General features: G+C 64.6%; 60 protein-coding genes and 4 tRNA genes (2 of these 64 cut by a window edge). 36 read left to right on the plus strand and 28 right to left on the minus strand.

The annotated features are described in order from the left end of the window. From ACZ52D_RS12345 to ACZ52D_RS12360, 4 genes are all read left to right on the plus strand, one after another. Positions 1-37, plus strand: partial view of an HAD family hydrolase gene (locus ACZ52D_RS12345; protein WP_464441504.1) — the final stretch only. 653 nt of this gene lie to the left of the window's left edge; 37 of the gene's 690 nt are visible here — the last part of the coding sequence; its start codon lies off the left edge, out of view; its stop codon occupies positions 35-37. A 202-nt stretch (positions 38-239) separates the two neighbouring features. Beyond that, a complete protein-coding gene (locus tag ACZ52D_RS12350) occupies positions 240-1,847 on the plus strand; it encodes a trimethylamine methyltransferase family protein (RefSeq protein WP_464441505.1) in 1,608 nt (535 codons plus the stop codon). Positions 1,848-2,253: 406 nt separating this feature from the next. After that, positions 2,254-2,841, plus strand: a complete 588-nt coding sequence (locus tag ACZ52D_RS12355; protein WP_222455795.1) for a heme NO-binding domain-containing protein — start codon at positions 2,254-2,256, stop codon at positions 2,839-2,841. Beyond that, complete coding sequence (locus ACZ52D_RS12360; protein ID WP_464441506.1) at positions 2,838-3,908, plus strand: diguanylate cyclase domain-containing protein; 1,071 nt, start codon at positions 2,838-2,840, stop codon at positions 3,906-3,908. The genes ACZ52D_RS12355 and ACZ52D_RS12360 overlap by 4 nt, the downstream gene beginning before the upstream one ends. A gap of 249 nt (positions 3,909-4,157) precedes the next feature. Here the strand turns inward: ACZ52D_RS12360 and ACZ52D_RS12365 are convergent. The 6 genes from ACZ52D_RS12365 to ACZ52D_RS12390 form a co-directional block, all read right to left on the minus strand. Further along, positions 4,158-4,232: transfer RNA gene (locus tag ACZ52D_RS12365), tRNA-Glu, on the minus strand. A gap of 168 nt (positions 4,233-4,400) precedes the next feature. Beyond that, positions 4,401-4,475: transfer RNA gene (locus ACZ52D_RS12370), tRNA-Glu, on the minus strand. 104 nt (positions 4,476-4,579) lie between these two features. Beyond that, positions 4,580-6,319 (minus strand): single-stranded-DNA-specific exonuclease RecJ, encoded by a 1,740-nt coding sequence (gene recJ, locus ACZ52D_RS12375; RefSeq protein WP_464441508.1) that lies wholly within the window; start codon positions 6,317-6,319, stop codon positions 4,580-4,582. 120 nt (positions 6,320-6,439) lie between these two features. Next, positions 6,440-7,426: a class II fructose-bisphosphatase gene (glpX, locus tag ACZ52D_RS12380; RefSeq protein ID WP_222455798.1), complete on the minus strand. Its 987-nt coding sequence runs from the start codon at positions 7,424-7,426 to the stop codon at positions 6,440-6,442. Between the two features lie 154 nt (positions 7,427-7,580). After that, complete coding sequence (locus ACZ52D_RS12385; RefSeq protein WP_464441509.1) at positions 7,581-8,867, minus strand: homoserine dehydrogenase; 1,287 nt, start codon at positions 8,865-8,867, stop codon at positions 7,581-7,583. Between the two features lie 115 nt (positions 8,868-8,982). Continuing rightward, the gene (locus ACZ52D_RS12390) at positions 8,983-9,246 is read right to left on the minus strand and encodes a hypothetical protein (protein WP_222455800.1); all 264 of its coding nucleotides are present in this window, start codon (positions 9,244-9,246) and stop codon (positions 8,983-8,985) included. A 145-nt stretch (positions 9,247-9,391) separates the two neighbouring features. On the opposite strand from ACZ52D_RS12390, the gene ACZ52D_RS12395 reads away from it, so the two are divergent. Continuing rightward, on the plus strand, positions 9,392-9,979 hold the full coding sequence (locus ACZ52D_RS12395; RefSeq protein ID WP_222455801.1) for a TetR/AcrR family transcriptional regulator: 588 nt from the start codon (positions 9,392-9,394) through the stop codon (positions 9,977-9,979). Between the two features lie 43 nt (positions 9,980-10,022). On the opposite strand, the gene ACZ52D_RS12400 is transcribed toward ACZ52D_RS12395, so the two are convergent. Further along, positions 10,023-10,325 (minus strand): antibiotic biosynthesis monooxygenase family protein, encoded by a 303-nt coding sequence (locus ACZ52D_RS12400; RefSeq protein WP_369923981.1) that lies wholly within the window; start codon positions 10,323-10,325, stop codon positions 10,023-10,025. A gap of 102 nt (positions 10,326-10,427) precedes the next feature. After that, complete coding sequence (locus ACZ52D_RS12405) at positions 10,428-11,339, minus strand: pirin family protein (protein ID WP_464441510.1); 912 nt, start codon at positions 11,337-11,339, stop codon at positions 10,428-10,430. 186 nt (positions 11,340-11,525) lie between these two features. On the opposite strand from ACZ52D_RS12405, the gene ACZ52D_RS12410 reads away from it, so the two are divergent. Beyond that, a complete protein-coding gene (locus tag ACZ52D_RS12410) occupies positions 11,526-12,734 on the plus strand; it encodes an adenylate/guanylate cyclase domain-containing protein (protein WP_369923982.1) in 1,209 nt (402 codons plus the stop codon). A 130-nt stretch (positions 12,735-12,864) separates the two neighbouring features. After that, positions 12,865-13,341, plus strand: a complete 477-nt coding sequence (locus tag ACZ52D_RS12415) for a hypothetical protein (RefSeq protein WP_464441511.1) — start codon at positions 12,865-12,867, stop codon at positions 13,339-13,341. 40 nt (positions 13,342-13,381) lie between these two features. Here ACZ52D_RS12415 and ACZ52D_RS12420 read toward each other — a convergent pair whose 3' ends face one another. The 4 genes from ACZ52D_RS12420 to ACZ52D_RS12435 form a co-directional block, all read right to left on the minus strand. Continuing rightward, positions 13,382-13,996 (minus strand): TadE/TadG family type IV pilus assembly protein, encoded by a 615-nt coding sequence (locus ACZ52D_RS12420; RefSeq protein WP_464441512.1) that lies wholly within the window; start codon positions 13,994-13,996, stop codon positions 13,382-13,384. 6 nt (positions 13,997-14,002) lie between these two features. Then, positions 14,003-14,539, minus strand: a complete 537-nt coding sequence (locus tag ACZ52D_RS12425; protein WP_464441513.1) for a TadE/TadG family type IV pilus assembly protein — start codon at positions 14,537-14,539, stop codon at positions 14,003-14,005. After that, on the minus strand, positions 14,536-16,233 hold the full coding sequence (locus tag ACZ52D_RS12430) for a pilus assembly protein TadG-related protein (protein WP_464441514.1): 1,698 nt from the start codon (positions 16,231-16,233) through the stop codon (positions 14,536-14,538). Before ACZ52D_RS12430 ends, ACZ52D_RS12425 begins: the two co-directional genes overlap by 4 nt. Before the next feature lie 150 nt (positions 16,234-16,383). Next, positions 16,384-16,581 carry a hypothetical protein gene (locus ACZ52D_RS12435; protein ID WP_464441515.1) on the minus strand — a complete coding sequence of 66 codons (198 nt, stop codon included), beginning with the start codon at positions 16,579-16,581 and terminating at the stop codon, positions 16,384-16,386. On the opposite strand from ACZ52D_RS12435, the gene ACZ52D_RS12440 reads away from it, so the two are divergent. From ACZ52D_RS12440 to ribD, 16 genes are all read left to right on the plus strand, one after another. Next, positions 16,568-17,998, plus strand: coding sequence for a Glu/Leu/Phe/Val family dehydrogenase (locus tag ACZ52D_RS12440; protein ID WP_222455810.1), 1,431 nt, complete (start codon positions 16,568-16,570; stop codon positions 17,996-17,998). The two genes, ACZ52D_RS12435 and ACZ52D_RS12440, sit on opposite strands and share 14 nt — an antisense overlap. A gap of 212 nt (positions 17,999-18,210) precedes the next feature. Continuing rightward, on the plus strand, positions 18,211-19,464 hold the full coding sequence (locus tag ACZ52D_RS12445) for a sarcosine oxidase subunit beta family protein (protein WP_464441516.1): 1,254 nt from the start codon (positions 18,211-18,213) through the stop codon (positions 19,462-19,464). A 90-nt stretch (positions 19,465-19,554) separates the two neighbouring features. Beyond that, on the plus strand, positions 19,555-19,824 hold the full coding sequence (locus ACZ52D_RS12450) for a sarcosine oxidase subunit delta (RefSeq protein ID WP_464441517.1): 270 nt from the start codon (positions 19,555-19,557) through the stop codon (positions 19,822-19,824). Beyond that, the gene (locus ACZ52D_RS12455; RefSeq protein ID WP_464441518.1) at positions 19,821-22,766 is read left to right on the plus strand and encodes a sarcosine oxidase subunit alpha family protein; all 2,946 of its coding nucleotides are present in this window, start codon (positions 19,821-19,823) and stop codon (positions 22,764-22,766) included. Before ACZ52D_RS12450 ends, ACZ52D_RS12455 begins: the two co-directional genes overlap by 4 nt. Next, positions 22,759-23,304 carry a sarcosine oxidase subunit gamma gene (locus tag ACZ52D_RS12460; protein WP_464441519.1) on the plus strand — a complete coding sequence of 182 codons (546 nt, stop codon included), beginning with the start codon at positions 22,759-22,761 and terminating at the stop codon, positions 23,302-23,304. The genes ACZ52D_RS12455 and ACZ52D_RS12460 overlap by 8 nt, the downstream gene beginning before the upstream one ends. A 37-nt stretch (positions 23,305-23,341) precedes the next feature. Then, the gene (locus ACZ52D_RS12465) at positions 23,342-23,680 is read left to right on the plus strand and encodes a hypothetical protein (protein ID WP_222455815.1); all 339 of its coding nucleotides are present in this window, start codon (positions 23,342-23,344) and stop codon (positions 23,678-23,680) included. Between the two features lies 1 nt (position 23,681). After that, the gene (gene dnaG, locus ACZ52D_RS12470) at positions 23,682-25,679 is read left to right on the plus strand and encodes a DNA primase (protein WP_222455816.1); all 1,998 of its coding nucleotides are present in this window, start codon (positions 23,682-23,684) and stop codon (positions 25,677-25,679) included. A 131-nt stretch (positions 25,680-25,810) separates the two neighbouring features. Further along, positions 25,811-27,799, plus strand: a complete 1,989-nt coding sequence (gene rpoD, locus ACZ52D_RS12475; protein ID WP_369923991.1) for an RNA polymerase sigma factor RpoD — start codon at positions 25,811-25,813, stop codon at positions 27,797-27,799. 131 nt (positions 27,800-27,930) lie between these two features. Next, positions 27,931-28,359 (plus strand): thiol-disulfide oxidoreductase DCC family protein, encoded by a 429-nt coding sequence (locus ACZ52D_RS12480; RefSeq protein ID WP_464441520.1) that lies wholly within the window; start codon positions 27,931-27,933, stop codon positions 28,357-28,359. 2 nt (positions 28,360-28,361) lie between these two features. Then, entirely contained in the window at positions 28,362-28,907 is a 546-nt protein-coding gene (locus ACZ52D_RS12485; RefSeq protein ID WP_464441521.1) for a DUF4166 domain-containing protein, read from the plus strand. 83 nt (positions 28,908-28,990) lie between these two features. Then, on the plus strand, positions 28,991-29,305 hold the full coding sequence (locus ACZ52D_RS12490) for a hypothetical protein (protein WP_464441522.1): 315 nt from the start codon (positions 28,991-28,993) through the stop codon (positions 29,303-29,305). Positions 29,306-29,455: 150 nt separating this feature from the next. Beyond that, a complete protein-coding gene (locus ACZ52D_RS12495) occupies positions 29,456-29,893 on the plus strand; it encodes a hypothetical protein (protein ID WP_222455821.1) in 438 nt (145 codons plus the stop codon). Continuing rightward, positions 29,890-30,375, plus strand: a complete 486-nt coding sequence (locus ACZ52D_RS12500) for a hypothetical protein (RefSeq protein WP_464441523.1) — start codon at positions 29,890-29,892, stop codon at positions 30,373-30,375. The genes ACZ52D_RS12495 and ACZ52D_RS12500 overlap by 4 nt, the downstream gene beginning before the upstream one ends. A gap of 15 nt (positions 30,376-30,390) precedes the next feature. Then, positions 30,391-30,810, plus strand: coding sequence for a secondary thiamine-phosphate synthase enzyme YjbQ (locus ACZ52D_RS12505; RefSeq protein ID WP_464441524.1), 420 nt, complete (start codon positions 30,391-30,393; stop codon positions 30,808-30,810). Between the two features lie 132 nt (positions 30,811-30,942). Continuing rightward, positions 30,943-31,410 carry a transcriptional regulator NrdR gene (gene nrdR, locus ACZ52D_RS12510; RefSeq protein WP_222455824.1) on the plus strand — a complete coding sequence of 156 codons (468 nt, stop codon included), beginning with the start codon at positions 30,943-30,945 and terminating at the stop codon, positions 31,408-31,410. Beyond that, the gene (gene ribD / locus ACZ52D_RS12515) at positions 31,410-32,507 is read left to right on the plus strand and encodes a bifunctional diaminohydroxyphosphoribosylaminopyrimidine deaminase/5-amino-6-(5-phosphoribosylamino)uracil reductase RibD (protein ID WP_464441525.1); all 1,098 of its coding nucleotides are present in this window, start codon (positions 31,410-31,412) and stop codon (positions 32,505-32,507) included. The genes nrdR and ribD overlap by 1 nt, the downstream gene beginning before the upstream one ends. An 83-nt stretch (positions 32,508-32,590) precedes the next feature. On the opposite strand, the gene ACZ52D_RS12520 is transcribed toward ribD, so the two are convergent. The 3 genes from ACZ52D_RS12520 to ACZ52D_RS12530 all read right to left on the minus strand — a co-directional run bounded on the left by ACZ52D_RS12520 (position 32,591) and on the right by ACZ52D_RS12530 (position 37,103). After that, on the minus strand, positions 32,591-34,603 hold the full coding sequence (locus tag ACZ52D_RS12520; RefSeq protein ID WP_464441526.1) for a capsular polysaccharide biosynthesis protein: 2,013 nt from the start codon (positions 34,601-34,603) through the stop codon (positions 32,591-32,593). Further along, positions 34,600-35,730, minus strand: a complete 1,131-nt coding sequence (locus ACZ52D_RS12525) for a polysaccharide biosynthesis/export family protein (RefSeq protein ID WP_222455827.1) — start codon at positions 35,728-35,730, stop codon at positions 34,600-34,602. Before ACZ52D_RS12525 ends, ACZ52D_RS12520 begins: the two co-directional genes overlap by 4 nt. A 95-nt stretch (positions 35,731-35,825) precedes the next feature. Continuing rightward, entirely contained in the window at positions 35,826-37,103 is a 1,278-nt protein-coding gene (locus ACZ52D_RS12530) for a capsule biosynthesis protein (protein WP_464441527.1), read from the minus strand. 176 nt (positions 37,104-37,279) lie between these two features. On the opposite strand from ACZ52D_RS12530, the gene ACZ52D_RS12535 reads away from it, so the two are divergent. The 5 genes from ACZ52D_RS12535 to ACZ52D_RS12555 all read left to right on the plus strand — a co-directional run bounded on the left by ACZ52D_RS12535 (position 37,280) and on the right by ACZ52D_RS12555 (position 40,941). Beyond that, positions 37,280-37,867 (plus strand): riboflavin synthase, encoded by a 588-nt coding sequence (locus ACZ52D_RS12535; protein ID WP_464441528.1) that lies wholly within the window; start codon positions 37,280-37,282, stop codon positions 37,865-37,867. Positions 37,868-38,192: 325 nt separating this feature from the next. Continuing rightward, on the plus strand, positions 38,193-39,320 hold the full coding sequence (gene ribB, locus ACZ52D_RS12540) for a 3,4-dihydroxy-2-butanone-4-phosphate synthase (RefSeq protein WP_464441529.1): 1,128 nt from the start codon (positions 38,193-38,195) through the stop codon (positions 39,318-39,320). 1 nt (position 39,321) lies between these two features. Beyond that, positions 39,322-39,873, plus strand: coding sequence for a 6,7-dimethyl-8-ribityllumazine synthase (locus ACZ52D_RS12545; protein WP_464441530.1), 552 nt, complete (start codon positions 39,322-39,324; stop codon positions 39,871-39,873). Then, positions 39,870-40,352: a transcription antitermination factor NusB gene (gene nusB, locus ACZ52D_RS12550; protein WP_222455832.1), complete on the plus strand. Its 483-nt coding sequence runs from the start codon at positions 39,870-39,872 to the stop codon at positions 40,350-40,352. Before ACZ52D_RS12545 ends, nusB begins: the two co-directional genes overlap by 4 nt. A gap of 262 nt (positions 40,353-40,614) precedes the next feature. Next, a complete protein-coding gene (locus tag ACZ52D_RS12555; RefSeq protein WP_464441531.1) occupies positions 40,615-40,941 on the plus strand; it encodes a hypothetical protein in 327 nt (108 codons plus the stop codon). A 335-nt stretch (positions 40,942-41,276) separates the two neighbouring features. Here the strand turns inward: ACZ52D_RS12555 and ACZ52D_RS12560 are convergent, their stop codons facing one another. After that, entirely contained in the window at positions 41,277-41,696 is a 420-nt protein-coding gene (locus tag ACZ52D_RS12560) for an SRPBCC family protein (RefSeq protein WP_464441532.1), read from the minus strand. After that, positions 41,693-42,013, minus strand: a complete 321-nt coding sequence (locus tag ACZ52D_RS12565) for an ArsR/SmtB family transcription factor (RefSeq protein ID WP_464441533.1) — start codon at positions 42,011-42,013, stop codon at positions 41,693-41,695. Before ACZ52D_RS12565 ends, ACZ52D_RS12560 begins: the two co-directional genes overlap by 4 nt. A 108-nt stretch (positions 42,014-42,121) precedes the next feature. Here ACZ52D_RS12565 and ACZ52D_RS12570 point away from each other — a divergent pair, with 108 nt between their 5' ends. Then, positions 42,122-42,604, plus strand: a complete 483-nt coding sequence (locus ACZ52D_RS12570) for an MmcB family DNA repair protein (RefSeq protein ID WP_464441534.1) — start codon at positions 42,122-42,124, stop codon at positions 42,602-42,604. Positions 42,605-42,869: 265 nt separating this feature from the next. Here ACZ52D_RS12570 and ACZ52D_RS12575 read toward each other — a convergent pair whose 3' ends face one another. Next, the gene (locus tag ACZ52D_RS12575; RefSeq protein ID WP_222455837.1) at positions 42,870-43,055 is read right to left on the minus strand and encodes a DUF6324 family protein; all 186 of its coding nucleotides are present in this window, start codon (positions 43,053-43,055) and stop codon (positions 42,870-42,872) included. Positions 43,056-43,108: 53 nt separating this feature from the next. On the opposite strand from ACZ52D_RS12575, the gene ACZ52D_RS12580 reads away from it, so the two are divergent. Both ACZ52D_RS12580 and ACZ52D_RS12585 read left to right on the plus strand, forming a co-directional pair. Then, positions 43,109-43,654: a GNAT family N-acetyltransferase gene (locus ACZ52D_RS12580; protein WP_417474922.1), complete on the plus strand. Its 546-nt coding sequence runs from the start codon at positions 43,109-43,111 to the stop codon at positions 43,652-43,654. 196 nt (positions 43,655-43,850) lie between these two features. Further along, positions 43,851-43,927 (plus strand) — tRNA-His (locus tag ACZ52D_RS12585). A gap of 318 nt (positions 43,928-44,245) precedes the next feature. Here the strand turns inward: ACZ52D_RS12585 and ACZ52D_RS12590 are convergent. Then, positions 44,246-44,329: transfer RNA gene (locus tag ACZ52D_RS12590), tRNA-Tyr, on the minus strand. A 120-nt stretch (positions 44,330-44,449) separates the two neighbouring features. Between ACZ52D_RS12590 and rlmB the strand changes: the two genes are divergently transcribed. From rlmB to ACZ52D_RS12605, 3 genes are all read left to right on the plus strand, one after another. Then, on the plus strand, positions 44,450-45,226 hold the full coding sequence (rlmB, locus tag ACZ52D_RS12595) for a 23S rRNA (guanosine(2251)-2'-O)-methyltransferase RlmB (protein ID WP_417474924.1): 777 nt from the start codon (positions 44,450-44,452) through the stop codon (positions 45,224-45,226). A gap of 72 nt (positions 45,227-45,298) precedes the next feature. Beyond that, positions 45,299-45,796 carry a YHS domain-containing (seleno)protein gene (locus tag ACZ52D_RS12600; protein ID WP_417474926.1) on the plus strand — a complete coding sequence of 166 codons (498 nt, stop codon included), beginning with the start codon at positions 45,299-45,301 and terminating at the stop codon, positions 45,794-45,796. A 205-nt stretch (positions 45,797-46,001) separates the two neighbouring features. Continuing rightward, complete coding sequence (locus ACZ52D_RS12605; protein WP_464441535.1) at positions 46,002-46,472, plus strand: CoA-binding protein; 471 nt, start codon at positions 46,002-46,004, stop codon at positions 46,470-46,472. Between the two features lie 233 nt (positions 46,473-46,705). On the opposite strand, the gene ACZ52D_RS12610 is transcribed toward ACZ52D_RS12605, so the two are convergent. The 4 genes from ACZ52D_RS12610 to hisA all read right to left on the minus strand — a co-directional run bounded on the left by ACZ52D_RS12610 (position 46,706) and on the right by hisA (position 49,127). Next, positions 46,706-47,023 (minus strand): phosphoribosyl-ATP diphosphatase, encoded by a 318-nt coding sequence (locus tag ACZ52D_RS12610; RefSeq protein ID WP_464441536.1) that lies wholly within the window; start codon positions 47,021-47,023, stop codon positions 46,706-46,708. A gap of 11 nt (positions 47,024-47,034) precedes the next feature. Continuing rightward, the gene (gene hisF / locus ACZ52D_RS12615) at positions 47,035-47,796 is read right to left on the minus strand and encodes an imidazole glycerol phosphate synthase subunit HisF (protein WP_464441537.1); all 762 of its coding nucleotides are present in this window, start codon (positions 47,794-47,796) and stop codon (positions 47,035-47,037) included. A gap of 34 nt (positions 47,797-47,830) precedes the next feature. Further along, positions 47,831-48,325, minus strand: coding sequence for a DUF2867 domain-containing protein (locus tag ACZ52D_RS12620; RefSeq protein ID WP_464441538.1), 495 nt, complete (start codon positions 48,323-48,325; stop codon positions 47,831-47,833). Between the two features lie 79 nt (positions 48,326-48,404). Beyond that, on the minus strand, positions 48,405-49,127 hold the full coding sequence (gene hisA, locus ACZ52D_RS12625) for a 1-(5-phosphoribosyl)-5-[(5-phosphoribosylamino)methylideneamino]imidazole-4-carboxamide isomerase (RefSeq protein ID WP_222455845.1): 723 nt from the start codon (positions 49,125-49,127) through the stop codon (positions 48,405-48,407). 135 nt (positions 49,128-49,262) lie between these two features. Here hisA and ACZ52D_RS12630 point away from each other — a divergent pair, with 135 nt between their 5' ends. Further along, the gene (locus tag ACZ52D_RS12630; protein WP_222455846.1) at positions 49,263-49,649 is read left to right on the plus strand and encodes a DUF2147 domain-containing protein; all 387 of its coding nucleotides are present in this window, start codon (positions 49,263-49,265) and stop codon (positions 49,647-49,649) included. 21 nt (positions 49,650-49,670) lie between these two features. Here the strand turns inward: ACZ52D_RS12630 and ACZ52D_RS12635 are convergent, their stop codons facing one another. The 4 genes from ACZ52D_RS12635 to hisB form a co-directional block, all read right to left on the minus strand. Next, positions 49,671-49,922 carry a WGR domain-containing protein gene (locus ACZ52D_RS12635; protein WP_464441539.1) on the minus strand — a complete coding sequence of 84 codons (252 nt, stop codon included), beginning with the start codon at positions 49,920-49,922 and terminating at the stop codon, positions 49,671-49,673. 172 nt (positions 49,923-50,094) lie between these two features. Beyond that, complete coding sequence (hisH, locus tag ACZ52D_RS12640) at positions 50,095-50,733, minus strand: imidazole glycerol phosphate synthase subunit HisH (RefSeq protein ID WP_369924013.1); 639 nt, start codon at positions 50,731-50,733, stop codon at positions 50,095-50,097. Positions 50,734-50,800: 67 nt separating this feature from the next. Next, entirely contained in the window at positions 50,801-51,283 is a 483-nt protein-coding gene (locus tag ACZ52D_RS12645) for a GFA family protein (RefSeq protein WP_464441540.1), read from the minus strand. 52 nt (positions 51,284-51,335) lie between these two features. Further along, positions 51,336-51,923, minus strand: coding sequence for an imidazoleglycerol-phosphate dehydratase HisB (gene hisB, locus ACZ52D_RS12650; RefSeq protein WP_464441541.1), 588 nt, complete (start codon positions 51,921-51,923; stop codon positions 51,336-51,338). Between the two features lie 174 nt (positions 51,924-52,097). Between hisB and ACZ52D_RS12655 the strand changes: the two genes are divergently transcribed. Continuing rightward, entirely contained in the window at positions 52,098-52,337 is a 240-nt protein-coding gene (locus tag ACZ52D_RS12655) for an Lrp/AsnC family transcriptional regulator (protein ID WP_174147426.1), read from the plus strand. A gap of 79 nt (positions 52,338-52,416) precedes the next feature. On the opposite strand, the gene ACZ52D_RS12660 is transcribed toward ACZ52D_RS12655, so the two are convergent. After that, positions 52,417-53,359, minus strand: partial view of an aminotransferase gene (locus tag ACZ52D_RS12660; protein ID WP_464441542.1) — the 3' portion only. Its footprint extends 410 nt past the window's final position; the window shows 943 of its 1,353 coding nt (coding positions 411-1,353); its start codon lies beyond the right edge, outside the window — the gene reads right to left on this strand; it ends in the stop codon at positions 52,417-52,419.

A 53,359-nucleotide genomic window follows, 5' to 3' on the forward strand; every position in this document is an offset into this window, starting at 1 on the left:
CGACATTGGTCATATCCCGTCCTGGCTGGACCGTTGACGCGCCACTGATTCCCGATCGGTCGGTGTCGGAAGAGACGCGTTGGGTCGATTACTGGGCACTTATGTACAGAAAATGCCAAATCCGCCCCGTAATGTCCCGAAAGCGACATGTGCGAGTCGGGTTTGGACAGGTCCGGACCACCCGTGCTGGCACATTTAAGCTCTAGGCCGGGAGTTGAACGCGCGGCAGGGAGGTTGAAATGGCAGATGCAGTGGCAGGCAACGGGCACGGTGCGGGCTCGTCCGAGCGGTCGACGAGACGATCCGCGGGACGGCGTGGGGGTGGTCGCGCCGGAGCGGCCGCGCGCCGCGGCAGCGCGGTGCTGGAGCAGATGCCATGGCAGATCCCTGTCAACATCGACCGCCCCACTGAACCGTTGAGCGCGGAGGGCGTGCAGGCCATCCACGAGGGGGCCATGCGCATCCTGGAAGACATCGGCGTCGTCTTCCTGAATTCCGAGGCGCTGGACATCTTCCGCGAGGCGGGGATGCGGGTGGAGGGCGAGCTGGTCCGCATGGACCGGGACTTCGTGATGGAGATGCTGGCCAAGGCGCCCAGCGAGTTCACGATTACGCCGCGCAATCCGGACCGGACGATTCCCTTGGGCGGCAACCACATGCTGTTCGGCAATGTCTCCTCGCCGCCGAACTACTGGGACATGTCGCTGAACCGCAAACTGCCGGGGACCCGCGAAAACTGCCAGAACCTGCTCAAGCTGACCCAGTATTTCAACTGCATCCACTTTGCCGGTGGCTACCCGGTGGAACCGGTGGAGATCCATGCCTCGGTGCGCCATCTCGATGTGCTCTATGACAAGCTGACGCTGACCGACAAGGCAATGCACGCCTACAGCCTGGGCAAGGAGCGGGTCGAGGATGTGATGGAAATGGTGCGTATCGCGGGCGGGCTCAGCCATGAGGAGTTCGAGTCCAGGCCGCATATGTACACCAACATCAACTCCACCTCGCCGCTGAAACACGACCAGCCGATGATCGACGGCTGCCTGCGGCTGGCGCGGCGGGGGCAGGCGATCGTGGTGTCGCCCTTCACGCTGGCAGGGGCGATGGCGCCGGTCACCCTGGCGGGGGCGGTGGCGCAGTCGCTGGCCGAAAGCCTCTGCGCGATTGCGCTGTTCCAATACGTCCGCCCCGGCACGCCCTGCGTGATCGGCACCTTTACTTCCAACGTCGACATGAAATCCGGTGCGCCTGCTTTTGGCACCCCGGAATACATGCGCGCGACCCAGATGACCGGCCAGATGGCGCGTTTTTACGGGCTGCCGATGCGCTCCTCCGGCGTCTGCGCCGCCAACGTGCCGGACGGGCAGGCGGTCTGGGAGACCTCCAATTCCCTCTGGGCGTCGGTGCAGTCGGGCACCAACATGGTCTACCACGCAGCCGGCTGGCTGGAGGGCGGGCTGATCGCCAGCCCCGAGAAATTCATCATGGACTGCGAGATCCTGCAGCAGATCCAGCGCTACATGCAGCCGCAGCTGTCTGCGACTGACCCACAGGACATTGCGCTGGATGCCATCCGCGAGGTCGGCCATGACGGGCATTTCTTCGGCATTCAGCACACTCAGGACCGGTATGCCGAGGCCTTCTATCAGCCGTTCCTGAGCGACTGGCGCAACTATGAGGCCTGGGAAAAGGCGGGCTCAGTCTGGACTGCGGAGCGGGCGCATAAGCTGTTCCACCAGATCATTGGCGAATTCGAACCGCCGCCGATGGACGTGGCGATCCGAGAGGAGTTGGCGGATTTTGTCGCCCGCCGCAAGGCTGAGGGCGGCGCGCCGACGGACTTCTGATCTTGTAGCGCGCGCCAACGATACCTTCGCATTCCGTCCAGTGCCCTGAAGCGCAAGAGGAAAACCGCTGATCCGCAGAACAGGCGGCGCAGTCGGCTTGCCCTGCCGCAGCGGCCGGTTCAGTTAAGTCTCCATGAGCAGCCGAGAGTCGGTACTGGCCCGACTGCGTTCATCAAGGTCGATGAAACGCAATTGATTGGTCAGACTGGCTGTCGACGGATTATGGTAGCGTTGCGCAGGCCGCCGCCACAGCGGCCTGCAGGGTGTCTGGCAAGGGTGCAGAGTACGTGCGAAGGGTAACGGGCAAAGTGCAGGTGAAGCCGGTGTGCTGTGTGATCGGGCTTTGTTGGGGCTTTCTTAACCGGAAGCCTGCAAGACTGGGGCATAGGCAAGGAGAGGCCATTGCATGCACGGTCTGATCAATAGAGCGATTCAGGCATTTGTGACCACGACCTACGGCAAGGCGCGGTGGGAGAAGGTCATGGAGGAAGCCGAGCTCGGTTTTACCGAGTTCGAGGCGATGCTGGTCTATTCAGAAGAGCAGTCCAGTCGGATGCTCACCGCGATGGAAAAAGTGCTGGCGCGGCCTCTGCCGGAAATTCTCGAGGATATGGGCACGTTCCTGGTCTCCAACCCGCAGGTTGAAGCCCTGCGCAGGTTGTTGCGATTCGGTGGCGTCAACTACGTGGAATTCCTGCATTCATTGGATGATTTGCCGGACCGGGCCCGATTGGCGGTGTCGGACTTGCATTTGCCGGCCCTGGAACTGGTTGAACAGGCGCCGGAGCAATTCGAGCTGATCTGCCAGCCTGGCCTGCCCGGATATGGCCACGTACTGATGGGCGTCTTGCGCGCGATGGCCGACGACTACGGGGATCTGGTGTTCCTGGACCACAGTGGCCGCCAGGGCGGCGCCGAGGTGATTTCGATTACCTTGGTGGTCACCAAATTCGCCGAAGGACGCGAATTTGATCTGGGGGCGCATTCTCTATGATGTCATTTGAGCAGCTCACGCAGATGGCCGGGGTCATCTGTCCGATGTACGTCATCATCGACGCCAAGGGCCGCATCATGTCTGCCGGTCCGACGCTGCGAAAATTGCGCCCGGACCTGACGTGGAAGGGCCGCCGGTTCTTCCGTCTCTTCGACCTGTCACGGCCCCGCTCGGTCCGCTCTGTCGCGGATCTGCACCGCACGGCTGGCAGCAAGCTGCACCTGCAATTCCGCGATGCGCCGCAAACCGGGCTGAAGGGGGTGTGTGCACCGCTGCCGGATGGGCAGGGAGCCTTCATCAACCTCTCTTTTGGCATTTCGGTGCTCGAGGCCGTGCGGGACTACGACCTGACCAGCGCCGATTTCTCACCGACGGATCTGACCATTGAGATGCTTTACCTGGTCGAGGCAAAGTCGGCCGCCATGGAGGCGTCCCGTCAGCTGAACACCCGCCTGCAAGGCGCGATGATTGCCGCCGAAGAACAAGCCTTTACCGACACGTTGACCGGGCTGAAAAACCGCCGGGCGATGGACCACGTGCTCGCGCGCCTCATCAATGGCGGTCGTGAATTTGCGCTGATGCACTTGGATCTGGATTTCTTCAAGCAGGTGAATGACACCTATGGTCATGCCGCCGGGGATGCGGTGCTCCAGCAGGCCGCCCGCATCATGGTGGAGTGTACCCGCGAATCGGACACGGTGGCGCGGGTTGGTGGCGATGAATTTGTGATGATACTCGAAGGGGTTCTGGACCGCTCCCGGCTCGAATCCATTGCGAAGCGACTGATCGCGCGGCTGGAGGAGCCGGTCATCTACGGTGGCCACCAGTGCCGGATTTCCGCCAGTGCGGGTACAACGCTGTCAACCGGGCAGTCGAAACCGGATGCGGCGGAGCTGTTGAACCAGGCCGATCTGGCGCTCTACGCGGCCAAGCGGGCCGGGCGGGCGCAGCACTGTTTCTACCGCGAAGGGTTGGAAAAGGAAGAGATGGGGCCGGTGACCGCTGCCAATGGCGCCTCGCTCTCCTCACCCAACGGTGCCACGGCTGAGGACGGTTCCGCGGCCTGATGAGAATGGCGTCGTGCCCCGCACGACAGCCGCGTTGAGAGCTCTTTCCTGCTTCCGAAAGGTTCGCCGCCCGCGGGCTGACCGCATCGGGCTGTGCCGCGGTTGCTCGCGCATGTGGTTGCTGTTTCCAGTGAAGACCTTCTGGAGGCCCCTGATCGCACAGCGACAGTGTCGCGAGATGCGCGGAGTCGGCATGTGCCAGCAAACACTATCGCTTGCTTGCGTCTGTTCGAATTTAAGAGGGAAAAGTGGCAGCCCGTAGGGGAATCGAACCCCTCTTTCCAGGTTGAAAACCTGGCGTCCTAACCGATAGACGAACGGGCCACTCTGTCTGTGAGGGGTGTTTACTGATTGCGCTGGTCGGGCGCAAGAGGATTTTTGCCGGAATGGGAAGTTTTTTTGCGATGGCCGGGGTGGGCGTAATTCATTGGGCAAAAACGAAAAAAACGCACCAAAGCGGCGCGTTTCGGGGTCGTGATCTTTGCGGAAAAGTGGCAGCCCGTAGGGGAATCGAACCCCTCTTTCCAGGTTGAAAACCTGGCGTCCTAACCGATAGACGAACGGGCCACTCTGTGTGTGAGCGGGTGTTTAGTGGTAACCGCCAATCGCCGCAAGAGAAAAAATACGCTTTTGTGAAATTTCTTATCCACAGGCGGTAAGCCCCTGATAAATCAGGCTTCCGAGGCATCCTCCAGGCGCAGCTGGGGGCTCTGCCGACCGCCCCAGGTGTTCACTTCCAGCCGACCGGCGAAGTGGAACCGTGCGCCGCCATGCTCCAGCAGCCGCGGACCGAGCGCCGTGTCGAAAGCACCAAAGCAGATCGCGTCGATACCACCGCCCATCCCGTCGCTGAGCGACAGTTTCAGATGGCTTTCACCCACCCGTTTGGCAAAGCGCACTTGCAGGTCCGGCAGCGCATAGCGCGGGGCTGGCGCGCCCGCGCCATAGGGACCGGCTTGCTCGATTTGCTCGATGAGCTCGACCGTCGCGGCACCGGGCATCAGGGCACCGTCGAGTTTCAGATCCGCGGGGCCACCTTGGCCGGCGCCCTGTTTCTCCAGCAACTCGCTCAGCCGTGCCATGGCCGGCTCCAGCTTGTCGCGCATCACCGTCAGCCCCGCCGCCATCTTGTGGCCGCCGCCCTTGACCAGCAGCCCCTCGGCCGCCAGCCGCTGGATCGAGGCCCCGAGATCGATGCCAGAGACAGACCGCCCCGAGCCTTTGCCCTCGTCCCCGTCGAAGCCGATGACGATGGCTGGGCGGTTGGCGGCTTCCTTCAGGCGCGAAGCGACGATGCCGACCACGCCTGGGTGCCAGCCTTCGCCCGCGGCCCAGACCAAGGGCGCGTCCAGCCCGCGCGCCTCGGCCTGCTCCAGCGCGGCGGCGCGGACAGCGTTCTCGATGTCGCGGCGTTCGGTGTTCAGTTGATCCAGCCTTTCGGCGAGGGCGGCCGCCTCATGCGGGTTGTCGGTCGACAGCAGTCGCGCGCCGAGGTCCGCCTTGCCGATCCGTCCACCGGCATTGACCCGCGGTCCGAGCAGAAACCCAAGGTGATACGTGGAGGGGGCCGAATCCATGCGGCTGACATCCGACAAGGCCACCAGGCCGGGACGGCGGCGGGCGGCCATCACTTTCAGTCCTTGCCGGACCAGCGCGCGGTTGGCTCCGATCAGCGGTGCCACATCGGCCACCGTTGCCAGCGCGACCAGGTCCAGCAGCGCCATCAGATCCGGCCCCTTGGCCCCCGCCTCGCGCAGCTGGCGACCTGCCTCAACCAGCATCAGGAACACCACGCCGGCGGCACAGAAATAGCCTAGATCGCCGTCTTCGTCCTGCCGGTTTGGGTTCACCACCGCCACGCAGTCGGGCAGGGTCTCGCCGCCCAGGTGGTGGTCCAGAACAATCACGTCGGCGCCCTTGGCTGCGGCGATCGGCTCATGGCTGAGGGTGCCGCAGTCGACGCAGATGATGAGGTCATGGGCGGCGGCCAGCTGCTGCATGGCGGGCACGTTGGGGCCATAGCCCTCGTCGATGCGGTCGGGGATATAAAGCGTCGCCTCCAGCCCCATCTGCCGCAGCCACACCAGCAGCAGCGCGGCAGAGCTGCCGCCGTCGACGTCGTAGTCGGCAAAGACCGCAATCCGCTCGCGGCGCCGCACCGCGCTCAGAAACCGCGTCGCGGCTGCTTCCATGTCTTTCATGTCGCGCGGGTCGGGCAGCAGCTCTTTCAATTTCGGCTCGAGGAACGCCTGCGCCTCCATTGTCGGTACGCCGCGTCGCGCCAGCACCTGGCAGACCGAGCGGGGCAGGCCGGTCTGCTGCGCCATCATCTCCGATGCGCGGTCAACCTCGATGCCGGGCCCGACCCAGCGCCGCCCGCTAAGGGATTTCTCAACACCCAGAAAGCTCATCATCTGTCCCCATCTGCCGAATGCGCAAAGGCCGGACCCAAACGGACCCGGCCCTTTCATCTTTCTTCAAATACTCCCGCCGGAGGCTGCGGCGCAAGCCGCTTCCCTCGGCGAAACCGCTCAGCCCTGGTGCGGCGCCAGCGGCGTGCGGTAGGACATGCGCCGGACCGAGCCGGTTTTCGAGCGCATCAGCAGCGTGGTGGTCTCCACCCAACCCGGGGTGCGCTTGATCGAGGGCAGCAGCGAGCCGCCGGTGACGCCGGTGGCGGCAAAGATCACGTCCTGGGTCACCATCTCGTCGCGCGAATAGGTGCGGTCCAGATCGGTGATGCCGGCCTTTGCGGCGCGTGCTTTTTCATCGTCGTTGCGGAACAGGAGGCGGCCGAAGATCTGCCCGCCCATGCATTTCAGAGCCGCGGCTGCCAGCACGCCCTCGGGTGCGCCGCCCTGGCCCATGTACATGTCGATACCGGTGATCTCGGACTCGGCGCAGTGCATGACACCGGCGACGTCACCGTCGGTGATCAGGCGGATGGCGGCGCCGGTTTCACGCACTTCGGCGATCATTGCCTCGTGGCGGGGGCGCTCCAGGATGCAGACGGTGATGTCGGAGGGCGCGCAGCCCTTGGCCTTTGCCAGCGCCTCGACGCGCTCGCGCGGGGACATTTCCAGCGACACCACGCCTTCGGGGTAGCCGGGGCCGATGGCCAGCTTGTCCATGTAGGTGTCCGGGGCGTGCAGCATCGAGCCGCGCGGGCCCATGGCGATCACGGTCAGCGCGTTCGGCATGTCCTTGGCGGTCAGCGTGGTGCCTTCCAGCGGGTCGAGCGCGATATCGACGCCGGGGCCGTTGCCGGTGCCGACTTCCTCACCGATGTACAGCATCGGGGCTTCGTCGCGCTCGCCTTCGCCGATCACGACGACGCCTGCAATATCCAGCAGGTTCAGCTGCTCGCGCATGGCGTTGACGGCGGCCTGGTCGGCGGCCTTCTCGTCGCCGCGGCCGATCAGCGAGGCCGAGGCCAGGGCAGCCTGCTCGGCGACGCGGGCGAGGCCCAGCGAAAGCATGCGGTCATGGAAGGGCGCGTCAGAGGTGTTCGTGGTCATACCGGAAATCCTGTCTCAACGGGAATGAAATGAAAGGGCGTTGCAAGCCGAATAGCGCGGGGCGGGGGCGGCTCGCAAGGGCGATGGCGGTCGGGACGGCGGGATTGCCCCGCCGCAGGCCGAAAAAATGCCGTTTGCTGCCGGTTTCGGCGGCTCAGACCTCTTCGATGCGCAGCGCCACCGGGCTGCCGTCGACCACATCGGTGGCGGTCAGCCCCTCCAGTGCGATGTCCAGCGTGGCGCGGGTGCATTTGTGGGTCACGATCAGCACCGGGGCCACCGGCGCGGAGTGGCCGTACTGGCGCATCCGGTCGATCGACACGCCGGCCTCACCCAGGATCGAGGCGACCTTGGCCAGCGCGCCGGGTTTGTCCAGCAGCCCCATGCGCAGATAGAAGGGGGCGGGCAGGCCAGTCTGGGCCGGTGCCAGCTCTGCCAGGGTGGTGGCGGGCTGGCCGAAGGTGGAGATCCGCAGGCCGCGCGCCAGGTCGAGGATATCTCCCATCACCGCACTGGCGGTTGGGCCTTCACCGGCCCCGGGGCCGCGCAGCACCACCTGCTCGATCGAGTCGCCCTCGATCACCACCATGTTGGTGCCGCCTTCCAGCTGCCCCAACGGCGAGTTTTCCGGCACGAGGCAAGGCGACATGCGCTGCTCCAGTCCGCGGGCGGTGCGCTGCGCCACGCCCAGCAGCTTGATGCGGTAGCCCATGTCGGCGGCCGCCTGAATGTCCTCCAGCTGGATGCGCTGGATGCCTTCCAGTTCCACATTGCTGAAATCCGGGCGGCTGCCAAAGGCGATCGAAGCCAGCAGCGCCAGCTTGTGGCCCGCGTCGATGCCGCCCACGTCGAGGTTCGGGTCCGCCTCGAGGTAGCCGAGGCGGCCGCATTCCTCGAACAGGGCGTTGTAGCCCTGGCCGGTGGCCTGCATCTGGGTCAGGATATAGTTGCAGGTGCCGTTCATCACGCCCATGACGCGGGTGATCTCATTGCCGGCCAGCCCCTCGGTCAGCGATTTGATGACCGGGATGCCGCCGGCGACAGCCGCCTCGAAACGGATCACCCGGCCTGCGCTCTCGGCCTGTTCAGCCAGCGCCTGACCGTGGATCGCCAGCAGCGCCTTGTTGGCGGTGACCACGTCCTTGCCCGCGGCCAGCGCCGCCTCGGTCGCGGCCTTGGCAGCCCCTTCATGGCCGCCCATCAGCTCGACGAAAACATCGACATCGTCGCGCCGCGCCAGCGCCACCGGGTCGGTCTCCCAGGCGTAGTCCTTCAGCGAAACACCGCGGTCCTTGGCCGCATCCCGGGCCGACACCGCCGAGATCACCACCGGGCGTCCGGTGCGCGCCTCCAGCAGCGCGGCATGGCGGCGGACAATCTTGACCACGCCGATGCCAACCGTGCCCAAACCTGCAATCCCAAGGCGAAGCGGTTCTGTCATAGCTGGAGGTCCTTTGTTCCGAAACGTTCAGCCCCGCCTTAGCGGGTTCGGCGCGAGCGTGCAACGCCGACCGAAACACGCGCCCGGTCGCAAGGGCGCAGAGGGAAGCAGAAGATCAGAATTCCGCGTTGCGCAGGGCCTCGGCCCGTCGCTGCAATCGCGCTGCGCGCGCATCAAGCTGCTGCTCGAGTTCCTCATTGGCGACTGCGGGTGAGGCCAGGGGTTCTAGCGTCCGGTCCAACGGCAGCAATTTGGGGTAGGGCGCGTTGCGCAGGTCCGGTGTCAGGCGGTCTTCGAGCTCGGGGACACGGGTGCAGGCAGCCATGGCCGCCGCGGTGATCAATGCCAGATATACCGTGATCCGCGCCCGTGTTCGCATCGTCGTTCCCCTGTTGCCGAGGCTGGTTCTAGGGGGTCGCAGGCATCTGCACAATTGTTTTCAACCTGCAACAGGTTGATGCGGCCCGTGCACGAGGCGCGAATCCCTCTTTTTATTGAACATGCGTTCAGTTATTGTCGGTTGCATGGCACGTACTCAGGGTTCCCACTCCGGCATCACCGGCCCCAAGATCCACAACGCGGCGCTGCGGTTGTTTGCGCAGCACGGCTATGCTGCGGTGTCGATGCGCCAGATCGCGCGCGAGGTGGGCGTGCAGGCCGGTGCGCTCTACAATTATACGCCAGACAAGCAAAGCCTGTTGTTCCGGTTGATGGCTGGCCACATGGAAGAATTGCAGGCCGCCTGGGATGCGGTGCCCCGGGCCGACAGCGCGATGGACCGGCTGCGGGCGTTTACCGGGTTTCACATCCGCTTTCACCTCCAGCGTCCGGATGCCGTCTTCATCGCCTATATGGAGCTGCGCAACCTCACGGCAGAGAATTTCACCCGCATTGAAACGCTGCGGCGGAATTACGAGAACGGTGTCGAGGGAATCCTGAAAGAAGGTGTCGAGCAGGGCGTGTTCGACATCGCCGATACCAAGATCGCCACGCTTGCGGTGATCGCGATGCTGAACGGGGTGAACACCTGGTATCGCTCGGAAGGTCGCCTGACCCTGGACGAGGTGGAGCGGGTCTACTGGGATATGGTGCGCAAGGCGGTCAGCGCCTGAAACTGGCGGGCTGGCCCGCCATTGGCAAAGGCGCTGCGCGGTTTCAGCTGAGCAGTCCGATCATGTCATAATGCTCGATCTCACGGCTCAGAACCATCGGATCTTCTTCCGGCAGCACATGTGGTTGCTCCCAGTCCTCACCGGCAAAGGCCTGCAGTGCGGCGACGCTCTCCCAGACCATCACAACGCAGAAGGTGGCAGGGGAGTCCGCCCTCGGCAGCCCGGCCGTGATGGAAACCAACCCCGGCTGGCGGCGCACATGCGGCACGGCGGTCTTGGTCAGAAACTCCTGAAACGCCTTGATCTTGTCGTCGCGAACGGTCGCGCGGAAAACGCGGATGATCATGTCTTCCCCCTCCAGATTGCTGAACAGGCGGAAGTATAGCACATCCCGAAGCGCTTTTGGCGGTGCCCCCTGCGAGAGAGGCACCACCGCCGATCTGCGCGATCAATGGGCCGGGCGGATGAACGTGCCGTTGCGCAGTTCCTTGAACGCCTGGTGTAATTCGGCCTGGGTGTTCATCACGATCGGCCCATGCCAGGCCACCGGTTCATTGATCGGCGCGCCGGAAATCAGCAAGAAACGCACGCCCTGTGGACCCGCCTGCACGGTGATCTCGTCACCCGTGCCAAACCGGATCAGGGTCCGGTCCCCTGACATGTCGCGGATGTTGACCTCCTGACCTGCCACTTCCTTTTCCAGCAGCACCCCTTGCGGCGCGGAGGCATCCGCAAAGGCGGCCTCGCCCTCGAATACATAGGCGAAAGCCCGGCGGTAGGTGTCTATCGGCAGGGTCTTTTTCACTCCGGCGGGGATGAACACGTCGAGATACTGCGGATCGGCGGCAATGCCGTCCACCGGCCCGCGTTTGCCCCAGAATTCGCCCACGATCACTTTGACGCGGGTGCCGTCGTCGTCGATGATCTCCGGGATCTCGCCGCCCTTCACGTCCTGATAGCGCGGTGCGGTCATCTTCTGGCTGGCGGGCAGGTTGCCCCACAGCTGGAAGCCGTGCATCTGGCCCTTGGTATTTCCGGTCGGCATCTCCTGGTGCAGAATGCCCGATCCGGCCGTCATCCACTGCACGTCTCCGGCCCCGAGTGTTCCGACATTGCCCAGCGAGTCGCCATGCTCCACCGAGCCGGCCAGAACATAGGTAATGGTTTCGATGCCGCGATGCGGGTGCCACGGGAAGCCACGCAGAAAATCCTCGGGCCGGTCGTTGCGGAAATCGTCGAACAGCAGGAAGGGATCCAGCTCGGACGGGTCCTGAAAGCCGAAGGCACGGTGCAACTTCACGCCAGCCCCTTCGGTATGAGGCTGTGCGGCGCGGGTCTCAAGAATAGGTCTGAGCGACATGGGCTGTCTCCGGTTGTCGGTTGCTGGATCACAGATAACTTCCCCGCTGGCCTGGAAAACCCCAGATCGGGCACGGAGGCTGTGCAGCCGTGAACAGCTTGGGGCTTCCGTGGTCTCGGCATGTGACCGGGCCATGCAGGTGAATAGTCGTTGCCAGCAGGCCGGTGCAGGGCGTAAATTGGCGGCATGGCCGATATGCCTGCCCCCCTGTGCAAACTGCCACCAGACCGATTGGAGCCCGCGCTGCGACTGGTCACCTACATGCTCGGCGAAGCGCGGGAGGCCTCTGATGCCGACAACGTGCTGACACGGGTGGCGGCGATGATCCGGGACGCAGGCGTACCCTTGCATCGTGCCAGTTCCATCGTGCCCCTCCTGCATGCCGAAGCGGTGGCCAGCGCCCGGTTCTGGGAGCATGGCAAGGGCGCTCGCAGCCATTTGTTTCCGTTCCAGATCGGCTCCTCGTCCGGCTATGCGCAATCGCCGGCCGCCGAGGTGCACAAGACCGGAAAATGGGTGGCTTTGTGGTTGCCCAAGACCCCCGATGATCGCTACGGCATCGTGCCCGAGCTGAAGGCCGATGGCTACGTCCACTACCTGATGGCCCCGATTTTCATGCGCAGCGGCATGGCCGGAACCTTCAGTTTCGCAACCCGTCGCGCCGCCGGTTTTTCGGCCGCGGACATCGCCTTCCTGCGCGCGGTGTTCCCCGCGCTGTCCGCCTGCCAGGAAATCCTTGCCACCGCCCGCGCCATGCAGGAGGTGCTGCGCATCTATGTCGGGGAAGAGCCGCAGCAGCGGATCCTCTCCGGTGACGTGCATCGCGGCCAGGTCACGCACATCCGGTCCGCGGTCCTGTTTTCCGACATGCGACGGTTCACCGAACTGACCGCCGAGATGACGGCGGAAGAGGCCACGGGCCTGCTGAACACCTACTACGACTGCGTGGTGCCACCGATCGAAACCGCAGGCGGCGAAGTGTTGAAATTTGTCGGCGACGGTATTCTGGCGGTGTTTCGGACCGAGGATGGCGATGCCTTTACATGCGGTCAGGCGCTGGCGGCGGCACGCGCGGCGCTGGCGCGGGTAGAGGCGCGGCGCGACGCGCCCCGTTTCAAGGTCGGGATCGCGCTGCACTTTGGCGAGGTCGGTTTTGGCAACGTCGGCTCGGGCATGCGGCTGGACTACACAGTGGTCGGGCGCGACGTGAATCTCGCGTCACGTCTGGCGGGTCTCTGCAGTGCCCTCGGGGAGCCCTTGCTGGTCTCGGAGGAGTTCTGCCGACGGGCTGCCCCCCTGGGACGGTTGATCAGCCGTTCGCTGGGGCGTCAGCGCCTGAAAGGCCTGCGTGCACCGCAGGAGGTCTTTGCCGTGGCGCAATCCGGCTGGGCCTGAGGGTCGCCGTGCGCCCCTGTCCTGCGCCAGGCGCAACACTTGCCGATCCGGGCAGCGCCTGGCGCTCGCTGGGGCTGTTCCTCGGCGTCCGTCCGGTCTATTCCCTGCGCATGAACATGGGGAGCAGGTGATGAGCGAAAACGTATTGGCAACAATCAAGGCATCGGCCCCGCGCCGGGTCATGGGCACGGCGATGCTGGCGGCAACCGGCTGCATCCTTGTCTATGTGGCGTTCGCCGCGCCGCCATCCCCGGTCTGGCTGGTGTTTCTGCTGGTGGTTGGCAGCGCCGCGCTGTGGCTGGCGGTCCGGCTTTGGCAGGCCACGACCCATCATATCGAACTGACCGAAGACGCGCTGCGGTGCTCTGACGGTCAGATCATCGCCCCGGTGTCCGAGATCGAGGCGATAGATCGCGGCTTTTTCGCCTTCAAGCCGTCGAACGGTTTTCTGATCCGCACCCGCACTCCTGCCGCGCGCAGCTGGCTTCCGGGGCTGTGGTGGCGCTGGGGGCGGCGGATTGGCATCGGTGGCGTGACGCCCGGCCAGCAGGGCAAGGCAATGTCGGAAATCCTGGCGGCGATGCTGGTGCAGCGCGACCACCGCTGAGACGGCCGGTGCCGCGATAAAAGCCAATTGGGGCGGCGCGTCAGTCGGTGCCGCCGGTGCCGTCATCGTGGCCACCACCACCGCTGGCGCTGCCCTCGAAGGCAACCAGAGGTGCAAAGCGCGGTCGGGTAAACACGAAGTTGTCCAGATCCAGCGTCGGCAAGCCCACGTCAAACGCGGGCTGCATTTCGTTGAAGGTCTCCACCAGAATGACCCGCTCCTGGTCCGGCATCGACGGCAGCTTGTGCGCGACCGTATTGATCGTGGCGTCGGTCCAGGTGATGTCCGACGTGCCGCGCACCTCGGACCAGTCGACGTAATACTTGGCGTCAGCGTCATCCCAGCGGATCACCGACACCCGCAGCCCCAGTTGCGAATCCTGCCGGATCAGCAGCTTGGTCATCTCGTACATGCTGTTGAGATAGGCATCGTTGATCGCCGTGGTCTCACGCGAGATCAGGTCCGAGATGGTATAGGCCGCCTTGAGATTGACGCTGTCGCGGCGGAAGGCGTCGAAGAAGGTGTAGATTGCCGCGAACATGCCGAGCAGCAGCGGCATGTAGATGACGAACTCCACCGAGACGCTGCCATTCGTATCGTTGCGCAAGCGGCGCAGGGCGCGGCCGAGATGGGTCCGGGACAGGGCTGTCAGCATGGTGGCTTACCTCGGTTCCTGGACGAATGCGGAGGTGGCGAAAAGGCTGATGCGCCCATCCGCGTCCTTGTGCAGGCTTTTGCCCAGTCCCCAAGTCGGGAGAACCGGTTTGAACTTCATGCAGGCACGCAGCAGCATGAGCTCGTTTGATTTGCCGCTGATGAAATTGCGGACCGGCTGCACGTCCTCGATCCGGTTGATGCAGTCCGGCTCCGGGTCCACCGGGCTCCAGTTGAAGGGATCGATCCGGATCATCTCCAGTCGCAGCGACGTGGCGCAATTGTCGATGAAGCCCGAGCGCGTGCAAATTGCGTCTCGGATGTCGTCGTGCTGATGGTTGGCCCCCGTCGCCAGCCGGATATCGCGGACGGTCTGGTCCAGCGCCCGTTCCAGCTGCGAGTGGCGCAGGTTGATCATGCCCAGTTCTACCGTCGACATCAGCGCCATCAGAAAGGCGGGTATGACAATGGCAAATTCAACCGAGGCGTTGCCTTCTTCGCGGCGCCGGAACCGGCGCAGAGCCTGCACGCAGCGGCGGATCATTGAGTCAGCCTCAGCTGGCGGATCGAGGTTGCGATGGAGGCGAAGGCGTCGCTGATTTCAAGCCCCTGCACATCGAAGTAATGCGAATCCGAGCTGGCGCAGTCCTGCAGCACTGCGACACCGTTGCTGGGGGCCTCGAAGCCGATCGTGTAGACGATGATGCCCTGATCCTTCGCGGCCTGGCAGATGGCGCGGGTGCGTGCGTTCTTGGTCGAGTTGCCGTAGGCGTCGTAGACGCCGTAGTACCAGGTGCTTCGCGCAGAACTGGTGCCCATCCAATCGCGGTAGATACCGTAATACAGATACTTGAGGGAGGTGTAGGCAAAGAGGTCCGCCCAATTCAGCCGTGTGGCTGTCCCAGATTCCTGGCGCCAGCTACAGCCGTCGCAATTGCGGTACCAGTCAGTGCCTGTGCCAAAAGGATGGTCCTCCCACCGTGACCCGTATGGAAGGTGCCAATAGTAGTTGCCAGTCGAGGGGTTCAGGGTGGAATAGATTTTATTTCCGTCGTCGGCCACGGTGAACCAGACGTTGGAGTCGCCCTCGCGGTGGTCGCTTTCGACGTAATATTGCGAGGTGTTCTGCCCGTCGGTCATCAGCACGATCACCTTTACGGTCTCTGCATCGTTGTATTCGGCCGGGCGGGCGGCGAAATCGGCGGGCACCGTTGCTCCGGCCCCTGTCGTCAGGGCATTGATGACAGGCCGAGCCGAGGGGTCCAGCAGCGCTGTCCCCCATTTCATGCCAATGTCGATCGACGTGTTTCCACCAGCCTCAAAGCTCTCGATATAATTCTTGAGAACAGTTGCATCCTTCTGAAGCGGCAGAATTTCCCGGTTGGGTTCATCTTCGCAGACTGGCGTGCTGATCAGTCGAGGGCCGCTGCTGTAGCGCGTTCGGTTATCGTAATAGGCGCTGTCCCAAGGGGTGAAATGCATCGTACCTTGCAGAGGAGCGGTCGGAGACAGCGTGGTCGTCTGGAAATCCGAGGCCGAGAAATTCACGCAGCGCGAATGGATGCTGCCGTCCGCACCTGCCGGGGTGTTGATATTGTACAGATTGTAGAGTTCTTCCGGCAGCGACACCTGCGTCGCATAGGGCACGACGGAGATCGACATCTTGCCGTCGGTGGTATTGGCCACCATCGTATCGATGAAATCCTTGGCCGCAGCCTTGAGGTTGGTCAGCCGGTTGTTCGAGCGCATCGAGCCGGAGACGTCCAGCACCAGCGATATCTCCAACCCGTCGATGCTCTCTTCGGCGCGTGAGGTGGCATAGAGCGGCAGCTCATCCACCCCCGCATGGCGCAACAGGTGGGTTGGGAAAGCGGTTTCAATGGTGCCTTGCACCTTCTTGAAGCCGATCCCGGCTTCCCACCAGGGGGTTTGGTAATACTGCTCGAGCCCTGACTTGGTCAGGTAGTCCAGCACCACTGCATCGGGGGATTTCTGCTGATCCAGGTCGGCCGCTGCCAGCACGGCCCGGTCCAGCGTGTACTGCAGCATGGTGCGGTCACGTTCCATCCGCATCAGGTCGACCCCGATGCCGCCGACCACGACCATGGCCAGAATCGTGAAGCAAGCGGGCGCAGCCATTGCCCCCTCTTCCTGCCGCCGAAAATGCGTTGCCTTGGCCAGGCATCGCTGCATCAGCGGCGCGGCCAGAGCCGTGGACTTCATGTGACGCATGCTCATCGAGACACCCCCGCCGGCTGCGGAACGGTTCAGCACGGCTGTAGACGTGGAATTTATTAATTGATGCCCGGAAAAGGTGGCTGAATTTGGGCGGGAATATGCCTGAATTGCTCCGACTGTTGCGGCCTGCACGGGCAATCTTGGGGAATTTCAGCTTGTTGTCGGCGGCTCGGCGACAATGCGGGGCGGCGTGGTGCGAATCGAAACTGCTGCAATAAAAATCGCGTCATTTGGCTGAAAATGGTCAAAAAGGTCGCACTCCTTAATTTTCTCTGCATAGAGTGCTCCCATCACCGGCAGCGAGTCGGTGTCTGACTTACGGAGAGTTTTTGAGATGAGCAGCCGCACAGAGCCGAGCTTCCGCGAGAGCGTGGACCTGATGTTTAACCGGGCCGTATCCCTGATGGATCTGCCGCCGGGGCTGGAGGAAAAAATCCGTGTCTGCAACGCAACTTACACGGTGCGTTTCGGGGTGCGTCTGCGGGGGGCGATGCACACCTTCACGGGCTATCGCTCGGTGCATTCCGAACATATGGAGCCGGTCAAGGGCGGTATCCGCTATGCCACCGGCGTCAACCAGGACGAAGTTGAGGCGCTGGCCGCGCTGATGACCTACAAATGCGCGCTGGTGGAAGCCCCCTTTGGTGGGTCCAAGGGTGGGTTGTGCATCGATCCGCGCGAATACGAGGAACACGAGCTGGAGCTGATCACCCGCCGCTTTGCCTATGAGCTGGCCAAGCGCGACCTGATTCACCCCAGTCAGAACGTGCCCGCGCCGGACATGGGAACCGGCGAACGCGAGATGGCCTGGATTGCAGACCAATATGCGCGCATGAACACCACCGATATCAACGCGCGCGCCTGTGTCACCGGCAAGCCGCTGAACGCGGGCGGTATCGCTGGCCGGATCGAGGCGACGGGCCGTGGGGTTCAATATGCCCTGCAGGAGTTCTTCCGCCACGAGGAAGACAAGGCCGCCGCCGGCCTGTCCGGCAAGCTGGACGGCAAGCGCATCATCGTCCAGGGCCTGGGCAACGTGGGCTACCACGCGGCCAAGTTCCTGAGCGAGGAAGACGGGGCGCGGATCACTGGCATCATCGAACGCGATGGCGGTCTGTTCAACGAGGACGGCCTGGATGTCGAAGCGGTGCGCAACTGGATCGTCAAGCATGACGGCGTTTCCGGCTATCCGGACGCCCAATATGTCGAGAATGGTGCGCTCTTGCTGGAAGAGGAGTGCGACATCCTCATCCCCGCGGCGCTGGAAGGGGTCATCAACCTGTCCAACGCCGAACGTGTGAAAGCGCCCTTGATCATCGAGGCCGCCAACGGGCCGGTCACGGCGGGCGCGGACGAGATCCTGCGCAAGAAGGGCTGCGTGATCATTCCCGACATGTATGCCAACGCAGGCGGTGTGACGGTGTCCTACTTCGAGTGGGTGAAGAACCTCAGCCACATCCGCTTTGGCCGCATGCAGCGCCGCCAGGAAGAGGCGCGTCACCAACTGGTCATCGACGAGCTGCAGCGCTTGGACGACGTGATGGGGGAAACCTGGTCGATGTCGCCGGACTTCAAGCAAAAGTACCTCAAGGGCGCGGGCGAGCTGGAGCTGGTTCGCTCGGGGCTGGATGACACCATGCGGGTGGCTTACCAATCGATGCGCGAGGTCTGGCACAGCCGGGAAGAGGTCACGGATTTGCGCACCGCGGCCTATCTGGTCTCGATCGACAAGGTGGCCAAGAGCTATCACGCCAAGGGTCTCTGAGACGCCTTTGGGCGGAGTATCGAAACGGGGCGGTGGGGAAACCTGCCGCCCCTTTTTTCATCCGGATCACGCCGGTTTCCGCGGATCGACAATTCGAACTGGACAGAGGTGGATAGTTTCCTATGAATTGCGAACAGGGGGACGCGGCGCCGTGGCGGATGTTACCGGGGGTCGTTGATCCGCTCGCAGGCCTTGAGTGAGGGGGGAGCGACATGCGGTTTTCGGGCTGGCGTGTGTTGAAAGAGGGGGTGACCGGCAACACGGGCTGGCGGCCGCAGTGGCGCAATCCGGCGCCGAAGGCCGAATATGACGTGGTCATCATCGGCGGGGGCGGTCACGGGCTGGCAACTGCCTATTACCTGGCACTTGAACACGGCATCACCAATGTGGCAGTGCTGGAAAAAGGCTATCTTGGTGGCGGCAATGTCGGGCGCAACACCACCATCGTGCGCGCCAATTACTATTTGCCGGGCAATTCCGAATTCTACTCCCATTCCCTGAAACTCTGGGAGGGGCTCGAGCAGGAACTGAACTACAACGCGATGATGTCGCAGCGTGGGATCATCAACCTGTTCCACAATGATGCGCAGCGTGACGCGGCGGTGCGACGGGGCAATGCCATCATCAATCAGGGGGATGATGCCGAACTGCTGGGGCGTGACGCGCTGCGCCGACTGGCGCCCTATCTGAACTTCGACAACAATCGGTTCCCGATCATGGGTGGTCTGATGCAGCGCCGCGCCGGAACCGCTCGTCATGATGCGGTGGCGTGGGGCTATGCCCGGGCTGCCGACATGCGTGGGGTGGACCTGATCCAGAACTGCGAGGTGACCGGCATCGACGTGGCGGGCGGCAAGGTGACGGGCGTGCAGACCACGCGCGGTCCCATCCGGGCAAAGAAAGTCGCGCTGGCGGCGGCCGGACGTTCGGGCCAGGTGGCGGCGCTTGCCGGGTTGACGCTGCCGATCGAAAGCCATGTGCTGCAGGCCTTCGTGTCGGAGGGTCTGAAACCGATCGTCGATCATGTCATCACCTTTGCCGAAGGGCATTTGTACATCAGCCAGTCCGACAAGGGCGGGCTGGTGTTCGGCAGCTACCTGGATTTTTACGCATCCTACGCCGCGCGGGGAAATCTGCCGATGGCAGAGCATACGATGGAGGCCTGCGTGGCGATGATGCCTGCGCTGGGCAAGGCGCGGCTGTTGCGCAGCTGGGGTGGCATCATGGACATGACGCCGGATGGCTCCCCCATCATCGACCATGCGCCCATCGACGGGCTCTACCTGAATTGCGGCTGGTGCTATGGCGGTTTCAAGGCGACGCCGGGCTCGGGCAGCGTCTACGCGCATCTGATCGCCACCGACCGCCCGCATGGCGCGGCGACACGGTTCCGGCTCGACCGGTTCCGCAGCGGGCGTGGCCTGATGGATGAGGAGGGCACCGGTGCGCAGCATAACCTGCATTGATCTGCCTCTGGCCTTGGCAGGGGGCGCTGCCCCCTCGGCCTTGCGGCCTCACCCCCGGAGTATTTTTGCAAAGATGAAGGAGCGCCGGTCATGAGACTTACCTGTCCGCTCTGCGGTGCGCGCGATCACCGCGAATTCTCTTACAAGGGGGCGGCGGTGCAGCGCCCGGGCGAGGGCGCGGATCCGGAGGCCTGGCACGCCTACGTGAACCTGCGGGAGAACCCGGCAGGCCCGTTGCAGGAATTGTGGTATCACCAGATGGGCTGCGGTGCCTGGCTGAAGGTCACCCGTGACACCGTGACCCATGAGGTCTCCAACATCGAGCTGGCGTCAGAGGCCGGGCTGGGAGGTGCCGCATGAGACGTCCGGGAGTCGGCCTGAACCAGGGCGCAAAGCCGGTGACCTTCTCCTTCAACGGCCGCCACATGATGGGGCTGGAGGGCGATACGCTGGCTGCGGCGCTGTTGGCGAACGACGTGCACCTGGTGGGCCGTTCGTTCAAGTATCACCGTCCGCGCGGGATCCTGACCGCGGGCAGCGAGGAGCCGAACGCGCTGGTCACCATCGGCACCGGCGGCCAGCAGGACCCGAATGTGCGGGCCACCCAGCAGGAATTGTACGAGGGGCTGGAGGCGCGCAGCCAGAATTGCTGGCCCAGCGTCGAGCGCGACGTGATGGCGCTGAACGATCTGGCGGCGCCGTTCCTGGGGGCGGGGTTCTACTACAAGACCTTCATGTGGCCCGCGCCGTTGTGGGAAAAACTCTATGAGCCGCTGATCCGCCGCGCCGCCGGGCTGGGAGCGCTGTCGGGGGAGCCGGACCCGGATCGCTATGAAAAGGCCTATGCCTTCTGCGACGTGCTGGTAATCGGCGCGGGGCCAGCCGGTCTGATGGCGGCGCTGACCGCGGGCCGCGCCGGGGCGGATGTGATCCTGGCAGAGGAAGACAGCCGCATGGGCGGCCGCCTGCTGGCCGAGCGCGAAGAGGTCGGCGGCAGGCCCGGTCACGTCTGGGCGGCTGAGGTTCTGGCCGAGCTGGAGGCGATGGACAACGTGCGGCTGATGCCGCGAACCGCCGTCACCGGGGCCTATGACCACGGCACCTACGGGGCGCTGGAGCGCGTCTCGCACCACCTGCCGCGCACCCACTCGCTGAAAGACAGCCACCGCCCGCGCGAATGTTTCTGGCGCATCGTGGCGAAACACGCGGTGCTGGCGGCGGGCGCGATCGAACGCCCGGTGGCCTTCCGCAACAACGACCGCCCCGGGATCATGATGGCAGGCGCCGTGCGGGCCTATCTGAACCGCTGGGGTGTCGCGCCGGGCGAGCGCGTCACCGTCTTTGCCAACAATGACCAGGCCCATCGAACCGCGCGCGATCTGCATGACGCGGGCGTGCATGTGGCGGCGGTGATCGACAGCCGTCATGACGCGCCGGACGGCGGCCCTTTCCAGGTGATCCGTGGCGCCCAGGTGTGTGACAGCGCCGGTCGGCAGCGATTGGAGAGCATCACCCTGCGCTCCGTGAGGGGAGAGGAAAAGATCCAGACCGATTGCCTGGCGATGTCCGGTGGCTGGAACCCGTCGGTGCATCTGACCTGTCACCTGAATGCGCGCCCCGTGTGGAACCGCGAGGCGCTGGCCTTTGTGCCAAGTCCTGGCGCTGTGCCGGGCCTGGTCGCGGCGGGCGCCTGTAACGGGACGTTCTCTACTGCAGGCGCATTGCGCGAGGGAGCAGAGGCCGCGACGTCGGTTCTGGAGGCGCTGGGCCTCCGGGTGACCGCTTCGGATCTGCCGGATGCGGAGGATGATCCCTATCGCATCGCCGCGCTCTGGGCGGTGCCGGGCAAGGGGCGCGCCTGGCTTGACTTTCAGAACGATGTCACCGTCAAGGATGTCAGGCAGGCGGCTGGCGAGAACTTCCGTTCGGTTGAGCACATGAAGCGCTACACCACGCAAGGCATGGCGACCGATCAGGGCAAGAACTCCAACGTGGCGGCGCTGGCAGTGCTGGCCGATGTCACCGGGCGCACGATTGCCGAGACCGGTACCACCACCTTCCGCCCGCCATTTGTGCCGGTGTCCTTCGGCGCCATGGGGGCCGGGGCCACGGGGCAGGGCTTCAAGCCGCAGCGCTTCCTGACCTCCCATGCTGAAAACGAGGCCCGGCGCGCGCATCAGCTGGAGGTCGGCCTTTGGTACCGCGCGGCCTATTTTCCGCAGCCGGGGGAAACCAATTGGCGACAGTCCTGCGACCGCGAGGCGGCGATGGTGCGCAGGACGGTTGGCATCTGCGATGTCTCGACCCTCGGCAAGTTCGACGTGCAGGGGCCGGATGCGGGCAAGTTTCTCGACTTCCTCTACACCAACACGATGAGCACGCTGAAACCGGGCAAGGTCCGCTACGGGCTGATGTTGCGCGAGGACGGTTTCGTCATGGACGATGGCACCTGCGCGCGGCTGGATGACCACCATTTCCTCGTCACCACAACCACCGCGGCTGCGGGCGAGGTGATGGCGCATATGGAGTTTGTCAGCCAGGTGTTGCGTCCGGACTGGGACGTGCGCTTTGTATCGGTGACCGAACAATGGGCCCAGTTCGCCGTTGCCGGGCCGAAATCACGCGCGCTGTTGAACGATTTGCTGGAGGAAGAGGTCACGGGCGAGACCTGGCCCTTCATGGGCTGCGGTGCGGCGACTGTGCAGGGCGTGCGCGCGCGGCTGTTCCGCATCTCCTTTTCGGGGGAGCATGCCTATGAGTTGGCCGTGCCAGCGCGTTATGGCGAAAGCCTGTACCGCCTGTTGCTGAACCGGGCCGAAGCACTGGAGGGTGGTCCGTATGGCATGGAGGCGCTGAATGTCCTGCGGATCGAGAAGGGGCTGATTACCCATGCCGAAATCAACGGCACCGTGACCGCCGGGGATCTGGGGCTGCAGGGCATGATGTCGAGCAAGAAGGATTTCATCGGCAAGGCAATGGCGGGCCGCGAAGGCCTGTTGGGCGATGACCGCATGCAGCTGGTTGGGCTGAAACCGGCTGGGGCCGCCAAGGAAATCACCGCCGGTGCGCATCTGTTCGCACCGGGCGATCCGGTGGAGCGGGTCTATGATCTCGGCCATGTGACCTCGGCCGCGTTTTCGCCTGCGCTGGGCCATCCCATCGGTCTCGGCTTCCTGAAGGAGGGCCGCAGCCGCATCGGAGAGACCGTGCGCATGGTCGATCACATGCGAGGGGCCGACACCCTGTGCGAAGTGGTGTCCCCAGTGTTCTACGACCCGGAAGGAGAGCGAGCCCGTGGCTGACCTGATTGCAAAAAGCCCCTGTGACGGGCTGTTGCCGGTAACCGTCGGCGGCATGAAGCTGACCGAGGAACACCCCGGCCAGATGTGGTCGATCGCCCCGTTCAAAGGGCAGCAGAAAGCGCTGGATGAAGCGTTGCAGGCGGCGCATGGCATGGGGTTGCCGTCAGTGAACCGGGCGACCGGCAAGGCGGGGAACCGTGCACTCTGGTTTGGCCGGGACATGATCCTGCTGATCGGACCGGAGCCGGATCGCAGGCTGGCGGACCACGCCGCGCTGACCGATCAGAGCGATGCCTGGGCGGTGGTGAAGCTGGAAGGAGAGGGGGGCGAGGACGTGCTTGCCCGGCTGGTGCCCGTGGATCTGCGGCCGCAGGTCTTCAAGCGTGGTCACACCCTGCGCACGGAGCTGAAGCACATGATGGCCTCGATCACCCGCATTGGCGCGCAGTCGTTTCAGATCATGGTCTTTCGCTCCATGGCCAGGACGCTGGTCCATGATCTGAAAACAGCCATGGAAGCTGTCGCGGCGCGGGGGTAGTCTGCTTGGATCACCAACTGATTCCCGGAGTGCGTCCATGATTCGCATCGCCCTCGCAGTCGCCGTCCTGGCGGCGCCGGTCTATGCTTCTGAAACCAAAGAGGAAAGCTGCAAGTATCAAGGGCAGGTCATGGCCGCGGTTCAACAGGCGCGACTGGATCGGGTGAAGCAGGAAGACGTGGAACAGGTCATTCTGGACAGCGAACACGACTGGCCCGCAGCCTATTCCAATGCCATCCCGCAACTGGCAAGCCACGTCTATTCCATGACGCGGCGCGATCTGAAAAACATCGATCTCGGTGCCGTCTTCGAACAGCAGTGCCTGCAGAACTGGGATCAGATCCAGGCGATGCAGAAACAACTGAAGTCGAACTGATATGGCCCTGCCACCCGGCTTTCTGGATGAATTGCGCACCCGCATCAGCCTGTCTGATGTTGTCGGGCGCAAGGTCATGTGGGATCAGCGCAAGTCGCAGCCGGGCAAAGGCGATTTCTGGAGCCCGTGCCCGTTCCACCACGAAAAGACCGCCTCGTTCCATGTCGAGGACCGCAAGGGGTTCTATTATTGCTTCGGTTGTCACGCCAAGGGCGATGCGCTGAAGTTCGTGCAGGAGACCGAGAACGTCAGCTTCATGGAGGCGGTGGAAATCCTGGCGCAGGAAGCGGGCATGGAGATGCCCAAGCGCGATCCGCGCGCGCAGGAAAAACAGGATCGCCGTACCCTGCTGGCCGATGTCATGGAACAGGCGGTCCAGTATTTCCGCCTGCAGTTGAAAACAAATGCAGCCGCCGAGGCGCGCGCCTATCTGCAGCGCCGGGGGCTGACAGGGCAGGCGCTGGAGCGCTGGGAAATCGGCTTCGCGCCCAATGGCTGGCAGAACCTGTGGGACGCCCTGCGCGGCAAGAACGTGCCCGAGGATCTGATCATTGGTGCGGGCCTCGCCAAGCCCTCGACCAAGGGCGGCAAGCCCTATGACACCTTCCGCAACCGGATCATGTTCCCGATCCGCGATGCCCGTGGCCGCGCCATTGCCTTTGGCGGCCGGGCGATGGATCCGAATGATAACGCCAAGTACCTGAATTCGCCCGAGACCGAGCTGTTCGACAAGGGGCGCAGCCTCTACAATCACGGACCGGCCCGCGCGGCCTCGGGCCGTGGCGCGCAGCTGATCGTGGCCGAGGGCTACATGGATGTGATCGCGCTGGCAGAGGGCGGTTTTCCGTCCTCGGTCGCGCCATTGGGCACCGCGATCACCGAAAACCAGCTGCAGATGCTGTGGCGGATGTCGGATGAACCCATCATCGCGCTGGACGGCGACAAGGCCGGGCTGCGCGCGGCCATGCGCCTGATCGACCTCGCCCTGCCGCTTCTCGAAGCCGGCAAGAGCTTGCGCTTTGCCATCATGCCGGACGGCAAGGACCCCGATGACATGATCCGCAGCGACGGTCCCGAGGCCGTGCAGGCGGTGCTGGATCAGGCGATCCCTATGGTGAAGCTGCTGTGGCAGCGCGAAACCGAGGGCAAGGTCTTTGACAGCCCCGAGCGCAAGGCGGCGCTGGACAAGGCGTTGCGTGAAAAGATCCGGCTGATCCGCGACCCGTCGATCCGCAAACACTACGGCGAAGACATCAAGGAGATGCGCTGGCAGCTGTTCCGGGGCAATCGGGGCGGCGGTGGCGGCGGGTTCCAGCAGCGCGGCGGCAAGGGCGGTGGGTTCCGCGATGGCGCCCGCGCGCCCTGGAAACCGGGCAAGGGCTTTGGCGTCATCCCGCAGCCACGGGCCACGACGCGGGCTTCCCTCGTAGCGGCGGCGGCGGACGAATCCTTTGCCGCGATGCGCGAGGCGGTGATCCTCGCCACCGCCATCACCACGCCAGCGGTGATCCCGCAGTTCGAAACAAGTCTCGAACGCCTGCAATGTGCCGACCCGGATCTGGCGGCGCTGCGCGACCTGGTGCTGCGCCACGGCATCGACGCGCCAGAGCGGCTGCGCGAGGAAATCGACTGGGCTTTGGGCCCGCAGGCCCTTGAAAACCTCTTCGGCCTTCGCCATGTCGCAATCATTCCCTGCCTGCGCAAACCCGGCGATATCGAGCTGGCCAGCATGACCCTGGCCGAGGAACTGGCCAAGCTGGAGGCGCGGCGCGGGCTGGATGCGGAACTGGCCGAGGCGGAGGAGGATCTGGATGGGCTGGCGGATGAGGCGCTGACCTGGCGCCTGCGACAGGCCGCGGAAGCGAGAAACCGGGCATTGCGCAGCGAAAATGAAGACAAGGCAACCTATGACGTGGGCAAGAATGGCGCCCGGCTCAACCGGGATGAGCGCGACGCCTTCGGGGCCCTTTTGGATCGCATAGGCTTTTCCGAGAAGTGACACGCGGGGGTGATTCTGCGTTTTGCTAAGGAAGAGCACAGGAAAATTGGGTAAACGGGGTGACGAATCAGATGATCGCGCTAATGATTCGGCTCAGCGAATCACCCGCAGCCCCTGATATGGAGCATTGAATGGCCGCCAAAGACACCGACGACCGCAAACCTGACGATCAGGATGCCGAAATCTCCCTCGACATGAGCCAGGCTCAGGTCAAGAAGATGATCGCGGAGGCCCGCGAGAAAGGCTACATCACCTACGATCAGCTCAATCAGGTTCTGCCGCCGGATCAGGTCAGCTCGGAACAGATCGAAGACGTGATGTCGATGCTCAGCGAAATGGGCATCAACATCATCGAGGACGAAGAGGCCGAGGAAGAGGAAAACAAGGGCACCACCGACCTTGTGACCACCGAAGGCCCGCGCGAGGTCGCGCTGGCCGGTGCGCAGACCGAGAAGCTGGACCGCACCGATGACCCGGTGCGCATGTACCTGCGCGAGATGGGCTCGGTCGAACTGCTGAGCCGCGAAGGCGAGATCGCGATTGCGAAACGCATCGAGGCGGGACGCAACACGATGATCGCGGGGCTGTGCGAAAGCCCGCTGACCTTCCAGGCGATCACCATCTGGCATGACGAACTTCTGTCCGAGGACATCCTGCTGCGCGACGTCATCGATCTGGAGGCCACCTTCGGCAACCAGCTGGACGAGGACGGGGAAGAGGAGCCGGTTGTCGATCCCTCCGCGGTCCAGGCCGCCAAGCCGAGCGCCAAGGACGAGGGTCCGGAGCTGGATGCCGATGGCAACCCGATCTCCAAGGACGATGACGACGACGACGAGGACGAGCAGGCCAACATGTCGCTAGCCGCGATGGAGGCTGCGCTCAAGGATCGGGTGCTGACCACGCTGGAGCGGATCTCCACCGACTTCGCCGAGCTGAGCGAGATGCAGGACAGCCGGATCTCGGCCACCCTGAACGAGGACGGCTCGTTCAGCGCGCAGGACGAGGCGCGCTATCAGCAGCTGCGCTCGGAGATCGTCGAGCTGGTGAACGGGCTGCACCTGCACAACAACCGCATCGAGGCGCTGATCGACCAGCTTTACGGCATCAACCGCCGCATCATGCAGATCGACAGCGCGATGGTGAAGCTGGCCGACCAGGCCCGCATCAACCGCAAGGAATTCATCGAGGCCTACCGCGGCCGCGAACTGGACCCGAACTGGCTGTCGGAAATGGCCGAAAAGCCGGGCCGCGGCTGGCAGATGTTCATCGAACGCTCCACCGACAAGGTCGAAGAGCTGCGCGCCGACATGGCGCAGGTGGGCCAGTATGTTGGTCTCGACATCTCGGAATTCCGCCGCATCGTGCAGCAGGTCCAGAAGGGCGAGAAGGAAGCCCGCCAGGCCAAGAAGGAAATGGTCGAGGCCAACCTGCGGCTGGTGATCTCGATCGCCAAGAAATACACCAACCGCGGGCTGCAGTTCCTCGACCTGATCCAGGAAGGCAACATCGGCCTGATGAAGGCGGTGGATAAATTTGAGTACCGCCGCGGTTATAAGTTCTCGACCTACGCGACCTGGTGGATCCGCCAGGCGATCACCCGCTCGATCGCGGATCAGGCGCGCACCATCCGGATCCCGGTCCACATGATCGAGACCATCAACAAGCTGGTCCGCACCGGCCGCCAGATGCTGCACGAGATCGGTCGCGAGCCGACCCCGGAAGAACTGGCCGAGAAGCTGCAGATGCCGCTCGAGAAGGTCCGCAAGGTGATGAAGATCGCCAAGGAACCGATCTCGCTCGAGACCCCGATCGGGGACGAGGAAGATTCGCAGCTCGGCGATTTCATCGAGGACAAGAATGCCGTGCTGCCGCTCGACAGCGCCATTCAGGAAAACCTCAAGGAAACCACCACCCGGGTTCTGGCGTCGCTCACCCCGCGCGAGGAGCGGGTTCTGCGGATGCGTTTCGGCATCGGCATGAACACCGACCACACGCTCGAGGAAGTCGGCCAGCAGTTCAGCGTGACCCGCGAACGGATCCGCCAGATCGAGGCCAAGGCGCTGAGGAAGCTCAAGCACCCCAGCCGCAGCCGCAAGCTGCGCAGCTTCCTGGATCAGTAATTTCGAAAGGCGCCCCGCGGGGCGCCTTTTTCGTTTGCGCGACGGCCGTTCATAAGTGGCTGGTCACTCCGTTGAATTGCAGGCATGGTCTCCTGCAAGCCGACGACGTTGAACGGATGGACGAATTTGGCATGACGAACACCCCACAGTTTTCGGGTCAAGACCTCATCGTCTTCGATGGCTCCTGCGTGCTGTGTTCCGGCTTCTTCCGCTTCATGCTGCGCCATGACCGGGCCGGGCGGTTCAGCTTCGCCACCGCGCAATCGCCGCTGGGTCAGCAGCTTTACCGCGATCTTGGCCTGCCTGCGGACGATTTCGAGACCAACCTTGTGATCGTCGACGGCCAGCCCCATCAGCGCCTTGATGCCTTTGCCGCGGCGATGCGGGCGCTGCCCAGGCCCTGGCCGGTGCTATCGCTGTGTCGCTTTTTGCCACGGCGACTGAAGGATGCGTTGTATTTCACCATCGCCCGCAACCGCTACCGGCTGTTCGGTCGGCAGGACAGCTGTCCGCTCCCCAGCCCGCAGATCCGTGCCCGCTTTGCGGCTGGGGGGCTGTGAGCATGCGCGATGCCTTTGCCCAATTGATCGAAGCCAACAAGCTGGACGTTCCCCCGGTCCTGCGGCGCTTCCACGCCGAGCCGCCCGCGTTGAGCCAGGGGGAGGTCACGGTGGAGGGCGGTCGTCGCTGGGGCAGGTTGCTCGCCGCGCTGGCGGGGTTCCCGCCCCCCATGTCACGCAGCCGGTTCCGGCTGGAGGTGGCGCGCGAGGGGAAGGGGCATGTCTGGCGGCGCAGTTTTGCCCGGCACAAGACCAGCTCGTTTCTGCGATACGATGCCCGTAGCGGCCGCGTGGTGGAGCGGTTTGGCCCGGTGGAACTGGAGCTGTCTGCAACCGCACGCGACGGTGCCCTGATCATCACCATTGAACGCGCGCGGCTGTTCGGATTTGCCTTGCCGCCGTCTTTGTGTCCGCAAAGCACGGCAATGGAATATGAGACGCCCCAAGGCAATCTGGGCTTCGATATATCAGCCAGCTTGCCGCGCATCGGCCTGCTGGTCCGTTATCACGGCTATCTGACCCTGCCAGAACTGGATCTGCGGCGTTAACCATTTGCTAACACTTTCGTTGCCTCGGGACGTGTGGGTCGCGTAGGTGAGTGGCATTGCCCGTTGTCCATTCTGGGGGGAAGATGTCTGCTCACACTGACATGACAGCCGCCTTGACGGCGCTGACGGACCGGCTCCGCGAGTTGAATGATCTGGTCACGGCCAATCATTTCATGGTCGAAGCGATGGCCAGCCAGCAAGACCAGCTGAAGCAGATGAGCGTAACGGAAACGCGTGCGTTTCTGCGGCGTCAGGCTCGGGAGAAGTTCCATCCGGAAACCGGTGACGCGCCGAACCCGGCGGCCCTCGCCGTGCTGGAGGAAGTGTTGAGCCCCAACCAGCACAGCGCCGAAATCATAGCCTTTCCCAAGGAAAGACAGCGCCGTATCGGCACTTGACGCGCTGAATTGCGGCTGTCGCCGTTGCCCGGGGCTTGTACCTGCCTGCGCCAGCACAGATATACGAGATGTCACTTGCCGTGTAAGCCGCGCTGCGCCGATATTGGACAGGCGCGGCCTTGCCGTGCAGGCTCGGGTACGGAGGACGGAATGGGCAAGATCAGCAAAATCATCAAAAGCGTTTGCTTCGCCGTTGTGCCGCTCGCCGCGGCCTGCACCCAGCCGCAGGGGAATGTCTTGCACACCATGCATGGCGCGCAGGTTCACCGACTGGAGGATGCGCGGTTTGAAGTGGTGCCGGAAATCGGTGCCGTTCGGGATGCTTATTGGTGCGCGGCAGGGGAATACGCCCGCCGGGCCGGTGGCGCGGACTGGGGCGACCGGGTCTATGTCGCGCGCGGCCTCGGGCGCGGTGAGGCAGTGGATCGCAAGTCGACGGTGGTGTTTTCCCTTGTGCCTGTCGCCGGGGCGGAGCCGCAGCCCTGGCTGATGCGGGTCAACCGGTTCCGGCCGGGCGACTACCTGACGGTGCAGAGCGCCGAGCGGCGCTGCGAAAACCTGCGCCCCTTTGTCTGGAGCGCAACATGACACTGATCCGCAAATTCCGAACCCTGGCCGCTGCTTCCATGGCGTTTGCCACGCTGCTCGCCTGCACCGTGCCCGAGCCGTCCCTGCAACCGCAGCCAGGCCCGCAGGCGCCGGTGCAAGCGCCGACCACCTTCGTGGCCATCAACGGCCTGACAGCCGTGTCGCTGCCAAATGGCATTGTCGAGATCAAGGGCCGAGCGGTTCGGCAGAAGGATGAGTATTGGTGTGCGGTCGGCGATTATGCCCGCCGTGGCCTGCGGGTGCCGTGGGATACACGCATCCGGGTCGTGCGCGGCATCGGTGCCCCGGCCTCGGGCGGTGCGCGTTCCGCGGTCCAGTTCACCCTGGCGCCGGATCCGGTTGCGGATCAGACCCAGCAGTCCAACGTGATCACCGACATTCTGCGACCGGGGTACAGCCGGAGCGTGACACATGCCTATGGCAATTGCCGGGACATGATTTTCCCGCACCCGTTTCGGTGAAGGATGGCGGCTCGCATGGCGCAGCATGAATTTGTCATCCGCACCCGCGGGCCGGGCCTTTATGAATTCACGGACGAGCTGCGCAGCTGGCTGCACTCAACCGGAATGGAGAGCGGTCTCCTGACCCTGTTCGTGAGCCACACCTCCTGCTCGCTGCTGGTGCAGGAAAACGCCGATCCCGACGTGCAGACCGATCTGCAGGCCTTCTTCAGCCGACTGGTGCCGCCGTCGGATCATCCGTCCATGGCCTATCTGCGGCACACCTATGAGGGCCCGGACGATATGCCTGCGCATATCAAGGCAGCGATGATGCCGGTCAGCCTGTCGATCCCGGTCAGCGCCGGAGACCTGCTCCTGGGCACCTGGCAGGGGGTCTACCTGTTTGAGCACCGCAGTGCCGCGCACCATCGTCGGGTGGCCGCGCATTTGGCCTGAGCGCTGGCGAACCTCTTTATCTTGCGGCCAGAAATCAACTCTACCCAAAGTCTGGAGGGTGGCCTATAGTTGTGGATAACCGGGCGAGGCCCGGCACAAATTACAGGCTGACAGGATTGAGGGAGCAGGCAGATGCGCTGCCCATTTTGCGGAAACATCGACACTCAGGTCAAGGATTCACGCCCGGCCGAGGATCACGTATCGATCCGGCGGCGGCGGTTTTGCCCGGCCTGTGGAGGGCGTTTCACCACCTATGAGCGGGTGCAGCTGCGCGACCTCGTGGTGATCAAGACCAACGGCAAGCGCGAGGATTTCGACCGCGACAAGCTGGAGCGCTCGATCCGCATCTCGATGCAGAAACGTCCCATCGAACCCGATCGCATCGACCAGATGATCTCTGGTATCGTGCGGCGGCTGGAGAGCATGGGCGAGACCGATATCCCGTCCAAGCGGATCGGCGAAATCGTGATGGAGGCCCTGGCCCGCATCGACACCGTCGCCTATGTGCGGTTTGCCAGCGTCTACAAGAATTTCCAGGCAGCAGATGATTTCGAGGACTTCGTCCACGAGCTGCGCCCGCCAGTCGCACCGGAAGAATAATGGACAGCGATCATCGTTTCATGGCCTTGGCCCTGTCCCTGGGGCGACGTGGCCAGGGCAACTGCTGGCCGAATCCGGCGGTGGGTTGCGTGATCGTCAAGGAGGGCCGGGTGGTCGGCCGGGGCTGGACAAATCCCGGCGGTCGCCCGCATGCCGAGACCGAGGCGCTTGCGCAGGCAGGCGAGGCCGCGCGGGGAGCCACCGCCTATGTCACGCTTGAACCCTGTTCCCATCAGGGCAAGACCCCGCCCTGTGCGCAGGCGCTGATCGACGCCGGGCTGGCGCGGGTCGTCGCCGCCATTGAGGACAGTGATCCTCGCGTATCCGGCCAGGGTTTCCAGATGCTGCGCGAAGCCGGGATCGAGGTCACCACCGGTGTTCTGGGCGGCCAGGCGGCGCGCGATCATGCCGGCTTCTTCCTGAAAACCGAACAGGGGCGTCCGCTGGTGACGCTGAAGCTGGCGAGCAGTTTCGACGGGCGCATCGCCACCGGCTCGGGCCAGAGCAAATGGATCACCGGACCCGAGGCACGTCGCGTGGTGCACGCGATGCGCGCCCGCCATGATGCCGTGATGGTGGGCGGCGGTACCGCGCGGGCGGATGACCCGTCGCTGACGGTGCGCGACCTCGGGGTTGAACAGCAGCCGGTGCGGGTGGTGATTTCCCGCCATCTCGACCTGCCGTTGATGGGGCAGCTGGCGCGCACGGCGCGGGATGTGCCTGTCTGGCTTTGTCACGGCCATGGCGCCGACCCCGAGCGTATTCAGGCCTGGGAGGGGTTGGGCGCCCGGTTGATCCCCTGTGCCTCGCATGGGGTGCAGCTGGATGCCTCGGACGTGTTGCAGCAGTTGGGGCAGGCCGGGCTGACCCGCGTGTTCTGCGAGGGCGGCAGCGCGCTGGCGGCCTCCCTCCTTGCCTTTGACCTGGTGGATGAGCTGATCGGCTTCACCGCCGGGCTGGGAATCGGTGCCGAAGGGTTGCCGTCGATCGGTGCGCTGGGAATTGGCCGGCTTGAGGAGGCGCCGCGTTTCGACCTGGTCGAGACCCGTCCGGTCGGCACCGACATTCTGCATCGCTGGACCCGCGCCCTGCGCTGACGGCAGCGCGCGGGACTTTTGCCCCAGCTGACGTCAGAAAGGCGTTAGTCGGCGCAGGCGCGCGGGCTTGCGAAAATTCTGCCTCAGCGCCAGAGGTGCGCATGCGTGGCGAACAGTCCCTGCAGCTTGGCCAGCAGTCGGTTGCCATGTCCGGGGTGGGGCAGCTTGCCGTCTCGCAGGCGTCGCACCGCAACTTCGACCGGGCAGGCCTGCCCTGTTACCGGGTCGAAGTAACGCGGATAGTCAATCAGCGCCGCATGGACCAACCCGGTCAGCGAGACCTGCACATTGCGCCAGGGCGGCGCTGCCGCGTGGTCGCGGGTCAGCCCCCAGCCAGCGTAGAACGGCATCCCCAGCGTGGTGACCTGCACCCCGCGCAGCAGCGCCTCGAACCCCAGCAGCGAGGTCATCGTCCAGACCTCCTGAACCGTGTCCAGCAGCGCGGCAGGGTCGGCATGGGTTGCCACCACATCCGCGAGGCCCTCCGCGTCGATCGCGCCGCGGCGCAGGCCGGCTTCCACGTCCGGATGCGGTTTGTAGATGATGACGGCCTCCGGGTTGGCGGCCCGGGTGGCCTGCAGCAGGGCGAGGTTGCTACGCACCTCTGTTGCGCCACAGAGGATCGAGGCGTCATCCTCCACTTGCCCCGGCACCAGGATGCGGTGCCCCTGGGGCAGGGGTGGGCAATGCCCGCCGAGATTGTATTTCGTGAGCTGGCCATCGATCAGGTCGGCGATCAGCCGCTCGGCCCGTCGCTCCTGCGCCGCGCTCAGGCGGGCGCGCCGGGCAACCAGCTGATCGAGGTCCGATGGCTGGCGCGGATCGTAGTAGATCCCCAGGCTGTCCGTGACCAGCGACAGCGGTGGCACCAGCTCGGCTCCAAGGCCGCGCGAGCGCAGGAAGCCGTCTTCTATGCGATCGGATTGGGCATCCGCGGGTGTCGCCTTGCCAGCCCAGATCATGCGCCTGCGCCCCGTTCGCTCCGCCGCGTCGGGGGCATCGGAAAACCGCACCCGCTTTTCCGCACCGAAGAAGCGTTGCAACGGTTTGCGCTTCCACAGTCGCATCTTGGCGGCGACCCAGCCGTGCCGGTCCTGCCGCCACGCGCGGGCCTGTGCGTCAAGGTTGTCGAGCACGGTTTCCAGTGGGCACAGCTGATCGCTAAAGGGGTCATACCATGTCGGGTAGAGGATCATGGCGGCGGCACACAGCTGCGCGCGTGTGAGCCGTCTGCTGCGCCGTGCCGGTGGCCGGTCGTCGATGGTCAGCCCCCAGCCCGCATAGAAAGGCTGGCCAAAGACCCGTGGCCGGTGACCGGCAAGTATGGCCTCGAAGCCAAGTTGCGAGGACACCGTGTAAACGCCAACAGCCCCTTCCAGCAGCGCCCAGGGAGAGGGGGAGCCTGCATAGAGTTCCACGCGGCCCTGCGCATCCGCCGCCTCATAGTAGCCAGATCGGAAGCCGTGCAGGGTTTCCGGATGGGTTTTGACAAGCACCCGTGCGCCGGGGTGCTCCTCCTGGGCAAAGGCCAGCATTTCCAGAAACCGCGCCCGATCCGCGCCCGACGCCCGCACGGAGGCATCGTCCCGGGCCTGGTCCACGACCAGCACATAACCGGGGTCAGGCACCGCTGTGGCTGGGTCAAAGGCGTTGTACTTGCTCAGATGCGTCTCCTGCAGCCGGGCGATGGCATCGCGGGCCCTTTGCAGCAGGTGGGTATCGTCCAGTGGGTGGGTGTTCAGCAGCCGCTCCAGATCGGAGGGTCGGCTGGCGTCGAAATGCACACCGCTGCGGTCAAGCAGCAAACCGGCGGGCGGCTCGCCCGCCCGGCCCGGGTGCAGCGAGCGCAGGAACGCATCCTCGATTCGCAGCACGCCGCAACCTCGCCGGGCCGCCACTGCCAGGCCGCGCCCAGAAGTGGGGGAGGCTCCCCAGACGCCAACCAGATCCTCGGCACCCGGCCGGCCGAGCCTGATGCCGTAGCCCGCCAGCTGCAGGATGCGCCGCAGACGCCGCTGGGTCAGAAAACCGCCGTTGTAAACAAAAAGCCGGGATGCAGCGCTCCCGGCTTCCTGTTGACCTGCGGTCAAGGTCATTCAAATACGGCCGCGGTACTGGAGACCGACGCCACCGGCGACACCAGCAGCGAAATCGTCTTGGTCCACTGGGTGTAGGGCGCTTCGGTGACATAGAGGGTGTCATCATCGCGGATCACGAAGTCGCGGGCGATGAACAGGCCGTTGGGCTGGGTCAGGTTCAGCACGTAGACCATGCGTTGCGCGCCGATCAGATCGTCACGTCCCAGCACCTGGTTGGCAATCTCGGCCGGCTCGTTGCGCAGCACGAAGACGCCGGTGGGGTCCGACGCGGTCGAGATCAGCCCACCGACCTGGGCGATGGCTTCCAGTGCCGACAGGTCCTTGCTCTCGAACGGAACCCGTGCCTGGGCGGAGGTTGCGCCAAGCGCGGTGAAGGATCGGGTGTCTTCTTCGACAAGGATGCGGTCGCCGCCGCGCAGGGCGATGTCCAGCTCGGGGTGGTCGAACAGGTCCTGGAACCAGATCTTGCCCTTTTCCTTGCCACGGATCACGGTGACCTGGGCGATTTCGGGCTGGATCGTCACGCCGCCGGCATTAGCCAGCATCGCCGACAGGGTCCGGGTCGGGCGCTCGATCGGGTAGACGCCCTGGCCTCCGACGGCCCCCGTCAGGCTGACGGTTGCCCCGTCGCCGGCCAGTCGACGCACCTGCACTTGCGGATCCGGTGTCTGGTCTTCCAGCTTCTTGGTGATGGTTGCGCGCAGCTGCTCGGGGGTGTTGCCCGCCGCCCGCAGGCGACCTGCGTAAGGCACGAAGATATAGCCGGCGCTGTCGACCTGAACTTCCTCCAGCAGTGTGGAGTTCGTTGCCTCGGCGGCCAGCAACCCGTCATCGACGTTTTCCCATACCGTCAGCCCCAGCACGTCGCCCGGGCGGATGGTGTCGGAGGTCAGCCGACCTGCGGTGATCAGGGATTGCGGGAAGCCCAGCGCCGGGGCCACCGCGGTGGCGCGGGCGACACGGTCATTGACCGAAACGATGAAGGCATCGCCTTCGCGTTGGACAGAGCCCGCGAAGATCTGGCGTTTGTTGGGGCCGACTTTGGGCAAGCCGCAGGACGCGGCCAAGGCCACGGCAGCCAGCAACGCCACGGGACGCGCCCAGCGAAGGGGTACGGATTTCACTGCTCGGTCTCCTCGACCAATTGATGTTTGCCTCAAGTTTTAGGGGCAAGTTAACCGCGTCACTGGGAAAAATCCAGCCTTGGGTTGGCCGCGGTTCAGGTCACCACGCGCAACTGTTGCCGCGGAGCCGCTGTGCCGAGGCGCAGCGCGTCATAGGGATCCTCGTCGGCCAGCATCATATCGGTGACCTGGCGCAGCAACTGGCGCCGCCCCTTGCGCGAATAAAATCCGCCGGGAACCTGCGAGGTTTCCAGCAGGAAGCGGCGGTAATCCTTGTAGGCGCGGGCGTCCGGACGGCTTGCCTTGCCGAAGAATTCGGCCAGCGGCTGTTCCGAGACGAACTCCGGTTTGCCATAGACGGCGCGTCCGAAGATCCGCAGCGGGATGCCGCGCCACAAGACCTGCTGGCCCGCGGTGGAGTTGACGGTGACGGCGCTGCGCGCTTCGTTCAACAGCTGTGCCAGTTTGCCGCCGCGCACATAGTGGACGCGGTCGGCGATCCCATGCTCGCGGGCCAGACGGCGCAGAGTGCGACGGACCTGGGCGCGGTCGTCCTCGAGCGGGTGGGCCTTGATGACAAGATGGTGATGGCGCGGTGCGCCCTCGGCAAATCCACGGATCACCTCGGCGAGGAATTCGCCCATGCTGGCAAAAGGCGAATGCATCTGAAAGGCGCTGTCATGCTCCAGTTGCAGCAGCGCCAGATGATAGGGAAAGCCACCGTTTCGGATGCGCCACTCTGCCAGCCTCCGTTCCAGGGCCTGGACCGGCATCAGCAAGAGCCGTTTCAGGTAGAGGCGGAATTCCTTGGTGACGGTCAGGGCGCGATGGGGGCGGAAATTGCGATAGCCCTGATTCAGGAACATCACGAAGCCATGATAGAGCGCCCCGTAGAAGATATGCTGTCGCATGTCACCCCAATGCGCCGGAGGCAGCGGGGTCTCCAGATCACACCGGGCCAGCGCCTCCTGCATCTGCGCCACATCCAGCTCCATCAGGCGGGAGTGGCCATTGGCGCCGCCGCGCTCATAGGTCACCCAGAAGGGCCGCAGATAGCCTTCCTCGAAGACATGCACGGTGAGGCCGCGCGCCCGCGCGGCCACCACGGCGGCAGCGTGGATGGGGCGGGTGTCGCCGTAAAGCACGATGTCCGTGATGCGGCGCTGGTCCAGCAGGGTGCACAGGAACTCAGGCCACTCCTGCGGCTGTCCGGTGAAGGGCACGTAGCTGGCCTTGTCGCGCCAGAACGCTTGATCCCCGGCGTTGAACCCGACCCGGACCACCTCGCAGTCAGCCGATTTCAGCATGCGGCCAAGGGCTGCAAAAAATGGCCCGTGCGGGCCTTGCAGAAACAGGAAGCGTCTCGGGGTCATGGGTTGGTCCGGCATCTCGGTCGGCAGAATACTGTGGCGGTCTCAAGCTGTGGTTAACAATTGACTGGGGCGAAACTATGACTGGACGTCGGGCAAAGGCAAGCCGGGGCTTGTGAAGGGCGCGTGGCTTGGCTACCTCTGCCAGTGACAGATCTATCACCGGCAGGAGCGGACCCATGTTCACAGGCATCATCACCGACGTTGGCACCATCGTCGAACTGGAGCAGCAGGGCGACCTGCGGGCCCGGATCCGCTCTGCCTACGACACCGCGACCATCGACATCGGTGCCTCCATCGCGTCGGACGGCGTGTGCCTGACCGTGGTGGAGCTGGGGGACGACTGGTATGACGTGCAGATCTCGGCCGAAACCGTCTCCAAGACCAACCTTGGCGACTGGAAGCCGGGCAAACGGGTGAACCTGGAACGCGCGCTGAAAGTCGGCGATGAGCTGGGCGGCCATATCGTGTCGGGCCACGTCGACGGGGTGGCAGAAATCATTGCCATCCGCGACGAGGGCGACAGCACCCGCGTCACCCTGCGTGCGCCACAGGATCTGGCGCGCTTCATCGCGCCCAAGGGCTCGGTGGCATTGAACGGCACCTCGCTGACGGTGAATGACGTCGAAGGCTGCGATTTCGGCATCAACTTCATCCCGCACACCAAGGAGGTCACCAACTGGGGTGACATGGCGGTGGGCGACCGGGTCAACCTCGAGATCGACACCCTGGCGCGCTATGTCGCGCGGCTGAACGAGGCAGGCTGAGCAAGGCGCGAGCCTCGGCACGCGAGGCCGCGCGGGCTGATCTGCATGGGGGCGCTCCCGCCCCCTCGGGCTGCATGGGCATGCCGCCCGAGGCGTTGGGCCGGGCGCGCCGCTGGCGCGTCGCGCGCACCCGCGGCACACCAGCCATAGCGCCCCGTCGGGGCCAAATCCCCATTTGCCAACGTCTGTGCACCTGCGCACAGGGCGCGTCCGGACCCCGTGGTGCCGCTTGCGGGACTGGCATTTGTCGCGCCTCTGGGCTATCTGGCTGAAACAGAACCCGCAGTGCCAGGCGTGCTGCCCATGCGCATCGAAAGGCTGCCATATGAGCTTTGAAACACCGGGCCCGGTTGAGGCGCAGTTGCGCGACGCCATCAGCCCGATTGAAGACATCATCGAAGACGCCCGTCAGGGGCGTATGTTCATCCTGGTCGACCACGAGGACCGCGAGAACGAGGGGGACCTGGTCATCCCGGCGCAGTTCGCGGATGCGGCGGCGATCAATTTCATGGCCACCCATGGTCGTGGCCTGATCTGCCTGACCCTGCCGGCCGAACGGGTCGAGGAACTGGGCCTGCCGATGATGGCGATGCACAACTCCTCGCGTCATGAGACCGCCTTCACCGTGTCGATCGAGGCCCGCGAGGGTGTCTCCACCGGTATCTCGGCCGCTGACCGGGCGCTGACCGTGGCCACCGCCATCGACCCGGCCAAGACCGCCGCCGACATTGCGACGCCGGGCCATGTGTTCCCGCTGCGCGCCCGCCGTGGTGGCGTGCTGGTGCGCGCAGGCCATACCGAGGCCGGCTGCGACGTGTCGCGGCTGGCGGGGCTGTACCCGTCGTCGGTGATCTGCGAGATCATGAAGGAAGACGGCACCATGGCTCGGTTGCCCGACCTGGTGGACTATGCCGCCAGGCACGGGCTGAAGATCGGCACCATCGCCGATCTGATCGCCTACCGCGCGCGCAACGACAACCTGGTGGTGGAAACCTCGCGCGAGACCGTGACCTCGGAATTCGGCGGCGAATGGGAAATGCGGCTGTTCACCGATCAGACCCACGGCATCGAACACGTGGTGATGATCAAGGGCGACATCACCACGCCGGAGCCGGTGCTGGTGCGCACCCACGCGTTGCACGAGGCAACCGATCTGCTGGGGCTGGGGCCGAAGTCTGCCCGTCAGCTGCCGCGCGCGATGGAGATCATCGCCGAGGAGGGCCGTGGCGTCGTCACGCTGTTCCGCCAGCCGCGCAACGCGCTTTATGCCGCCGAGGATGAAGGGCCGCGGACGGTCACCATCAAGCAGACCGGCATTGGTGCCCAGATCCTGTCGAGCCTTGGCCTGCGCGACCTGATCCTGCTGACCGACTCGCCCTCGACCAAATATGTGGGTCTTGACGCCTATGGGCTGTCGATCACCGGCAGCCGCTCTATCCTGAAGGAGGCTTGATATGGCCGGACACGAAAGCCACTACATCCTGCCGCGGGCAGAATTCGACAAGCCGGTGAAGCTGCTGGTCGTTGTTTCGCCCTATTACAAGGACATCGCCGACAATCTCGTGGCCGGCGCCGCGGCCGAGATCGAGGCGGTGGGCGGAACATATGAGATCGCCGAGGTCCCCGGGGCGCTGGAAATCCCCACCGCGATCGCCATCGCCGACCGCACCTCGAACTTTGACGGCTACGTGGCCCTGGGCTGCGTGATCCGCGGCGAAACCACCCATTACGAGACCGTCTGCAACGACAGCTCCCGCGCGATCCAGCTGATGGGGCTGCAGGGGTTGTGCATCGGCAACGGCATCCTGACGGTGGAAAACCGCAAGCAAGCCGAGGTGCGTGCCGATATCGCCGACCAGAACAAAGGTGGCGGCGCTGCGGCTGCGGCCTTGCATCTGATCGCGCTCACGCGTAAGTGGGGCGATCAGACCAAAGGCATCGGCTTCAAGGCGCCCGCAGGGGCGTATCAGGTCGCCGGTACAGACAACGGATCCACCAGCGCATGAGCACCCAGGACAGTCGCCCCAAAGGCAACGGCAAGACCCAGATGAGATCGGCAGCACGGCTTTACGCGCTGCAGGCGCTGTTCCAGATGGAGCAGAGCAGCCAGACCTTCGATCAGGTCATCGTCGAGTTCGAAGACCACCGTTTCGGCGCCATCTACGAGGGCGTCGAGATGGTCGAGGGTGACACCAAGATCTTCCGCAAGCTGGTGCGCGATGCGGTGAACTACCAGGCGCCGATCGACCAGATGACCGACCGCGCGCTGGTGGCGAAATGGCCGATCGGGCGGATCGACCCGACCCTGCGGGCGCTGTTCCGCGCCGCAGGCGCCGAGCTGACCCAGTCCGACACCCCGCCAAAGGTGGTGATCAACGAATTTGTCGACATCGCCCGCGCCTTCTTCCCCGAAGGTAAGGAGCCGAAGTTCGTCAACGCGGTCCTCGACCATATGGCGCGCGAGGCAAAGCCCGAGGCGTTCTGAACCCTTGGCTCGCGGACAGTTGGCGGCCTGCCGCAGTCGGGCCGTAACTAGCTATCGCCTATAAAATGGCGCGCCCTCGGGTGCGCTTTTTTGTTGCGAGAGGGGCTCGCGCAGCCTGGCAGGGTAGGGCGGACCGGGTTGGGTGGATGTGAGCGGAGAGGCGGGCTGCGGAGGGTGCGACAAATTCCGCTCATGCCGTGCAGAACCGCTGGACGGCCCCGGAAAGGCTGCTAACCTCGCCTTGCAATACAGGAGGACTGGGATGCCTGAACTGGTGAAAATGTACATCCGCAACGTGGTGATCGGGTTTGCCATCGCGGCCGCATTCGTTGCGGTGTTGCTGTGGTTCAACGTGATGAACCTCTGGTCACTGGTGGTTGCGTCCGATGCAGGGCTGTTGGCGGTGGCCCTCCTGTGGTTCATGCACGGCATCGTCTTTGCCGGCGTGCAGTTCGGCTGGGCGGTCATGGCGATGGCCGAGACCCCCAAAGGACCGCGTGGCGGCACGCCGGTCGCCCATCAGCTTCAGCCGGTGCGCGCCGAGGCGAGGGCGCCGTCACGGCTGGAGCGCCAGCTGCGCGGTCACTGACCGGGGGCAATTGCGCCGCCGATCGGTGGAAACAGGACTGAGATCAAGGTTCCGCGCCCCTTTCAGGGGCGCTTTTTTGTGTCCTTCAGGCTGCCGCGAGAGAGACGCAAACGGCCTGAGGTAAAGGGTGGGAAGTGGCGGGAACCACCAAGCAACCGTGCGGCTTTGATTCCCGAGGACCTGTATATACAGGTGGGCGCCAGGTAATCGGACCAGGATCCGAACAGAGCCAGCTCCCTCGGAATTGCTTAAGGCCACCGGAATGCTGCCTGTCACGAGAAGGGCAGAACCCGCCAAGGGCCTAGTTAGGCATCCGAGCGGCTTTGCACAAGGGGTCAGTTTTCAACTTCTGACGCCAGGGCGCGCCGCAGCTTGGCGAAATGCCCGTCCCAGCCCTGGTCCAGAGCCAGGGTCAGTCCAAAATGCGCCACGGCCTGCGGCAGCCCGTCATGGGTGAGGCAGAGCCTGGTGCCGCCCGGCACCGGTTCAAGCTCCCAGGTGACCGTGCTGATGGTGTCACCCATCGGGGGCACGTGAAAGGTATACTGCAGTCGGGTGCAGGGCTGCGCGGCGATGACCTGACCTGAAATGGTGATGCCGCCATCGCTGCACATCTCATAGGCGTTCCCTTCGTCCAGCGCCGCATTCGGTCGGTGAAACCAGTCGGCGAGCGCGTCCGGCTCCGTGAGGAAGGTCCAGACCTCTTGCGGGGTGGCGCGCAGATGCAGGGTCTTTTGCAGGGTGGTCGCGGTCATTCCGGGCTCCTTTCCACAACGCTCTTCAACCGGTCCAGACGGTCGTCCCAGAATTGGTCGAACAGGCCGAGCCAGTCCAGAACCGGCTCCAGCCCCGCCGGGTCGAGGCGGTTGAGCCGCTCCCTCCCCTGCGGGTGCACGACTATCAGCCCACCCTCGCGAAGCACTGTCAGATGCTTCTTCACGGCGGCCCGGGTCATGTCGAAATGGGCCGTCAGGGCGGCAATGCTCATGTCCTGCTGGATCAGCAGGCGTATGATCTCGCGGCGGGTCGGGTCAGCAAGGGCGCGAAAGGTCAGCTGGGCAGAATCGGTCATCGGTGATTTGTGATACCTTTTGGTATCCATACCATGCGATACCAAAAGGTATCGAGTCAAGCGAAAAGCCGGCTTGCCTTTTGTTCTCCTATTGTTCACATTCGAGGGATGGAAGTTGACTTGCAGCCCGGACAGAAACTGGCCCGAGGGGTGTCGCGCCACCTGCGCACGCTGGGATATGCCTCGCTGGAGGAATTCGTGCCGACCCGAGGGCTGCGCGTGGACGTGATGGCGCTTGGCCCCAAGGGGGAGCTGTGGGTGATCGAGTGCAAATCCAGCCGCGCCGATTATCAGGCCGACCACAAGTGGCAGGGGTATCTGGAGTGGTGCGACCGGTTTTTCTGGGCTGTCGATATGGAGTTCCCGACGGAGCTATTGCCCGACGCAACCGGATTGATCGTGGCCGATCCTTATGATGCGCAGGTTCTGCGCATGGCACCGGAGGACAAGCTGCCGCCCGCCCGGCGCAAGAAGCTCACCCAGAAGTTTGCCATGGATGCCGCGCAACGCCTGCAGAGGCTGAGGGACCCGCGCCTGGGGCGTGACGGGCTGCTTCTGGGCGGGCCTTCGGGTGAGGTATCAGCGGACTGATCTGGGGCCGCCACAGGAGCGCGGTCACTGGCTGCGCGTGGCGTTGGACTGCGAGGATGAGTGTGAGGGTTCGTGGCTCTCCCGCGCCTGAGGGTGCCCCGGCGGTGCCGGGAAACCCTTGCGGTCTTGGGCCCGGCAGCCCGCCTTCGGCGGTCTGGGGTGGCGCTGCGGCCGCTTGTGGGGCCGCGCGCCTGCCCGGCTACGCCTTGGCCGGGGTTTGCAGGGCGGATGGTGGCGCGCGCGGCTTTGGCGGCGCGCTGGCCTGTCAGCCGATGCTGCGGGCGGCCTGCGCCGCGGCGCGGATCTCGTCGGCGATTTCCTCGGCTTCTTCAGGCTCGAAATCCATCGGGATCTCGACGCCGTCGGCCTCGATGAAGATTCGAACCATGCCCTGATCGGTCGGGCCGATTTGCAGATTTGCCTCTACGTCGCGTTCGGTGTTGATACCCATTTTGCACTCCCTAACCGGTCAGCGGATTGCAGCCGGTGCTAGCCCGCAGTCGCATGAAAGGCAAGCGCCCTTTGGGCTACACTGGCGGCATGACCGACCTGTCCCTGCGCCGATTCGCCCCGGGCGACATGCATTGGCTGGTGGCGCGCCACCAGGATCTCTATGCGCGCGAGGCCGGGTTTGACAGCCGGTTCGGCGCGGTGGTGGCTGAGGTGCTTCACGGGTTCTGCACCGATCATGACCCGCGGTGCGAGCGCGGCTGGCTGGCCGAGCAGGAGGGGCGCCGCCTGGGGTCGATTTTCTGCATGCGGGAGGACGCGCAGACCGCGCGGCTCCGCCTGTTTCTCGTGGTGCCCGAGGCCCGCAGTCAGGGACTGGGGAAGCAACTGCTGGCGAGCTGCATGGGGTTTGCCCGCAGCGCGGGGTACGCCGGGATGGTGCTCAAGACCTACCAGAGCCATGACGCGGCTGGCGCGCTCTACCGCGCGTTTGGCTGGCAATTGCAAGAGGTTCGCCCGGTGCGGGGCTATGGCCAGGACTTGGAGGAGCAGACCTGGCGGATCTGCTTTCAGGCCCGGAGGGAGGAAGGCATGGCTTGAGTTCGCGGCCCCGCTCTCGCACGCTGGCCTCAAGGTTTTATCGAGCCAGTGCAGAGGTTTGTGGATAACTTTGTGGAAGATGCGCAGTTTTTTCCGGGCTCGGGGAGGGGCTGCGCGCGGTCATTTTCTTTTCGTGACAGAAAGGTGAAAAAACCTCTTGCGCCCCCTCGGGACGTGCTATAAATGCCCCCTCAGTGCCGCCTTAGCTCAGTTGGTTAGAGCGCTGGATTGTGGATCCAGAGGTCCCCCGTTCAAGCCGGGGAGGCGGTACCATCTCCCCCCCCCTAGATAAGCATAAACACCCTGTCAGCGGGGTTGGTGGTAATTTCCCCGTAGCGCTGTATTGCTCCTGATCTTTGGTCGGATCGGGCGATGTGCGCTTGGTGTTCGTCGCGTCTTGTGGCTTCACGTCACCTGTCGGACTTGCCCGTCGTTCGCGGGTGAAATGGCATGGCGTCTCATGCCCTGCGGCATGTGGCTGCGACATGGATCCCGCGCGCAGAAACAGATGTCGCAGACACCGAGGCGGCGGTTGAGCAACGCGATATGTCTTGGATTTTCAGTGATTTACCACGCATCCCGAGGAGGGGATGGTGGGCGACCTTGGAATCGAACCAAGCGTGCGTCTCCGCGAGGGAGTTACAGTCCCCTGCCACACCTTGCGGCCTGTCGCCCACTGTCAGGTGAGTGTTGCACCTAACGTGGAGGCGTGATTACTAGCAGGCCAAAGGGGCGTCAACAGGAAAATCGCAAGTTTTTTGAGCTGCCCTCAATTTCTTTCTGCCGGAGAGCAAAATGTCCAAGAAACCCAAGTGGGTCGTCGAAAAAGAGCAGGCCAAACGGGCTGCTGCTGCGGAAACCGTCTGGCTGTTCGGCCTGCATGCGGTGCGGGATGCACTGCTGAACCCCAAGCGCGAAAAATTGCGGCTGATGGTGACGCTGAACGCACAGGCCAAGCTGGCCGATGCCATCGAGGCGTCCGGCATCGAGGCCGAGGTGATCGATCCGCGCAAGTTCAACCCGCCGATTGATCCGCAGTCGGTCCACCAGGGGGCAGCGCTGGAGGTGAAGCCGCTGAACTGGGGCGGTCTGGCCGAAAACTGCATCGGTGCGGAGGTGCCGCGCGTGCTGCTTCTGGACCGTGTCACCGATCCGCACAATGTCGGCGCCATCCTGCGCTCGGCCGAGGTGCTGGGCGCCAGTGCCGTCATCGGCACCCGCCACCACTCTGCGCCCGAAACCGGGGCGCTGGCCAAGACGGCCAGCGGCGCGCTGGAGCGCCAGCCCTATTTGCGGATGCGCAACCTCGCCGACACCATCATCGAGCTGCAGAACATGGGCTTTCTGGTGCTCGGGCTGGACGGAGAGGCCGAGCAGACCATCGAAGGCGCCCTGGAGGGCAAAACGCATCTGCCGGTGGCGCTGGTTCTGGGGGCCGAGGGGCCGGGGCTGCGGCAGAAGACCAGGGAGACCGTCGACCAGCTGGTCAAGATCGACGCCGCAGGCGGTTTCGGCTCGCTCAACGTCTCCAACGCGGCTGCAATCGCGCTCTACGCCTCGCTGCCGCGCTGAACCGATCAAAACCGGTTCACATCCGCGTAAGGCCGCTTTGCAAGCCTGCGTGGCTAGGGCACTCTGTGACTGATGTCCCGCCGCCTGACCGCGGCGGGGGAAGAAATGGAGTATGTGTTGATTTTCCGCGCCCTTGCAGTGATCTCGGCTCTTCTCGCCTTCGCGGTGCCGCCAGGCGCGGCGCGGGCGGACACGGGGCTGTTCGCCACCCGCGCAGGCGTGGCGGTTGGCGGCTATGACGTGGTGGCCTTCTTTCAGCACGGGGTGGCGCAGCCGGGACACCAGCGCAACGCAGTGATGTGGAAGGGGGCGAACTGGCATTTCGCCAGCGCCGCCAGCCGGGCGCGGTTCGAATCCAATCCACGCGCCTTTGCCCCGGCCTTTGGCGGCTATTGCGCCTATGCCATGTCCCGGGGCGTGCTGGTGCCGGGCGATCCGCAGCTGTGGGTGATCGTTGACGGAAGATTGTTCCTTCTGAACAACCCGGAGGCCCAGCAGAAATGGCGCGCCCGCAAGGAAGAGCTGATCGCGCGGGCAAAGCAGAACTGGCCTGCGATTCTGCGCCACTGAGCCGTCACCTCACTTTCTCGTGAGTGGCGCTTTTATTTTCCGAACTGTGACCCATATTCAATACAGACTGCGGAGTGGAACCACCGCAGATCTTTTTCACTGTCCCTCGTTCCATACCTCGCGCCCGGTTCGTCCGGGCGCATTTTTTATCTGCAGCGACGAATTCGGCTAGGCGGGCCAGGCGGAGGCGCCTAGGTTGGGTGGCATGAGCAGCTACAGTGACGACCACCTGAAATCCATCCTGCAGCGCAGTCGCGTGATTGCGGTTGTCGGCGTGTCCATGAACCCGGTGCGGCCCAGCTACTACGTCGCGCGCTACCTGTCGCTGAAAGGGTTCCGGGTGATTCCGGTCAACCCCGGCCACGCGGGCAAGTTGCTGTTCGGCGAACCCGTGCGCGCCAGCCTGTCCGACGTCGACGCACCGGTGGATATGGTCGATATCTTCCGGCGCTCCGAGGCGGTGCCGCCGATCGTCGACGAGGCGCTGGACGTGTTTCCCGACCTGCAGACCATCTGGATGCAGATCGGCGTTGAACACGCCGAAGCGGCCGCCAAGGCCGAGGCCCGCGGCGTGACGGTGATCCAGAACCGCTGTCCCAAGATCGAATACCAGCGCCTGTTTGGCGAGCTGCGCCAGGGCGGCTTTGCCACCGGCATCATCTCCTCAAAACTTTAAGGCTGGGCAGGGGGGCTCCCGCCCGCTGCGCCCGTCCTGACGGACGGGCTGCACGGTTGGGCCGGGCGCCGCTGCGCGGCGCGGTTTTTGCTGAGAGGCCCTGACGGGCAGGTCTGCCCGACAGGGCGAGGTCGATTGTGTGCTTTGTGGCGCGTCAAGGGCAAGCCGCGCTGGCGCGCGGAGGCTGCGCCTCCCTTGACCCGCGCGGCGGGCAGGGCCGGGGGGGGTGGCGCTCAGCCCTTGGGGCGGGCGGCTTTCTCGGCGATGCCGCTGAGGCCCTGGCGCTCGGCCAGCACGGTCAGGACATCGTCCAGCGCCACGCCGCGGGCGGCCAGCATCACCAGGAAATGATAGAGCACATCGGCGCCTTCGGCCGCGAGCCCCGTCTTGTTGTCCTTCACCGCCTCGATGATGGCCTCGATGGCCTCTTCGCCGAATTTCTCGGCGCATTTTTCCGGCCCCTTGGCCAGCAGTTTCGCGGTCCAGCTGCTGTCGGGGTCAGCCCCCTTGCGGGACAGGATGGTGGCCTCGAGATCGTGCAGAATGCTCATCACGTCGCCCCTCAGTTCAGCCGCATCGGAATGCCGGCGGCGGCCATGTGCTGCTTGGCTTCCTGGATGGTGTATTCCCCGAAGTGGAAGATCGAGGCCGCCAGCACCGCGGAGGCGCCGCCCTTGGTTACACCTTCGACCAGGTGGTCCAGGTTGCCGACGCCGCCGGAGGCGATCACCGGCACGTCAACCGCGTCCGAGATCGCCTTGGTCAGCGGCAGGTTGAAGCCTGATTTGGTGCCGTCGCGGTCCATCGAGGTGAGCAGGATTTCCCCGGCCCCCTTGGCGGTGACCAGCTTGGCAAACTCAACCGCGTCAATGCCGGTGGGCTTGCGGCCGCCATGGGTGAAGATCTCCCAGCGGCCGGGTTCCACGGTCTTGGCGTCGATGGCGCAGACAATGCACTGGCTGCCGAACTGGTCCGCGGCCTCGGCGATGACATCGGGGTTCGCGACCGCGGCCGAGTTGAACGAGACCTTGTCGGCCCCCGCCAGCAGCAGCGCCCGGACGTCTTCCTTGGTGCGCACGCCGCCGCCCACGGTCAGCGGCACGAAACATTGTTCGGCGGTGCGGCGCACCACGTCGAACATGGTGCCGCGGTTTTCATGGGTCGCGTGAATGTCGAGGAAGCAGATTTCATCCGCGCCGGCGGCGTCATAGGCCTTGGCCGATTCCACCGGGTCGCCGGCATCGCGCAGGCCGACGAAGTTGACGCCCTTGACCACGCGCCCGTCGGCGACATCGAGACAGGGGATGATACGGGTTTTCAGCATGGGTCGCCCTTTGGCCGCTTGCGTTGACGTGTCTTTACTGCGCAGGCGGTTGGGATGCAATCGCGGCGCTGTGGCGGGCGATGCGGCGCATGCAGTCGCGCACGATCAGGATGTGGAACGGCATCACCAGCGCCAGGTAGATCCGCCCCAGCAGGTTGTTCCGATGCACCCAGGTGGCCATGTGGATGCGGCCTGCCTGACGCCGGATGCTGATGCGGAAATTCAGATGGCGGTCGTCGGTGCCGAGGATCAGTTCCTGATCGTCCTCAAAGCACACCGGAAACAGCGTCGTCGCCTGCGCGCTGTCGCCCGGCTCATCGCGATCGGTTTTCAGCCCCAGCGGGCGCACCAGGCGATTGCGCAGCTGCATCAGCGTCTGCGCCCAGCTGGGCAGCGAGAAGGCCAGATCAGCCGCCGCTCGCGGGCTCAGGCTGCTGGCCACCGCATAGCCATCGAGGAAATCATCCGGTCCAACCTGTGACCACAGGCGGGCGCCCTGGGGCAGCGGGGTCTTTTCGACAGGGGGCATGGACGGTCCGCCAATGGTTGCAGGTGGCGCCATCTGACAGCAGATCGTCGCCGCCTGCAAACGGGCATGGTGCCGCGGATCAGCCCTTCAGCACTGCCAGCGCCTCGGCCAGATCGATCGCGCCATCATAGAGCGCGCGGCCCGAGATCGCCCCATTGAGCGGCGCACCGCAGGTTTTCAGCGCCCGCAGGTCGTCCAGCGAGGACACCCCGCCGGAGGCGATCACCGGGATGCTGACCGCCTTGGCCAGCTCGGCGGTGGCCTGGATGTTCGGCCCCTTCATCGCGCCATCGCGCAGGATGTCGGTGTAGATGATCGCGGCCACGCCTGCGTCCTCGAATGACTTGGCGAGGTCGGTCACCATCACGTCCGTTTCCTCGGCCCAGCCCTTGGTCGCCACCTTGCCGTTGCGGGCGTCGATGCCGACGGCGACCTTGCCGGGGAACTCCCGGGCCGCTTCGCGCACCAGCTCCGGGTTTTCCACCGCCACGGTGCCGAGGATCACCCGGGCCAACCCCTTGTCGATCCAGGCTTCGATGGTGGCCATGTCGCGGATGCCGCCGCCCAGCTGTGCCGGTACCTTGGTTTGTTTCAGGATCTCCTCGACCGGGGCGGCGTTGACCGGTGCACCGGCAAAGGCACCGTTGAGGTCGACGAGGTGCAGCCACTCGCAGCCTGCTTCGACGAACTCCAGCGCCTGGGCGGCGGGGTTGTCGTTGAACACGGTGGTCTTGTCCATGTCGCCGTGCAGCAGGCGGACGGCCTGGCCGTCCTTGAGGTCAATCGCGGGGTAGAGGATCATCCGGGCAGCCCTTTGTAGAATATGCTGGCGGTGTTTTGCACAAGCGCGCCCCGAATTGCAACGCGACCCGAGGTCAAGCTTGCTCCAAAACCGGGGGTCGGGACAGACTGCTGGCATCAACAGGGAGGATGAGCGATGAAAAAACTGCTGGCAGCCGCTGCGGTGGCGCTGGGTCTGGCCACCGGCGTGGCGGCAGATCCGGTTCTCGGAACCTGGCGGACCGAGCCGGACGATGGCTCCTATGCCTACGTGGAAATGGCAAAATGCGGTGCTGCGGTCTGCGGCACGATCACCCGGACCTTCAACAGTTCGGGCGAGTACCAGTCGCCGAACCTGGGCAAGGTTCTGGTGATCGACATGAAGTCGCAGGGTGACGGCTCGTATGCGGGCAAGGTCTGGCGTCCGTCCAACGACAAGATCTACATCGGCAAGATGGATCTTGCGGGCAGCAGCCTGGCGCTGCGGGGCTGCGTGGCCGGTGGGCTGATCTGTTCCAAGCAGACCTGGACGCGGGTCAAGTAAACCTTTGGCGCGGGGCTGCGCCTAGAGCAGCCCCAGCTGCACCGGGATCGGTGCATAGCCGCGTTTCAGCTGCTGATCGCGGAACCGTTCGAAAATCGCCAGCGCCTCGCCATGGGCGGTCAGGTAGGTGCGTTTCTGCGCGCCGCCGGGCGCGTTCAGCGGGCCGGAGACGCGCTCGACGCACCAATCGCCAAACAGCGTTGGTGTCAGGCTCAGCAGGCAATAGCGGTGCTTGCCTTCGGCGTGATCGTATTTCTCGAAACGGATGTGCAAGGGGATGGCCGCGGTGACAAAAGGTCCGCCCCGTATGCATCGAAGCGGCGCGCTTGTCTATTGCTCAAACCGGTGCGGGCCAAGCACTGCCGCCGCGTCTGTGACCTGCGCACATCACCGGCAGATCGCGGCGGCTCGCCACGGCGGGCAGGGCCGGCCGTGGCGGGTGGGCTCAGGGGGTCCAGGTCAGGAAGTTGCCGATCATCCGCAATCCGGTCGCCTGGCTTTTCTCCGGGTGGAACTGCATGCCCAGCATGGTATCCCGGCCGACCACCGCGGTGACGTCTCCGCCATAATCCACATGGGCCAGCCGCTCGGCCGCGGCGGCGACGCGGAAATGATAGGAGTGCACGAAATAGACGTGATCGCCGCTGGAGACGCCATCGAACACCGGGTGCGGCGTGTCGATCACCAGATCATTCCAGCCCATGTGCGGCACCTTCAGCGCGGTGTCGGAAGGCTCAATCTTCACCACGTCGCCACCAACCCAGCCAAGGCCCGGTGTCTCGGCGTATTCATGCCCGGTGGTGGCCATCAGCTGCATGCCCACGCAGATGCCGAGGAACGGGCGCCCTTTCTGCTCGACCGCTTCGACCATGGCGTCGTAGATGCCCCTGTGGCCGCGCAGTTCGGTGGCGCAGGCCGGGAAGGCGCCATCGCCGGGCAGCACCAGCCGGTCGGCGCGCGCCACCACATCCGCATCCGAGGTCACCACGACCTCCCCCGCGTCCAGTTCCCGCGCCATCCGCTGAAACGCCTTCTCGGCAGAATGCAGGTTGCCGGATTCGTAATCGATGATCGCGGTCAGCATGTAGGGGCTCTCCAGGGGTGTGAAACTCGCATGCTGCCTAGCGCAACAACCCGGCGCTGCCAAGCCTTCAGCGGATGTGCAGCACCTCGTGCAGCACCTCGGGATCCAGCGGTGTGCCATCCGCGGTGGCGGCGTGCTGCCGGAACACCTTGAAGCCCGCCGGAACCATGGCCCCGCGCACCGCGTCATCGAGAAAGATGAACTTGCTGTTCTCCGGGGTGAAGGCGAACCAGCCCGGATCATCAAAGCTGCCCGCATAAACGCCGAGTCGGTCCGGCCAGCGCTCGAAGGTCAGGTGGGTCTTGGTGCCGCAGGTTGCGCAGAAATGCACGTTCACCGCCTTGCCGCTGCCGCCCGAGACATGCACGTAGCGCGATGGTGCGCCTTCGGTGATCTGGAAGCGGGCGATGTCGAAAATGGGTTCCACCATTCCCAATGCACCCGTCGCCCGCTGGCAGAAGCGGCAAAAACAGGCCGTCACCCACAGGGGATCACCGCTTACCCGGTATCGCAAGCCGCCGCAGAGGCAGCCACCATCATGTGTCGTCATTGCGTCGCCTCCCTGCAGATATCTGTGCAGGGAGACTAGCACGGATCGCCCGTTACAGCGCGCCCTTGGTCGAGGGGATCGCGTCCGCCTTGCGCGGGTCGGTCTCCACCGCCAGCCGCAGCGCCCGCGCCACCGCCTTGAAGGCGGCCTCGGCGATATGGTGGCTGTTGAACCCGTGCAGCTGGTCGATGTGCAGGGTGATGCCGCCATGGGTGCTGAAGCCCTGGAAGAATTCGCGCACCAGCTCGGTGTCAAAGGTGCCGATCTTCTGGGTCGGCAGCTCCACGTTCCAGATCAGGAAGGGGCGCGCCGACAGGTCCAGCGCGCAGCGCACCTGGGCGTCATCCATCGGCAGGTGGCACTCGCCATAGCGGCGGATGCCCTTCTTGTCCCCCAGCGCCTGCGTCAGCGCCTGACCCAGGGCGATGCCGGTGTCCTCGACCGTGTGGTGGTCATCGATGTGATAGTCGCCCTTGGCGCGGATCGTCATGTCGATCAGCGAGTGGCGCGCCAGCTGGTCCAGCATGTGGTCGAAGAAGCCAACCCCGGTCTGGTTGTCATATGCCCCGGAGCCATCCAGGTTGATCTCCACGGAAATCTCGGTTTCCGCGGTCTTGCGGGTCACTTTGGCGGTACGCATCGACGGGCTATCCTTCCTCAAGCTGCGAGGCGCTTATAGGGCGGGCAGGGGGCTGGGCTCAAGTGTGGCATTGTTCATGGGCGCCAGACTGTTGCCCGCGCCGCCGCCTATTGCGCCGCGCCTGCGCCCATGCGACCTTGGCGCAAATTCCGAACACCAGCAAAAGGGGCACCCATGTCCACCTGCGTCTTTGTCCAGATCCGCTGCAAACCCGGCACCACCTACAAGGTGGCCGAGGAGATCGCCCTGCGCGAAATCCACTCCGAACTCTATTCCACCAGCGGCAATTTCGACCTGCTGATGAAGCTCTACATCCCCAGCGGCGAGGACGTCGGAAAATACATCAACGACAAGCTGCTTCAGATCGAAGGCATCGAACGCTCGCTGACCACGATGACCTACAAGGTCTTCTAGGCCACGCTCCGGCGTCGCAGCCGACAGCAAAACGCCCCGCACTGCGGGGCGTTCTTCGTTTCACGGGGCTGAGGCCGGATCAGCCGGCGATCAGCCCGCGGTTCTTCAGCTCCTGATAGGCTGTGTCGACGCCGGCCTTCATCCGCTTCAGCATCTCGTCGATCTCATCCTTGGTGATGATGATCGGCGGGCACAGGGCCAGCGCGTTGCCCGCCACCGCGCGCAGGATCAGCCCGTTGGCCTCGCAGGCCTTCTGTGCGGCTGCGCCCGCCGCGCCCTTCTCGAAGCTCGCGCCGGTGGTCTTGTTCGACACCAGCTCTAGCGCCGCGATCAGCCCCTTGCCGCGCACTTCGCCCACCAGCGGGTGGTCGGTGAAGATCTCGCGCAACTGCGCCTGCATGTAGGCGCCCACCTCAGCGGCATGTTCGAACAGGTTGTCGCGCTCGTAGATTTCCAGCGTCTTCAGCGCCGCGGCGCAGGCCGCCGGGTGGCCGGAATAGGTGTAGCCGTGGCCGAACACGCCGACCTCGTTGGTCTGGTCGATCATCGCCTCGTACATCCAGCCGGGAATGACCGAGACCGAGATCGGGAAATAGGCCGAGGACAGCTGCTTGGCAAAGGTCATCAGGTCCGGCTTGATGCCCATGGTGGTGCAGCCGAAATCCGCGCCGGTACGGCCAAAGCCGCAGATCACCTCATCCGCCCAGACCAGGATGCCGTGCTTGCGCAACAGCGCCTGCAGCTTCTCGTAATACCCCTCCGGCGGCACGATCACGCCCGACGCGCCGGTGATCGGCTCGACGATCATCGCGGCGATGGTGTCGGGGTCTTCCGCCAGGATCTGCTGTTCCAGGTTGTTGATGATGCGGTCGACGAACTGTTCTTCGGTCTCGTTGCCCTGACGGCCCGTGTAGTAATGCGGCGCGTCCGAGCGCAGGATGTGCAGCGCCTCCAGCGGCGCATCGAAATGCGCCAGATTCGCGGGCAGCGAGGTCAGCGAGCCGGCCGCAACCGTCACCCCG

The organism is Leisingera sp. S2M4 (genome assembly GCF_055398055.1).

Coding starts and splice junctions, on each gene's coding strand:
- ACZ52D_RS12350 (WP_464441505.1), top strand. CDS start 240: ATGGCAGATGCAGTGGCAGGCAACGGGCACGGTGCGGGCTCGTCCGAG.
- ACZ52D_RS12355 (WP_222455795.1), top strand. CDS start 2,254: ATGCACGGTCTGATCAATAGAGCGATTCAGGCATTTGTGACCACGACC.
- ACZ52D_RS12360 (WP_464441506.1), top strand. CDS start 2,838: ATGATGTCATTTGAGCAGCTCACGCAGATGGCCGGGGTCATCTGTCCG.
- recJ (WP_464441508.1), bottom strand. CDS start 6,319: ATGAGCTTTCTGGGTGTTGAGAAATCCCTTAGCGGGCGGCGCTGGGTC.
- glpX (WP_222455798.1), bottom strand. CDS start 7,426: ATGACCACGAACACCTCTGACGCGCCCTTCCATGACCGCATGCTTTCG.
- ACZ52D_RS12385 (WP_464441509.1), bottom strand. CDS start 8,867: ATGACAGAACCGCTTCGCCTTGGGATTGCAGGTTTGGGCACGGTTGGC.
- ACZ52D_RS12390 (WP_222455800.1), bottom strand. CDS start 9,246: ATGCGAACACGGGCGCGGATCACGGTATATCTGGCATTGATCACCGCG.
- ACZ52D_RS12395 (WP_222455801.1), top strand. CDS start 9,392: ATGGCACGTACTCAGGGTTCCCACTCCGGCATCACCGGCCCCAAGATC.
- ACZ52D_RS12400 (WP_369923981.1), bottom strand. CDS start 10,325: ATGATCATCCGCGTTTTCCGCGCGACCGTTCGCGACGACAAGATCAAG.
- ACZ52D_RS12405 (WP_464441510.1), bottom strand. CDS start 11,339: ATGTCGCTCAGACCTATTCTTGAGACCCGCGCCGCACAGCCTCATACC.
- ACZ52D_RS12410 (WP_369923982.1), top strand. CDS start 11,526: ATGGCCGATATGCCTGCCCCCCTGTGCAAACTGCCACCAGACCGATTG.
- ACZ52D_RS12415 (WP_464441511.1), top strand. CDS start 12,865: ATGAGCGAAAACGTATTGGCAACAATCAAGGCATCGGCCCCGCGCCGG.
- ACZ52D_RS12420 (WP_464441512.1), bottom strand. CDS start 13,996: ATGCTGACAGCCCTGTCCCGGACCCATCTCGGCCGCGCCCTGCGCCGC.
- ACZ52D_RS12425 (WP_464441513.1), bottom strand. CDS start 14,539: ATGATCCGCCGCTGCGTGCAGGCTCTGCGCCGGTTCCGGCGCCGCGAA.
- ACZ52D_RS12430 (WP_464441514.1), bottom strand. CDS start 16,233: ATGAGCATGCGTCACATGAAGTCCACGGCTCTGGCCGCGCCGCTGATG.
- ACZ52D_RS12440 (WP_222455810.1), top strand. CDS start 16,568: ATGAGCAGCCGCACAGAGCCGAGCTTCCGCGAGAGCGTGGACCTGATG.
- ACZ52D_RS12445 (WP_464441516.1), top strand. CDS start 18,211: ATGCGGTTTTCGGGCTGGCGTGTGTTGAAAGAGGGGGTGACCGGCAAC.
- ACZ52D_RS12450 (WP_464441517.1), top strand. CDS start 19,555: ATGAGACTTACCTGTCCGCTCTGCGGTGCGCGCGATCACCGCGAATTC.
- ACZ52D_RS12455 (WP_464441518.1), top strand. CDS start 19,821: ATGAGACGTCCGGGAGTCGGCCTGAACCAGGGCGCAAAGCCGGTGACC.
- ACZ52D_RS12465 (WP_222455815.1), top strand. CDS start 23,342: ATGATTCGCATCGCCCTCGCAGTCGCCGTCCTGGCGGCGCCGGTCTAT.
- dnaG (WP_222455816.1), top strand. CDS start 23,682: ATGGCCCTGCCACCCGGCTTTCTGGATGAATTGCGCACCCGCATCAGC.
- rpoD (WP_369923991.1), top strand. CDS start 25,811: ATGGCCGCCAAAGACACCGACGACCGCAAACCTGACGATCAGGATGCC.
- ACZ52D_RS12480 (WP_464441520.1), top strand. CDS start 27,931: ATGACGAACACCCCACAGTTTTCGGGTCAAGACCTCATCGTCTTCGAT.
- ACZ52D_RS12485 (WP_464441521.1), top strand. CDS start 28,362: ATGCGCGATGCCTTTGCCCAATTGATCGAAGCCAACAAGCTGGACGTT.
- ACZ52D_RS12490 (WP_464441522.1), top strand. CDS start 28,991: ATGTCTGCTCACACTGACATGACAGCCGCCTTGACGGCGCTGACGGAC.
- ACZ52D_RS12495 (WP_222455821.1), top strand. CDS start 29,456: ATGGGCAAGATCAGCAAAATCATCAAAAGCGTTTGCTTCGCCGTTGTG.
- ACZ52D_RS12500 (WP_464441523.1), top strand. CDS start 29,890: ATGACACTGATCCGCAAATTCCGAACCCTGGCCGCTGCTTCCATGGCG.
- ACZ52D_RS12505 (WP_464441524.1), top strand. CDS start 30,391: ATGGCGCAGCATGAATTTGTCATCCGCACCCGCGGGCCGGGCCTTTAT.
- nrdR (WP_222455824.1), top strand. CDS start 30,943: ATGCGCTGCCCATTTTGCGGAAACATCGACACTCAGGTCAAGGATTCA.
- ribD (WP_464441525.1), top strand. CDS start 31,410: ATGGACAGCGATCATCGTTTCATGGCCTTGGCCCTGTCCCTGGGGCGA.
- ACZ52D_RS12520 (WP_464441526.1), bottom strand. CDS start 34,603: ATGACCTTGACCGCAGGTCAACAGGAAGCCGGGAGCGCTGCATCCCGG.
- ACZ52D_RS12530 (WP_464441527.1), bottom strand. CDS start 37,103: ATGACCCCGAGACGCTTCCTGTTTCTGCAAGGCCCGCACGGGCCATTT.
- ACZ52D_RS12535 (WP_464441528.1), top strand. CDS start 37,280: ATGTTCACAGGCATCATCACCGACGTTGGCACCATCGTCGAACTGGAG.
- ribB (WP_464441529.1), top strand. CDS start 38,193: ATGAGCTTTGAAACACCGGGCCCGGTTGAGGCGCAGTTGCGCGACGCC.
- ACZ52D_RS12545 (WP_464441530.1), top strand. CDS start 39,322: ATGGCCGGACACGAAAGCCACTACATCCTGCCGCGGGCAGAATTCGAC.
- nusB (WP_222455832.1), top strand. CDS start 39,870: ATGAGCACCCAGGACAGTCGCCCCAAAGGCAACGGCAAGACCCAGATG.
- ACZ52D_RS12555 (WP_464441531.1), top strand. CDS start 40,615: ATGCCTGAACTGGTGAAAATGTACATCCGCAACGTGGTGATCGGGTTT.
- ACZ52D_RS12560 (WP_464441532.1), bottom strand. CDS start 41,696: ATGACCGCGACCACCCTGCAAAAGACCCTGCATCTGCGCGCCACCCCG.
- ACZ52D_RS12565 (WP_464441533.1), bottom strand. CDS start 42,013: ATGACCGATTCTGCCCAGCTGACCTTTCGCGCCCTTGCTGACCCGACC.
- ACZ52D_RS12570 (WP_464441534.1), top strand. CDS start 42,122: ATGGAAGTTGACTTGCAGCCCGGACAGAAACTGGCCCGAGGGGTGTCG.
- ACZ52D_RS12575 (WP_222455837.1), bottom strand. CDS start 43,055: ATGGGTATCAACACCGAACGCGACGTAGAGGCAAATCTGCAAATCGGC.
- ACZ52D_RS12580 (WP_417474922.1), top strand. CDS start 43,109: ATGAAAGGCAAGCGCCCTTTGGGCTACACTGGCGGCATGACCGACCTG.
- rlmB (WP_417474924.1), top strand. CDS start 44,450: ATGTCCAAGAAACCCAAGTGGGTCGTCGAAAAAGAGCAGGCCAAACGG.
- ACZ52D_RS12600 (WP_417474926.1), top strand. CDS start 45,299: ATGTCCCGCCGCCTGACCGCGGCGGGGGAAGAAATGGAGTATGTGTTG.
- ACZ52D_RS12605 (WP_464441535.1), top strand. CDS start 46,002: ATGAGCAGCTACAGTGACGACCACCTGAAATCCATCCTGCAGCGCAGT.
- ACZ52D_RS12610 (WP_464441536.1), bottom strand. CDS start 47,023: ATGAGCATTCTGCACGATCTCGAGGCCACCATCCTGTCCCGCAAGGGG.
- hisF (WP_464441537.1), bottom strand. CDS start 47,796: ATGCTGAAAACCCGTATCATCCCCTGTCTCGATGTCGCCGACGGGCGC.
- ACZ52D_RS12620 (WP_464441538.1), bottom strand. CDS start 48,325: ATGCCCCCTGTCGAAAAGACCCCGCTGCCCCAGGGCGCCCGCCTGTGG.
- hisA (WP_222455845.1), bottom strand. CDS start 49,127: ATGATCCTCTACCCCGCGATTGACCTCAAGGACGGCCAGGCCGTCCGC.
- ACZ52D_RS12630 (WP_222455846.1), top strand. CDS start 49,263: ATGAAAAAACTGCTGGCAGCCGCTGCGGTGGCGCTGGGTCTGGCCACC.
- hisH (WP_369924013.1), bottom strand. CDS start 50,733: ATGCTGACCGCGATCATCGATTACGAATCCGGCAACCTGCATTCTGCC.
- ACZ52D_RS12645 (WP_464441540.1), bottom strand. CDS start 51,283: ATGACGACACATGATGGTGGCTGCCTCTGCGGCGGCTTGCGATACCGG.
- hisB (WP_464441541.1), bottom strand. CDS start 51,923: ATGCGTACCGCCAAAGTGACCCGCAAGACCGCGGAAACCGAGATTTCC.
- ACZ52D_RS12655 (WP_174147426.1), top strand. CDS start 52,098: ATGTCCACCTGCGTCTTTGTCCAGATCCGCTGCAAACCCGGCACCACC.